The 44,921-nt window shown below is 64.4% G+C and carries 45 protein-coding genes, 7 pseudogenes and 1 other annotated feature; of the genes and pseudogenes, 25 read left to right on the forward strand and 27 right to left on the reverse strand.

Going from position 1 to position 44,921, the window contains the following annotated elements:
• Positions 1-797: 797 nt before the first annotated feature.
• The 4 genes and pseudogenes from RCH07_RS14110 to RCH07_RS14125 all read right to left on the reverse strand — a co-directional run bounded on the left by RCH07_RS14110 (position 798) and on the right by RCH07_RS14125 (position 3,213).
• On the reverse strand, positions 798-1,205 hold the full coding sequence (locus RCH07_RS14110) for a four-helix bundle copper-binding protein (protein WP_326968110.1): 408 nt from the start codon (positions 1,203-1,205) through the stop codon (positions 798-800).
• 267 nt (positions 1,206-1,472) lie between these two features.
• Positions 1,473-2,082, reverse strand: a pseudogene (locus RCH07_RS14115) (recombinase family protein).
• 229 nt (positions 2,083-2,311) lie between these two features.
• Positions 2,312-2,602, reverse strand: a complete 291-nt coding sequence (locus RCH07_RS14120) for a hypothetical protein (protein ID WP_326968111.1) — start codon at positions 2,600-2,602, stop codon at positions 2,312-2,314.
• Positions 2,603-2,844: 242 nt separating this feature from the next.
• Entirely contained in the window at positions 2,845-3,213 is a 369-nt protein-coding gene (locus RCH07_RS14125; protein WP_326968156.1) for a hypothetical protein, read from the reverse strand.
• A 174-nt stretch (positions 3,214-3,387) separates the two neighbouring features.
• Between RCH07_RS14125 and RCH07_RS14130 the strand changes: the two are divergent.
• Positions 3,388-4,639: pseudogene (locus tag RCH07_RS14130) on the forward strand (IS30 family transposase).
• Positions 4,640-4,888: 249 nt separating this feature from the next.
• On the opposite strand, the gene RCH07_RS14135 reads toward RCH07_RS14130, so the two are convergent.
• From RCH07_RS14135 to RCH07_RS14150, 4 genes are all read right to left on the reverse strand, one after another.
• Positions 4,889-6,025 (reverse strand): baeRF2 domain-containing protein, encoded by a 1,137-nt coding sequence (locus RCH07_RS14135; RefSeq protein ID WP_326968112.1) that lies wholly within the window; start codon positions 6,023-6,025, stop codon positions 4,889-4,891.
• Entirely contained in the window at positions 6,022-6,228 is a 207-nt protein-coding gene (locus tag RCH07_RS14140; RefSeq protein ID WP_326968113.1) for a hypothetical protein, read from the reverse strand. The genes RCH07_RS14135 and RCH07_RS14140 overlap by 4 nt, the downstream gene beginning before the upstream one ends.
• A gap of 119 nt (positions 6,229-6,347) precedes the next feature.
• Complete coding sequence (locus tag RCH07_RS14145; protein ID WP_326968155.1) at positions 6,348-6,581, reverse strand: sigma factor-like helix-turn-helix DNA-binding protein; 234 nt, start codon at positions 6,579-6,581, stop codon at positions 6,348-6,350.
• Entirely contained in the window at positions 6,529-7,128 is a 600-nt protein-coding gene (locus RCH07_RS14150; RefSeq protein ID WP_326968114.1) for a sigma factor, read from the reverse strand. Before RCH07_RS14150 ends, RCH07_RS14145 begins: the two co-directional genes overlap by 53 nt.
• A gap of 397 nt (positions 7,129-7,525) precedes the next feature.
• On the opposite strand from RCH07_RS14150, the gene RCH07_RS14155 reads away from it, so the two are divergent.
• The 4 genes from RCH07_RS14155 (at position 7,526) to RCH07_RS14170 (ending at position 9,166) form a co-directional block, all read left to right on the forward strand.
• Positions 7,526-7,963: a hypothetical protein gene (locus tag RCH07_RS14155; RefSeq protein WP_326968115.1), complete on the forward strand. Its 438-nt coding sequence runs from the start codon at positions 7,526-7,528 to the stop codon at positions 7,961-7,963.
• Positions 7,964-8,090: 127 nt separating this feature from the next.
• Positions 8,091-8,507: a CBS domain-containing protein gene (locus RCH07_RS14160; RefSeq protein WP_326968116.1), complete on the forward strand. Its 417-nt coding sequence runs from the start codon at positions 8,091-8,093 to the stop codon at positions 8,505-8,507.
• A 46-nt stretch (positions 8,508-8,553) separates the two neighbouring features.
• Positions 8,554-8,832: a hypothetical protein gene (locus RCH07_RS14165; RefSeq protein ID WP_326968117.1), complete on the forward strand. Its 279-nt coding sequence runs from the start codon at positions 8,554-8,556 to the stop codon at positions 8,830-8,832.
• A gap of 100 nt (positions 8,833-8,932) precedes the next feature.
• Positions 8,933-9,166 carry a hypothetical protein gene (locus RCH07_RS14170; protein WP_326968118.1) on the forward strand — a complete coding sequence of 78 codons (234 nt, stop codon included), beginning with the start codon at positions 8,933-8,935 and terminating at the stop codon, positions 9,164-9,166.
• An 85-nt stretch (positions 9,167-9,251) separates the two neighbouring features.
• Here the strand turns inward: RCH07_RS14170 and RCH07_RS14175 are convergent.
• Positions 9,252-9,367 (reverse strand): annotated as a pseudogene (locus tag RCH07_RS14175) (IS481 family transposase); the annotation flags it as partial.
• A gap of 463 nt (positions 9,368-9,830) precedes the next feature.
• Between RCH07_RS14175 and RCH07_RS14180 the strand changes: the two are divergent.
• The 4 genes from RCH07_RS14180 to RCH07_RS14195 all read left to right on the forward strand — a co-directional run bounded on the left by RCH07_RS14180 (position 9,831) and on the right by RCH07_RS14195 (position 11,792).
• Positions 9,831-10,169 carry a hypothetical protein gene (locus RCH07_RS14180; RefSeq protein ID WP_326968119.1) on the forward strand — a complete coding sequence of 113 codons (339 nt, stop codon included), beginning with the start codon at positions 9,831-9,833 and terminating at the stop codon, positions 10,167-10,169.
• A 391-nt stretch (positions 10,170-10,560) separates the two neighbouring features.
• Positions 10,561-10,779, forward strand: coding sequence for a hypothetical protein (locus tag RCH07_RS14185; protein ID WP_326968120.1), 219 nt, complete (start codon positions 10,561-10,563; stop codon positions 10,777-10,779).
• 186 nt (positions 10,780-10,965) lie between these two features.
• Positions 10,966-11,232 (forward strand): DUF7218 family protein, encoded by a 267-nt coding sequence (locus RCH07_RS14190; protein ID WP_326968121.1) that lies wholly within the window; start codon positions 10,966-10,968, stop codon positions 11,230-11,232.
• 38 nt (positions 11,233-11,270) lie between these two features.
• The gene (locus RCH07_RS14195; protein ID WP_326968123.1) at positions 11,271-11,792 is read left to right on the forward strand and encodes a DUF6328 family protein; all 522 of its coding nucleotides are present in this window, start codon (positions 11,271-11,273) and stop codon (positions 11,790-11,792) included.
• 206 nt (positions 11,793-11,998) lie between these two features.
• Here the strand turns inward: RCH07_RS14195 and RCH07_RS14200 are convergent, their stop codons facing one another.
• The 3 genes from RCH07_RS14200 to RCH07_RS14210 all read right to left on the reverse strand — a co-directional run bounded on the left by RCH07_RS14200 (position 11,999) and on the right by RCH07_RS14210 (position 14,362).
• Positions 11,999-12,448 carry a hypothetical protein gene (locus tag RCH07_RS14200; protein ID WP_326968124.1) on the reverse strand — a complete coding sequence of 150 codons (450 nt, stop codon included), beginning with the start codon at positions 12,446-12,448 and terminating at the stop codon, positions 11,999-12,001.
• Positions 12,449-13,528: 1,080 nt separating this feature from the next.
• Positions 13,529-13,984 (reverse strand): hypothetical protein, encoded by a 456-nt coding sequence (locus RCH07_RS14205; protein WP_326968125.1) that lies wholly within the window; start codon positions 13,982-13,984, stop codon positions 13,529-13,531.
• A 168-nt stretch (positions 13,985-14,152) separates the two neighbouring features.
• Positions 14,153-14,362, reverse strand: a complete 210-nt coding sequence (locus RCH07_RS14210) for a hypothetical protein (protein ID WP_326968126.1) — start codon at positions 14,360-14,362, stop codon at positions 14,153-14,155.
• A 284-nt stretch (positions 14,363-14,646) separates the two neighbouring features.
• On the opposite strand from RCH07_RS14210, the gene RCH07_RS14215 reads away from it, so the two are divergent.
• The 6 genes from RCH07_RS14215 to RCH07_RS14240 all read left to right on the forward strand — a co-directional run bounded on the left by RCH07_RS14215 (position 14,647) and on the right by RCH07_RS14240 (position 23,753).
• On the forward strand, positions 14,647-17,103 hold the full coding sequence (locus tag RCH07_RS14215) for a phosphoketolase family protein (protein ID WP_442784839.1): 2,457 nt from the start codon (positions 14,647-14,649) through the stop codon (positions 17,101-17,103).
• Between the two features lie 897 nt (positions 17,104-18,000).
• The gene (gene istA / locus RCH07_RS14220; protein WP_326968128.1) at positions 18,001-19,539 is read left to right on the forward strand and encodes an IS21 family transposase; all 1,539 of its coding nucleotides are present in this window, start codon (positions 18,001-18,003) and stop codon (positions 19,537-19,539) included.
• On the forward strand, positions 19,536-20,339 hold the full coding sequence (istB, locus tag RCH07_RS14225) for an IS21-like element helper ATPase IstB (RefSeq protein WP_442784838.1): 804 nt from the start codon (positions 19,536-19,538) through the stop codon (positions 20,337-20,339). The genes istA and istB overlap by 4 nt, the downstream gene beginning before the upstream one ends.
• 318 nt (positions 20,340-20,657) lie before the next feature.
• Positions 20,658-21,905 carry a type III polyketide synthase gene (locus RCH07_RS14230; protein WP_326968130.1) on the forward strand — a complete coding sequence of 416 codons (1,248 nt, stop codon included), beginning with the start codon at positions 20,658-20,660 and terminating at the stop codon, positions 21,903-21,905.
• Between the two features lie 11 nt (positions 21,906-21,916).
• Entirely contained in the window at positions 21,917-22,627 is a 711-nt protein-coding gene (locus tag RCH07_RS14235) for a class I SAM-dependent methyltransferase (protein ID WP_326968132.1), read from the forward strand.
• Positions 22,611-23,753: an FAD-dependent oxidoreductase gene (locus tag RCH07_RS14240; protein WP_326968133.1), complete on the forward strand. Its 1,143-nt coding sequence runs from the start codon at positions 22,611-22,613 to the stop codon at positions 23,751-23,753. The genes RCH07_RS14235 and RCH07_RS14240 overlap by 17 nt, the downstream gene beginning before the upstream one ends.
• Before the next feature lie 20 nt (positions 23,754-23,773).
• Here the strand turns inward: RCH07_RS14240 and RCH07_RS14245 are convergent, their stop codons facing one another.
• From RCH07_RS14245 to RCH07_RS14260, 4 genes and pseudogenes are all read right to left on the reverse strand, one after another.
• Positions 23,774-24,139, reverse strand: coding sequence for a nuclear transport factor 2 family protein (locus tag RCH07_RS14245; protein WP_326968134.1), 366 nt, complete (start codon positions 24,137-24,139; stop codon positions 23,774-23,776).
• Positions 24,140-24,233: 94 nt separating this feature from the next.
• Positions 24,234-24,416 (reverse strand): annotated as a pseudogene (locus tag RCH07_RS14250) (IS256 family transposase); the annotation flags it as partial.
• Positions 24,417-24,432: 16 nt separating this feature from the next.
• Positions 24,433-25,651: pseudogene (locus tag RCH07_RS14255) on the reverse strand (IS3 family transposase).
• Positions 25,261-25,374 (reverse strand) — a sequence feature (AL1L pseudoknot). Its footprint overlaps the pseudogene before it by 114 nt.
• A 56-nt stretch (positions 25,652-25,707) precedes the next feature.
• Positions 25,708-26,064, reverse strand: a pseudogene (locus tag RCH07_RS14260) (GNAT family N-acetyltransferase); the annotation flags it as partial.
• A gap of 76 nt (positions 26,065-26,140) precedes the next feature.
• On the opposite strand from RCH07_RS14260, the gene RCH07_RS14265 reads away from it, so the two are divergent.
• Entirely contained in the window at positions 26,141-26,371 is a 231-nt protein-coding gene (locus RCH07_RS14265) for a DUF6480 family protein (protein ID WP_326968135.1), read from the forward strand.
• Positions 26,372-26,434: 63 nt separating this feature from the next.
• On the opposite strand, the gene RCH07_RS14270 is transcribed toward RCH07_RS14265, so the two are convergent.
• From RCH07_RS14270 to RCH07_RS14305, 8 genes are all read right to left on the reverse strand, one after another.
• The gene (locus tag RCH07_RS14270; RefSeq protein WP_326968136.1) at positions 26,435-27,097 is read right to left on the reverse strand and encodes a transposase; all 663 of its coding nucleotides are present in this window, start codon (positions 27,095-27,097) and stop codon (positions 26,435-26,437) included.
• Between the two features lie 80 nt (positions 27,098-27,177).
• Positions 27,178-27,945, reverse strand: a complete 768-nt coding sequence (locus RCH07_RS14275) for a hypothetical protein (RefSeq protein ID WP_326968137.1) — start codon at positions 27,943-27,945, stop codon at positions 27,178-27,180.
• A complete protein-coding gene (locus RCH07_RS14280) occupies positions 27,942-28,325 on the reverse strand; it encodes a hypothetical protein (protein ID WP_326968138.1) in 384 nt (127 codons plus the stop codon). Before RCH07_RS14280 ends, RCH07_RS14275 begins: the two co-directional genes overlap by 4 nt.
• 448 nt (positions 28,326-28,773) lie before the next feature.
• On the reverse strand, positions 28,774-29,823 hold the full coding sequence (locus RCH07_RS14285; protein WP_326968139.1) for a diacylglycerol/lipid kinase family protein: 1,050 nt from the start codon (positions 29,821-29,823) through the stop codon (positions 28,774-28,776).
• 105 nt (positions 29,824-29,928) lie between these two features.
• The gene (locus RCH07_RS14290; RefSeq protein ID WP_326968140.1) at positions 29,929-30,660 is read right to left on the reverse strand and encodes a PspA/IM30 family protein; all 732 of its coding nucleotides are present in this window, start codon (positions 30,658-30,660) and stop codon (positions 29,929-29,931) included.
• Between the two features lie 37 nt (positions 30,661-30,697).
• The gene (locus RCH07_RS14295; protein ID WP_326968141.1) at positions 30,698-30,850 is read right to left on the reverse strand and encodes a hypothetical protein; all 153 of its coding nucleotides are present in this window, start codon (positions 30,848-30,850) and stop codon (positions 30,698-30,700) included.
• Positions 30,850-31,554, reverse strand: coding sequence for a hypothetical protein (locus RCH07_RS14300; RefSeq protein WP_326968142.1), 705 nt, complete (start codon positions 31,552-31,554; stop codon positions 30,850-30,852). The genes RCH07_RS14295 and RCH07_RS14300 overlap by 1 nt, the downstream gene beginning before the upstream one ends.
• A gap of 92 nt (positions 31,555-31,646) precedes the next feature.
• Positions 31,647-34,241 carry a cation-translocating P-type ATPase gene (locus RCH07_RS14305; protein ID WP_326968143.1) on the reverse strand — a complete coding sequence of 865 codons (2,595 nt, stop codon included), beginning with the start codon at positions 34,239-34,241 and terminating at the stop codon, positions 31,647-31,649.
• A gap of 181 nt (positions 34,242-34,422) precedes the next feature.
• Between RCH07_RS14305 and RCH07_RS14310 the strand changes: the two genes are divergently transcribed.
• The 5 genes from RCH07_RS14310 (at position 34,423) to RCH07_RS14330 (ending at position 38,611) form a co-directional block, all read left to right on the forward strand.
• Complete coding sequence (locus tag RCH07_RS14310; RefSeq protein ID WP_326968144.1) at positions 34,423-35,022, forward strand: Chromate resistance protein ChrB; 600 nt, start codon at positions 34,423-34,425, stop codon at positions 35,020-35,022.
• Between the two features lie 198 nt (positions 35,023-35,220).
• Complete coding sequence (locus RCH07_RS14315; protein WP_326968145.1) at positions 35,221-35,793, forward strand: recombinase family protein; 573 nt, start codon at positions 35,221-35,223, stop codon at positions 35,791-35,793.
• A 704-nt stretch (positions 35,794-36,497) separates the two neighbouring features.
• Positions 36,498-36,836, forward strand: a complete 339-nt coding sequence (locus RCH07_RS14320; RefSeq protein WP_326968146.1) for a hypothetical protein — start codon at positions 36,498-36,500, stop codon at positions 36,834-36,836.
• Between the two features lie 570 nt (positions 36,837-37,406).
• A complete protein-coding gene (locus RCH07_RS14325) occupies positions 37,407-38,177 on the forward strand; it encodes a ParA family protein (protein ID WP_326968147.1) in 771 nt (256 codons plus the stop codon).
• Complete coding sequence (locus tag RCH07_RS14330) at positions 38,174-38,611, forward strand: hypothetical protein (protein ID WP_326968148.1); 438 nt, start codon at positions 38,174-38,176, stop codon at positions 38,609-38,611. Before RCH07_RS14325 ends, RCH07_RS14330 begins: the two co-directional genes overlap by 4 nt.
• Before the next feature lie 75 nt (positions 38,612-38,686).
• Here the strand turns inward: RCH07_RS14330 and RCH07_RS14335 are convergent, their stop codons facing one another.
• Positions 38,687-40,510 carry a MarR family transcriptional regulator gene (locus RCH07_RS14335; RefSeq protein WP_326968149.1) on the reverse strand — a complete coding sequence of 608 codons (1,824 nt, stop codon included), beginning with the start codon at positions 40,508-40,510 and terminating at the stop codon, positions 38,687-38,689.
• A 221-nt stretch (positions 40,511-40,731) separates the two neighbouring features.
• Positions 40,732-40,965: a hypothetical protein gene (locus tag RCH07_RS14340; RefSeq protein WP_326968150.1), complete on the reverse strand. Its 234-nt coding sequence runs from the start codon at positions 40,963-40,965 to the stop codon at positions 40,732-40,734.
• A 441-nt stretch (positions 40,966-41,406) separates the two neighbouring features.
• On the opposite strand from RCH07_RS14340, the gene RCH07_RS14345 reads away from it, so the two are divergent.
• The 4 genes from RCH07_RS14345 to RCH07_RS14360 all read left to right on the forward strand — a co-directional run bounded on the left by RCH07_RS14345 (position 41,407) and on the right by RCH07_RS14360 (position 44,550).
• On the forward strand, positions 41,407-41,937 hold the full coding sequence (locus tag RCH07_RS14345; protein ID WP_326968151.1) for a hypothetical protein: 531 nt from the start codon (positions 41,407-41,409) through the stop codon (positions 41,935-41,937).
• The gene (locus RCH07_RS14350; RefSeq protein ID WP_326968152.1) at positions 41,937-42,923 is read left to right on the forward strand and encodes a hypothetical protein; all 987 of its coding nucleotides are present in this window, start codon (positions 41,937-41,939) and stop codon (positions 42,921-42,923) included. The genes RCH07_RS14345 and RCH07_RS14350 overlap by 1 nt, the downstream gene beginning before the upstream one ends.
• Before the next feature lie 32 nt (positions 42,924-42,955).
• Complete coding sequence (locus RCH07_RS14355; protein ID WP_326968153.1) at positions 42,956-44,074, forward strand: alpha/beta hydrolase family protein; 1,119 nt, start codon at positions 42,956-42,958, stop codon at positions 44,072-44,074.
• Between the two features lie 80 nt (positions 44,075-44,154).
• Positions 44,155-44,550 carry a hypothetical protein gene (locus tag RCH07_RS14360; protein WP_326968154.1) on the forward strand — a complete coding sequence of 132 codons (396 nt, stop codon included), beginning with the start codon at positions 44,155-44,157 and terminating at the stop codon, positions 44,548-44,550.
• A gap of 215 nt (positions 44,551-44,765) precedes the next feature.
• Here the strand turns inward: RCH07_RS14360 and RCH07_RS14365 are convergent.
• A pseudogene (locus RCH07_RS14365) lies at positions 44,766-44,921 on the reverse strand (IS3 family transposase); the annotation flags it as partial.

A 44,921-nucleotide genomic window follows, 5' to 3' on the forward strand; every position in this document is an offset into this window, starting at 1 on the left:
CCCCGACGCGGCATGGATCAATAACCCATCCAACAGAATGGCTACGGCAGTAGCCGCCTAACTCCCGCTGGCCTCAATCGCCTTGACAAATTCCGACACCCGCAGCTGGCTCCGCAGCACCAACACCTGCATCCGCCCAAAGCATCAGAGGTCCCCCACTTCCGAGGAACTGGATCGACTCCCAGCTGACCAAGGTGACAGACGGACCTGCACAAACGACTTCGAACATTCCGCGCATAACGAATAGAAAAATGACACCCGAAGTCACACACGCATGGGATCGAAGCGGTCGCCGAGGCGGTCCGCACCAGCCGTGCAGACGACTTCTGACATTCCATGCAGTCGCCTTCCGAAAATGACAAGTGTCAGTTTCAGAAGTCGTCTGCACTGGATCATGCGGAAGGACGGGGCTGGTGCAGGCGACTGCTGACACGGAAGTGTTCGAAGCCGTCTGCACCAACCGTCATTTGTTCGAAGCCGCCTGCACCAACCGCTGTTTTTGACCGAAGCCGTCTGCACCACCCCGCACGGACCCTGGAGCCGTTCTCTTAGGAACTTCTGTCAGCACACTTTATGACTTTGTCACCCCACCTTCCCCCGTCAGTTCATGAGCGCGCAGCATGTTGCGGCGGCGGCGGCCGTCGAACTGACGGGGAGATTTAGGCGGCAGGATACCGGGCCCGGCAGGGAACGCACGGAGCTGGCAGGCGGCGAGCTGTTCAACCCATGGCCGTAGGATGAATCGGGCTCCTGTTCCCGGGCCATGACCCGCTCCTTTTGTTCTCAGGGATGCCGGATCAGCCTAGGGAGGCGAGGAGTTCGTTGCAGACGGTTTCGCAGCGTCGGCATGCTTCAGCGCAAACCCGGCAGTGGTCGTGCATCTCTGCGTGCTGCTCGCATTCCTCGGCGCATGCTTTACAAGTTGCAGCGCAGGCCTGCAGCGCGGCGCGGGTGACGTTGGCGTCATAGCCGGTGTGACGGGAGAGAATGTTTCCAGTGGTGAGGCAGATGTCCGCACAGTCCAGGTTGGTGCGGATGCACTTGGTAAGCTCAGCCACGGAGTCTTCGCTCAGGCAGGCATCCGCGCATGCGGTGCAGGTCTGTGTACATTCAAAACACGCTGCGATGCACTCGGCGAGTTTCTCCCGGTCTATCCCACCAAGGTCCTTAGGATACGTCTCGAGCATGGAGGTGATGTGTGTCATTGACTTTGCTCCTTCGCTTTCGATGTGTTCGACGAAGCGCACCGGCGAACCCGACCGCCCCGATCCACAGTAACCTTATCTTTACTGCCCGGCTACCCTGTCTCTGTCCAGTCCAGACTGGTGACTGATCGAGTGCGTGCAGGTCACTTCTGACATTTCGTGCAGCCGACTTCTGAAAATGACAACAAGGCGGGCGCGCTCGGCGTAATCTGTGTGTCTCAGAAGTTGTTCCAAAACCGGCATCTCACGGACGCGTACTGAACTGACTTATGCAACGGTCCGAACTATTACCTCAGGATCCGGGGCCGTCTTCATTGCTCGGGGTCCAAGAGCCCTGGTGAGGCTCGACATGCTCACACTGAGGGTCTCCGCGATCTCCTGCAGTTTCTTACCCTTACGACGCAGGCCTCGGGCCGTCTCGAGTTTCGCCGGGGTCATCGCCCGCGGACGGCCGCCGAGCCGGCCCCTGACCTTAGCAGCCGGCTAACCCGGCCTTAGTGCGTTCAGCCAACCGCGAGCGTTCGTACTCGGCCAGAGATGCAAACATGTCGAAGATCAGCTTCCCACGCGCACTTGTCGTATCCAGCCAAGGTTCGGCAAGAGACCGGAAGCCTATCCCCCGTCGCCCTAGCACCGTGACGATATCGGACAGATCTGCGGTGCTACGTCCGAGCCTGGTCAGGTCGGTAACCACAAGGATATTGCCGGGTTGCAGGTATTCCAGGCAGTCCTGCCACCGCGCCCGCGCCTGCGTCGCTCCCGAGGCATGCTCCATAAAGACCTTGACGGCACCGGCGCCCACAAGTGCATCGAACTGCGCATCCAGGGACTGCCCCCGCGTGCTGACTCGGGCATAGCCAATGACATTCCGAGTCACGGGGCCACCTTTCAATGATCAGGGCATCCCATGTTCTAAAACACGTCAAAAACCCTCTTTCCCGCGTTCCGGCCAGCTTTGATACCGGGAACGGGTTCTGACCAAAAATATCGGATCAAGCCGCCACTTTGCTGTCATTTTCAGAAGTCGTCTGCACGAAATGTCTGAAGCCGACTGCACGGACCACAGTCAGCGTGCCGCTGGCCGGGCCGGGGTGAGACAGAGCGGCCTATTCTGGGCTGGCGCTGTCCTCCGTATCATCCAGCAGTCCCCGCTGGGCGAGGTCTGCGGCCTCTGAGGCTTCCGGGGGCAGGGGGTCGGTGGCCGGCGGAACATCATCCGCTGCATAGTCGGCGAGACCTGCTGCCACGCGCTCCTGCTCTGCAGCCTTCTCGTACATGTCGTCATCGATGCGTTCGGGCATCTTCCCGTGGCCGGTGCGGGTGGATGCCGGCAGTGCATCCTCTTGAGGGACGATGACCTCAACTCCGGGGTCCTGCTCTTCATTTGAGGTGGACATTGGATCTCCTTCAGCTCGCTGTCGTCCCAGCGTAGAGGCTAGGCCGGACCATGAAAAGCATCGGCTGCGCATACTGATAGCGACCATGAAAAACTGCCCATGGGCGGCCACGAAAATGCCCAGCGGGGCGAGTTCTAGCGATCGTTGCAACACCTCCGAAAAATCGGGAGTTGCAACACCCATGGAATCTCCATCAAGAAATAGTTCTTCCTTAAAAGAAGAAATCTCCGTCGACGGAGAAATCAGCACCCCAGGCCGGTACGGGCGGCAAGCGTCATCAGCAGTCCCATTCCCGTGCCCAAAGGCAGGATTTCCTTTCCGCAGTAGAGCGTCTGGGAACTGTGGCCTCGGCGGCCAAGGAGCTCGGCATCAACAGGAGCACCAGCCAGAAGTGGGCGAACGCTGCCGGGATCAGACGTCAACGCCACTACACCCAGGCCGACAAGGACCAGTTCCATGCCGTCCTTGATCGGACCAGTAGTATCGTCGCGGCCGCCAAGGAACTGAGGCTGAATATCAGCACCGCGAACACCTGGGCCGGCCGGGTCAATCCAGCGGCCAGGAAGCCACGAACCAACCGAACCGTGAAAACCGAGCCCGCGCAACGCCACCCATCGGCGGTCATTGACGAGTTCCTGGGCTTACTGCGGGAAGTCGGCAGCGTCAGCGTTGCCGCCGAGCAGCTCGGCCTGAACCGCTCGACCTGCTCGAACTGGGCGAACGATGCCGGCCTGGCCTCCATCAGCCCGCGACGCCCATCGGCGAAACAGATTCACTACCTGCGCTTGCGCCAAGACGGAGCCGGCCGGAGGGACGCCGCACTCGTGGTCGGCGCCAGCAAACAGAGCTCCTACCAATGGGACCGGCAACAGGCAGCAAAGGACACGGAGACTGCCGAGGGCCATACTGTGGATCTGCCGTATAAACGGGAGGTGAGAACTACTTTTGCGGAACCTTCAGCCCCTGCGGCGGCACCGGAGCTGAGGGCAGCGGCGGCGGAGCCTGCACCCGCCCCGGCGGCCTTGGAAGCCCTGGAACAGCCCATCAGCGACCGCTACCTGTCCCTGCAGGAGCGGGAGAGGATCGCGGACCTGCGCTCCCAAGGAACCTCAATGCAGGCGATCGGCAGGGCACTGGGCCGATCCGTGGGCACCATCAGCCGGGAGATCAAACGCAACAGCCACCCCGTGCTCGGCTACCTGCCCTACGGTGCTCACCGGGCCGCCACCGCAGTCCGGGCACGGCCCAAGGACAGTAAGCTGGCAGAACCCGGAGAACTGCACGACTACGTGAAAACTAAGCTCCTCACCCGCTGGTCCCCGCAACAGATTTCGAAGCTGCTGATCAAGGAATTCCCCGATGACGAGCAGATGCGCGTGAGCCACGAAACGATCTACCAGGCCCTCTACGTTCAGGCCCTCGGCGGACTCAAACGCGAGGTCAAAGAGGCCCTGCGCACCGGACGGACCCGCCGCAAAAAGCACCGGAATCCCGAAGAACGCACCAGTCGTTTCCGGGACCCGATGATCAATATTTCCGAACGCCCCGCCGAGATCGAAGACCGCGTCGTCCCGGGTCACTGGGAGGGGGGATTTAATAACCGGAGCCTACAACCAGTCGGCGATCGCAACCCTGGTGGAACGCACCACGCGCTACGTGATGCTGGTGCACTTGCCGGTGGACCATACCGCCGAATCGGTCCGCGACGGGCTGATCAAGACTGTGGGAACCCTGCCGGCGCACCTGCGGGGATCTCTCACTTGGGACCAAGGCGCCGAAATGGCCAAGCACAAGGCATTCAGCATCGCCACCGACATGGACGTCTACTTCTGCGACCCGGCCAGCCCGTGGCAACGCGGATCCAACGAGAACACCAACGGGCTGCTGCGGCAATACTTCCCCAAAGGCACCGACCTGAATGTCTACGGGCTCGAGGACCTGGAGCACGTCGCCCAGGAACTCAACGCCCGACCACGCAAAACACTGGACTGGGAAACCCCAGCAGAGCGTCTTCGTGATTTACTGATAGCCAGCTGACCTCGGGTGTTGCATCGACCCCTTGAATTCGCCCTTTGCCCCAAGCTATGGCGGAGCAAAGGCAGGGCAAGAACCAACGGCTGGCAGGTATCCGACAGCTGTCATTTGCACGGATTATGGTTGACAGCCCTCATGCTCCAAAGGACCGCTTTGAACTGTCGGCCGCCTTTTGCGGAATCGCGTAGTTCAGGGCGGTTGCAGCGCTGCGGTGCAGTTCGTGCTGCTGTTACCGCGCGGGCCGCCCGGCCTTTAGGGCGACGGGACTGCAGGGCCAGTTGGCCATCGCAGCAACGCGGCGATGTCAGCTTTGCCGGGCAGGACGCCCTCCGGGAGCAGAAGGATCCCGGCATCGGTCAACGCTGCGGCACGAAGGAGTGCGGCCGGCGCCGGGATCCGGCCCAGGACGTCCGCCCCGAGAGCCTCCTCCTCTGCGTTGGCTATCCACGGTTCTGCACCGAGTGCCAGGAGGTGATGACCCCCAAGCGCTTCATCGTTCATAATCAACACGTCCACCTGGGCTTGCTGGAGGGCACGCACCACAGCGCCTATGCCCGTGGCCGATTCGGGATTGGCCTGGCCTTCCTGCTCGGCGAGGCGTTCGATAACCTCCTGCTGCTCTGCCGCCCACTGCAGGGCAACCCGTTCATTGACCTGCTCGTTGAAGGCCTCCTGATCGGCACCGGCAGTATGGGTATGGGACTCCACGATACTTAGCAGTTCCCGGCTGGCTTCGGAGAGCTGATCCTGGACCAGGCCCCGGGCCCGGACATCACCGGCGAGCACCAGCAACCTGGCCCCGCTGTTGCGGATGATCCTGTCGATCTCCTCGGCCACCTGGTCCGCGTTCCGGCGCCAAATTTCCTCGGTCCGGTGCTGGTATTTGCCTTGCGACCAGCCCCCTCCCGCGACTTTGCTGAGGTTCTCGCTCGATCCTTCAACATCCTGGACCCTGTCGGGGCCGGGTCTGCCAGCGTAGTGCAGTCGGATCTCGGCGCTGTCCCGCCCGACTTCGGCAACGATGTACGGATACTCGCCGGGCCGGTGCTTGACCAACGGCAGCAGGTCCGGGACAGGGTCCACGGAGATTCTCTCCGGCACGACGAGGGGGCCTGGCAACAACTCATTGAGTTCCACCGTTCCCTGCCGCACGAGAACAAAACGTGCTACTGGGGAAGGTTCTCCCGTGGCAGGTTGTATGGCTTCTTCGATGGCAGCAAGGTCCTCAGCCGAGGCACCTTTGCCGGCAAGTGCTTTGCGGATATTGCCCGGGCGCACGTCGGCCGCTTCCAGCGTGTCGACCGTCCCTGTGCCGGCGTCGACATAGGCGGCGCACCAAGGGCCCTCGCGCCGGTAGAGGTCAGCGTATTCTTTCAGGCTATCTGTCACGGTTCCGGCTCCTCGGCGCCAGGTCCAGGAGCCGGGTTTAGAGCGTCCTGGACTTCTGCAGGATCTGTTTCATCCGGGAATGGCTCGGTCTCCCGCCACTCTTCGGCGTGTGCCGGCTGGTTGCTTTTAACCATTCCTTGGGTTTCCTGCTGCATCTTGTCATCCAGATGGGCGCCGTGGGTGGTGTTGCCGCGTTCGGCCATGACGATCTCCTTCCCGTGCGGGCGGTGCCGCACGTTTAATCAATCCGTACCTCACCGTAACACCGCAGCATCAGCGACTGAAGAGGACGGTGGTCCAGGCCACGGGCTGGACCACCGGGTCAGGATGTTTTGGAGGAGGGCATCGTTTCCGGTCCGGGTTCAGGGGCAAGGAGGGCCCGTTGGAGCTGAACGAGTATTTTGGCGAGCCGCCGGGACACCTGCATCTGAGTCATGCCGAACCGCTTGCCCAGGGCAGCCGGTGTCTCTTCGTGGGCATAACGGTGGTACAGCAGGTCCCGGTCAGCATTGGACAGTCCACGTATGGCCTGGCCCAGCGATATCAGTTCCTCGATATGGCCGGGTTCGCAATCCGGGCGGAAGACCTGCTGCCAGAATACCGCTGCAGTCGGGGCCGGGCGCGTCGATCGAATCAGGCCTCATGCTGATCGCTTGAGCTTCACGGACCTCGCCGGAGCTCGTGCCCAGTTCCTTGGCCAGTTCCTCATCAGTCGGGGCCCGTCCCAGGGTCTGGGCGAGAGCCGGTGCGGTGCGCGTGATGAGTGTACGCAGATCCTGCACCGCCCGCGGAGGCCTGACAACCCAGCAATGGTCCCTGAGGTACTTTTTTAATTCGCCCCGGATCGTGGGGGCGGCATACGCGGGAAAACTTCCGCCCCGGTCCGGGTCGAACCCGTGTGCTGCTTTGATCAGGCCCAGGTATGCCACTTGTCGCAGATCTGCCTGGTCCCGGCCACGGGCGTAACGCCCGGCCAAAGCTTCAGCCAGAAACAGGTGTGCCAACACCAGGTCCTCCCGCAAGGCCTCCCCGATCCGCCCGCCCCGCCGGGACAGATTATGCTTTGACCGGCATTCAGGCCCTCGCCGCACAAGTTCCTGCATGGGGTTTCCTGCATGGCGGTCCTTCCCTCCAAAGCTGAGCTCCTGCTGTAAGGCCTGGCCTCAGCCAAACATAGAGCTTCACACTGTTGCAACCCCCTCCCGATGCGACGCGGTGGAAACCAGCGGACCGCTGTTTGACCGTCCCATATGCGGCATGAGCGATGCCACCGGCGACGAATACCCATCCCGGCCTGCACCGGAAACCCGGCACGGGGAACCTTATACCGAACGCCCCCGACAACCCTCCACGCGCCCGACAGCTGCCGAACGGGTACGGAGAACCCCCGGGTACTGGCGCCCCGATTGCTTGCCAGTGCAAGAGGCACGGGTCTAGTCTGAGCGAGGGAGCACGATTCCAGCAGTCCGGTCAGCGACCCCCTTGCAAAGGAAACAGTCAATGTCGACCATCTCCGAGCCATATATCACCGGCGGCGGTGCCCAGGAGCCGTGGGCAGATTCCCTTCACTGCTTTGACTGCCACACAGACAGGCACCTGGTCATCGAGTCCATAGAAGCTCTCTCGCCCCCGGTTCCGGGAATGGTTGCTGTCTCGTACACCTGCACTGCGTGCGGCCACTACCGGGCGCACCCGGCGACCGTCCCGCCAATAGCCGTCGTCCTCAACCGCCCCGGGCCCGAGCGGATCTCAGGGATCCTTCAGTTCGGCGGCGAGTACATCCACTGCGGTGAACCGATGCACCCGGCAGGGTCTGAACTGCGCGGCATCTACGCCCCGCTGAGCACGGAACAGAGCTCCGAAGGTGTCCTTGAGGTCTGTCTCCGTACCCGGGTTTTACATTGCGTCTGCGGGTTCCAAATGGAAATACCCGAATAACGAACCACCCAGCCAAGGCCAGCAGCCGAGGCAGAGTGGGCAAGCACCGGCGGGACGATACAAGGCCGGGCGCCGAACCCCTGGTTCCAACAAAAAAGCCAATATCCAACAGAAGGAGTGAACACGAATGCCATCGACAGCACGTGAAATCATGACCGGCGGGGCAGAATGCATTGGCGAGAACGAGACCTTGGAACAGGCTGCCCGGAAGATGAAGGACCTGGACGTCGGGTCGTTGCCGATCTGCGGAGAAGACAACCGGCTCAAAGGTATGCTCACGGACCGGGACATCGTCATCAAGTGCCTGGCCGAAGGCGGAGACCCACGCAGCGCGACCGCAGGCGAATTCGCCCAGGGCAAACCTGTCACCATCGGCGCCGATGATTCCATCGAAGAAGCGATCAAAACCATGCAGGAGCACCAGGTCCGCCGCCTGCCGGTCATCGACGGACACGACCTCGTCGGGATGCTCAGCCAGGCCGACATCGCCCGGAACTATCCCGAAGACAGGGTCGGCGAACTGGTCGAATTCATCTCCTACTGAGAAGCGGCGGGAACCAGCGAACCACTCCACCGAGGGGGAGGAGACCGTGACATCTAAGACCTCGACAACCACTAACCACGATGAAATCCGCGAATGGGTCGAGCAAAACGGCGGAAAGCCTGCTGGCGTCAAAGCCACTGCCGAAGGCCAGGACCCCGGTGTGCTCCAGGCTCTCTTCCCCGGAGGTGCAGGGGAAGAGAGCCTGGAGCAGATCAGCTGGGAGAACTGGTTCGAAAAATTCGAGAAAAACAAGCTGGCCTTCCTCTACCAGACGGAGAAAGCCAACGGGGGACCCAGCACCTTCTTCAAAGTGATCAACAGATAGCTGAAAAGACCCGGTGGGCGACAGGTAAAGGTCTCCGGCCCGAAGTTCCGGCCGGACGTTTCAGCCGCCCTGGACCGGCTAAAGTGATCGGAGATTTTTCATGGCAACCTGTGATACCTGCGGCAATGACTACGACAAGACCTTCACCGTCAGCAGGGAAGGAAAAACCGGTACGTTCGACAGCTTTGAATGCGCTGTACAGGCAATGGCGCCCGCCTGCGGACACTGCGGCTGCCGCATCCTTGGACACGGGGTTGAAAGTGAGGGAAGCATCTACTGCTGCGCCCACTGCGCCCGCCACTCCGGCGAGCAGCGGCTGATCGACCGGGCATGAGCGGCCCGCGTTACAGCCACCGCCGCGAGGCCGGGCAGGCTTGGCAGGCTTGGCAGGCTTGGCAGGCTTGGCAGCAGAACTCTAACGTTACGGATACCTGGAACCGTTCAGCTGCCCGGCGCAACGACCACCCATCATCAACGATGCACCGGGCCAGCCGGAGCCTGCCTTAGGCGTGAGGATCGCGTTAGCATGGGACATTGAAGACCTCCTTGTGAACTGGACTCTCGACAAGCCCAACTCCACTCGGAGGTCTTCTTTTTGTCACCTAACCACGCCGCATGTTCCTAACGTCCGGGGTCAATACAGCTAGGTTCCCTTGGCCCCCTGTGGCAGGGCCGCGTGGGCATAGATCCGTAATCAAACCCATTCCCGCATACTCACGGACGGCGCTGATACCCTCGACAGCCGACGCTTTGTCCCGGAACTGTGTGGACGCTGTTGGCCCGGTCGCAGACCACCCAGAGGAAAGACCTTTTCAGGGACGGCATCCAGCATCTCCTGCACCTTACTGAATCGGCGCATGCTGGCGCTCTCCGTCACTTCTTGCCTGAGGCTGCGGTATTCTCTGGGATACCGGCAGAATGGTCGGTCTTTTCATGCCTGAGGCTTTCTTGCTCCCACTGGCTGGGGGCATTGCTTCTATAAAACCAAGGTGGTCTCCGTGGAATCGTTCACCGATATAAACACGCTCCCTTTGTCCATCGCCCAGGTTGATTCGATCGTGCACGTGGAGCCAGCGCAGGCTTCCGCCGGCACCGAAAGCCCAACGATCTCGCCGCTGCTGCAAGAGCAGCTGCTGGCCGCGGTGGTCACCCGGGTTGGGGAAGTCGAGGCAGCAGAATGGGCACTGGACCAGGCCAAAGCTGCACGCTACGCTCAGATGTCCGCTGCTATGTCCGCAGGCGTAGCTGCCGAGAGCGTCGCAGCGGCGGCCGGAATAACTAAGCCGGCCCGGGCGGCATTGGTCGGCGAAAAGGCGGGGGCTTCCGTCGAAGGATGACGGTCTCGGCTTCCCGGGGATCACGTCCGTCATTACGGGACCACAGATCAAGTCGGCCTTCTCAACGACCGTCATGTGAAGATTCCGCTGTGCAGCGAAGGCTTCGGCAGAATCTCTCAACTTCGTCCGCGGTGCCGGCCCATCCGGCCCGGCTGGGTGGGGGGACGAGTGAGTTTTGAGTGTCTTGACCGGCGGAACATTCGGGGACATGATGGGAGCGGGTCGGGTTCAGGGATCCGCAAGTTGCAGGGGCCTAAGCGGCCTGCGGGGTGCAGCTGAGGGTCTCCGGAGACAACGACAGCCGTGGCGGGTCCGGCCGTTTCGGGCTCCTGACGGAGTCGAGGGCCCGCGCCGACTTATGGTCACGCTAGGAAATACGGAAGGAATTGTCATGAGCGGAACGCCGGAGCCGATCGAGCGCCGCCATGCCGAGGCGCCCGCTGAAGGCGAGGACTGGGCCGACGCGCCTGCCGAAGACGACCGGACCGGCGTACAGGAAGCACCTTCCGGGAGCCGAGCCCACGCCCAGGAACCGGCGGAAGGCGCACGGGCAGAGACCATCCCTGCCGACCCGTCATCCGGCAAAGAACGGGGCGACGGGGAAGGCTAGGCATCCGTTCGGCGGGCGCAGCAAGCGAGCCCTGCAATTCGTCCGAGCGAACCTTTTTTGGACAGGGGTACACCCGGGGGCCCGGCCCGGTTCCGGGGTCCGGCAACGCTCTGCACTGCAACGTCGGGTCGGAGGAGAGTGCATTCCTGGGAATCTACGAAGACAGTTACCAGAAAAGGGGAGACCATGCCTGCCGGTAAATCATCGAGACTGAAGGATCCGGAACTGTATGAAGAGCTCCGCAGGGACGGAGCATCGACACAGAAAGCCGCACGCATTTCCAACGCGGCGGCTAAAGAGGGCCGCTCAACCATCGGCCGGAAGGGCGGCGAGGCCGGCGACTACGAGGACTGGACGGTGGGACGGTTACGGGGCCGGGCGAAGACACTCGGGCTCAAAGGCTATTCGAAACTGCGTAAAAACGATCTCATCAACGCCCTGCGGGACGCGTGAGCGGCGCCGGGGCCGGGACACCGGAATCTTCGCACGGGATGGAAGGCGCCGGAGGCGGACGGAATGAGACGCGCGAGGAAAAACTGGACCGGAACTGGTCGGAACTGCTGCAGGAGCTGCGCGTCATGCAGACGGGCGTGCAGATTATTGCAGGGTTCCTTCTGACGTTGCCCTTCCAGCAGAAGTTCGCCGCCCTGGATGGCTTCCAGCGCGGACTCTACCTCACGCTGGTGCTCATCGCCGCGCTGACTACGGCCCTGATGCTGGTGCCCGTGAGCCTGCACCGCCGGCTGTTCCGCCATCACGTGAAAGACACCCTCGTCACCGATGGGGACCGGATTGTTAAGGCCGCGCTGACCGGTATCGCGGTGCTGATCGCCGGCTCTGCTTCGCTCATCTTCTCGGTCGTCCTGGGGAGCACCGCCGGCGTCACGACCGGAGCCGCCCTGCTCGTGGTCCTGGCCGTCCTCCTGCTCCTCTTTCCGTTGCTGGCCTGGCAACGGCACTCCGGAAGACTCGACGATCGGCTGGAAGTTCCCCGCCCGCCGGGCCGGGAATAGCGTCGCCCCGGCCCCGTGCCGGGACCATGTAGCACGTCCACGGGCGGAGGTGCGTGGCAGGATCCGGGTCGGTCGGTTTACTGTCCGGAAATCGGCCTTGCCCGGGCGCGGGGTCCCGGCGCCGAAGGAGGGGACCGCGTGCCTGGGCGCGCTCAGGCGCTCTATAGTCCTCCGGAACGAGGCGGGCAACCAGGCGTCCTCCGCGGTTAGGGGGTTGTGGGGGCGAGCCGCTCCGTGCTTGTATCCAGCAAAAGCGGTTCCAGGTCCCGGATCTGTCCCAGGGCACGGTCCAGCAGGCGCTGTATCTGGCCCTGATCGATGCTCTTGTAGATGGAGGAGAGAACGATGAGGGTTTTCCAGAGCAGCACCTTTCCGGTGACGGCCGTGATGAGCGCTTCGAGCTCCAGCTGTCCGGCGGCGCCGTCGGGGGAATGCGTCGGGTTCAGAGGGTCCACAGCGGCCAGGTGCGCACCGATCCACGCCAGAGGTTTCTTATGGCCCGGCATGGCAGAGTGCAGCTGCTCACAGATTTCCTGGAGCGCTTCTTTGTCCTCGCGGACCTCGGCGGTGAGTCTGCTGAGCTCGGCCCCGTGAGCGGAACCCGCCCACGATGTGGCTGCCTGCTCGAACAGGCGTTCCCCGGCCGAAGCGGCCATCAGCTGTGCAGGTAGGCGCGCAATGAATTATCGTCTGCCTTTTCTTCAGCCTGCATATTTTCGTTCATCAGCTTTCCTTCCGGCAATGTTACGTTGCTGCGTTCCACCCGTGCCGAGGGTCGCGTGCGCAGGCGCACCACCACCGCCGGCCGGCAGCGGTCTCACTCCGGCGGTTTGGTGCGGGCTCCGCGCTGGTGGTCCTCCAGCTTCTTCTCCGAATCCCGGCGCCGCTGGCCCACGGTGCGCATCGGCTGCGTGGTCGGCGTCCGGGGTGCTTTTGATCCGGGCCCGGGGCGTGTTCTTCCCCGCTGCCAGAAGCAGGATTGTCCGAACCGGGATGCGTGTTCTCGCTCATACACGCATCCTCCCACCCGGCACGACCGGACACCATGCGAAAGTCCGTTCCAAAGCCGCCTTTCTGAGGACCGGCCGTCGGGACCCGGGCCCTTACGGGAAAGCCGGGCGAACAAACGACGGCTGGATCCGGTAGGCATCTGCCCGGCCCCGGACAGCCTCTCCTCGGTTCCTTCCCCCGGGCACACCCCGGTCCGTCCGGCCGCGGGGACGAGTCCCCTGTGCGGGGCCGGTGGTCACCCTCTTCGTGCCGCAGCCAAGGTCCTGCCGGGCGGTCCTCTTCTTACTGTCTCTTCCCTGGCTTGCTAGCGTGGAGGAGACAGGAAACAGGCACCGACAGGAACGGGAGCAGTTGATGAGCACCGGGACGAACAAATCTGATGAGGCAGTGACCGACCGCAGCCGCACGGAGGCCACACCGGTCCCGGGACAGGCCGCCGACCCGGCTGACCCGAAGGAAAACGGATCAGACCGTGACCCCGGCCAGCCAAGCACTCCCGCAGGCGGTCACGAATCGGAGGGGAGCCGGACAATCCCCCCGGGGCCCGCGGAAGAAGAAGACCGCCGGGAACACGATGACCGCGGGTTGACCACGGACACAGGCTCCAGCGACTGACGCGTACACTCTTCGACCGGGACAGCCGTGCCCCGGGGCAACGGCACCAGCCAGACACCGAAGGCCGCCGGTCCGTGCTGGCGCCGCGGCGCATCATCCGCCGTGAACGCTCAGTCCGGGCCAACGGTCCCGGCGCCGGTCCTCTGCCCGTCCGGTGGATGCGGGCGGTGGGTGAAGCAGATGGCGTCGGTGACCACGGCCGAAAGTTCTCCGGTGCGGGCGAGCGTGGCGCGTTGTCGTCGTTCCCCGGTCCCGCGCCGCAGGATCACAGCCACACCGGACTGGACGCGGGGAAGGTCCCCGGAATCCGTCAGTGCCGTCCGGACATGGCGGACAAGGGCAGCGATGATGTCCGGTGCCGGCCGCGGCCGGTTGTCCACCGGGTGCAGGAGATCGCCGTTGATGCCGGACCGGCTGGCCCGCCAGAGAGCCAGCCGGAGCAGGGCAACCGGGACCGGGCGGGGCGGCACACCAGCACGCCATTCCCGGGCGGCTGTCTCCACCAGGCCACGGACCAGCGCGGCGATGAGGACGGCATCCTCGGCGAACAGGCAGACATCCGCCACCCGGACCTCCAGGGTGGGCCGGAGGGGTCGGTACGCCGGGACCGAGTGAGCGCGCCCAGGGCCGGCCATCGTGGCGAGAATCGGCCCCGACGGAATCAGGGTTTCGGACGCACACGTCCGGGCCGCTCCGGGTGGCAGCGTAGCCGGGTCGTCGGACCCAACCTGGTGCTATTCGGTCGTATCTCCGGGAGGATCCGGTTCCTCGCTCGCAGGCTGGTAAGCCGCCACGAGCAGCGGGACGGCGAGAACGCAGCCGATCCCCGCCGGAATGAGATAGAGCACCCCGGACCCGGGGATCAGCGTCCCCATCAGCGCGCCGATAAGCGCCCCGCTGATGATGTGGGTCAGGGCCCTCGCCAGGGCAGGTCTTAGTGTCATCACACGGGTCCTTGCCTCGCAGGGAACACACTTTTCGTCGCAGCCAGAAGCACACGGATGAATCCATCCTGCAAGAATTTCGGGCACAGGGAAACCACCGCGATGTGCGTTGCAGAAGGTGCCCCCAAGGTCCGGCCAGGCAGCTCTTTAAACAGCATGCCGGGCGCACGCAAGAACCTCAGGACGGCAGCCGGGCCTGTCCGGGGTTGCCCCGAATGGCTGGAGGTGTTGTTATGGTCACTGACCAAGTCCCGAATCCGTCCCACGACGCGGAGGTTGTGCCGATGAGCCACCCGGACCCAGAGGTATCCCCCACGAGCCGCGCATCGGCTGCCACGGGCCGCGGAGCCGGGCATCCTGCTCTCGGTGAAGAGTTGGCATTGGTGGACCGCTGGTGGCGGGCCGCGAACTACCTCTCGGTCGGACAGATTTATTTGCGCTCCAACCCCCTCCTGCGCAGCCCCCTTCGCGCGGCGGACACCAAGCCACGCCTGTTGGGGCACTGGGGAACAACCCCCGGACTGAACTTCATCTACGCCCACCTCAACCGTGTCATCCGACGCGATCGGCAGAACATGCTGTTCATCGCCGGCCCCGGCCATGGCGGTCCCGCGGTCGTTGCCAACGGCTGGTTGGAGGGCACGTATTCCGAGATCTACAACCACGTGGGACCCGACGAAGCCGGCATGGCAGAGCTGTTCCGTCAGTTCTCCTACCCTGGCGGGATTCCCAGCCACGCCGCCCCGGAAACCCCAGGGTCCATCAGCGAGGGCGGGGAACTCGGCTACTCGCTGGCCCACGCCTACGGCTCGGTCTTTGACAACCCGGAGCTGATCACCGCCGCCGTGATCGGTGATGGCGAAGCGGAAACGGGACCACTGGCTGCGAGCTGGCACTCGCACACCTTCCTGGACCCTGTTGCGGACGGCGCGGCGCTGCCCATTCTGCACCTGAACGGCTACAAGATCGCCAACCCCACCATCCTGGCCCGGATGCCGGAACCCCAGCTCGAACAGCTCTTACGCGGTTATGGCCATGTGCCACATTTCGTGACAGTGACTGATCCGGAGGCGACTGCCGCCGCGCACGGGGACTTCGCAGCGGCGCTCGACGACTGCCTGACCGAAATCCGTGCCATACAGGACCGGCACCGCACCGCACGGGACCGCACCGAGGGTTCGGTTGGACGCGACTCCCCCGCAGTAACGGGCTGGCCGATGATCGTCCTGCGTTCACCCAAGGGCTGGACCGGTCCCCGGACGGTGGATGGTCTGCGGGTTGAAGGCACCTGGCGCAGCCACCAGGTGCCTTTGTCCGAAGTCCGCACCAACCCCGAGCACCTCGCCCAACTCGAACGCTGGTTGAAGTCCTACCGGCCGGATGAGCTCTTTGACGAAGGCGGCCGACTACGCGCTGAGGTCGCCTCCAATGCGCCCTCGGGCCGCCTCCGCATGAGCGCCACGGACCATGCCAACGGCGGGATGCTGCTGCGTTCCCTGGCATTGCCCGACTACGCCGATCATGCCGTCCAGGTACCCCGGCCCGGCGTCGAACGGATCAGCCCGATGATCACCCTGGGATCCTGGCTCGGAGAGGTTATCACCGGGAACCCGGATAATTTCCTCCTCTTCGGGCCGGATGAGACCGAGTCGAACCGCCTGCAGAACGTCTTTGAGGTGACGGACAAGGTGTGGCAGTCCAGGATCGACGACGTCGACGAGCATCTGGCCCGGGCAGGCAGGGTCCTTGAAGTGCTCAGCGAACACCTGTGCCAGGGCTGGCTCGAGGGATATCTCCTGACCGGCCGGCACGGAATCTTCAACTGCTATGAGGCATTCATCCACATTGTCGATTCGATGTTCAACCAGCATGCAAAATGGCTGAAGGTGCATCGGGAACTGCCGTGGCGGCGGCCTGTGGCGTCGCTGAATTACCTGCTCTCGTCCCATGTCTGGCAGCAGGACCACAACGGCTTCTCTCATCAAGATCCCGGGTTCATCGACCATGCCGTGAACAAGAAGGCTGAAGTCATCCGTGTCTATCTGCCACCGGACGTGAACACCCTTCTTGCCGTCATGGAGCACTGCCTGGAATCCAGGGACTACATCAACATTGTGGTCAGCGGCAAACAGCCCTCTCCCACGTGGCTCGCTCCGGACGAGGCAGCACTTCACTGCCGACGGGGCCTGGGCATCTGGGACTTCGCGGGTTCGGAAATCGCTGGCGAAGAACCCGATGTGGTGATGGCTTGCGCCGGGGACGTCCCCACGATCGAAACAGTCGCCGCGGCCCGGCTGCTCGCCACCGAACTGCCCGGGCTGAAGATCAGGGTGGTCAATGTGGTCGACCTCATGCGGCTCCAGGAGGCCAGCGAGCACCCTCACGGACTCTCAACGCCGGACTTCGAGGGAATCTTCACGGCAGACATGCCGATCATCTTCGCCTACCACGGCTATCCCGCCCTGATCCATCGGCTCACCTACCGGCATGGCAACCAAGAACGGCTGCATGTGCGCGGCTACAAGGAAGAGGGCACCACCACGACACCATTTGACATGGCCATGCTAAACGGCATAGACCGCTTTCAACTGGCCCTCGACGTTCTTGACCGTGTGCCGGGGCTGCGCGAACGTCACCCGGTTCTGCACCAGTCCCTTCAAGACCTCAGAATCCGGGCACGGAACCACACCCGTCAGCACGGCGAGGACCCCGACGAGATCCGAAACTGGGCACTGGACTGACGTTCTCAGACGCTCCAGAGAACGGTCCCCATACGCTGGGCGCACTGGACCGCCGGACGACTCCTCCAACACGGCCCGACCTACCAAAGCAGCCGGATTCGCAACTGCGTCGTCCGCCACCCCGCCCTCATCCGGGAAAAAGTAACGAGAGCATCCTCCGGGCACGGTCAGATGGCCACGGATCCAACAAATGCAGCCACGCTCGAAGTTTCCCAATGGATCCATATTCCCTTGCTGGCAATCCCTGCGCCATCAGGCTGGTCTTTCAGGGTGGCCCGCGCCAGATGCTCCACTTCCCTCCGGCATAGCCGAGCCCCCGGAGGAGTGGTGAACTCGCAGCTCGGGTCTTTCCCCGGGCGGCTTCACTCCGGGCGAGTGTCCGGATGAAGTTCGGCGTCGAGGGCGTGGGCGTCGGCCAACTGGGCCAGCAGTCTCCCAAGCTGCGCCCCCGCACCCCGGACCCACCGAGAACCAAAAACGTCCATACCCGTCGGATGACAGAACCGAGAACAACCACCCGGTCCAGCGGGTCCAATCCTGCCAAGGAACGCGGGCACCGCGCTCACGTGCGCGCCAGCCGACGATCTACGGGCCCGTGCATTCATCGAAAGCCCGCTCCCACCCCCAACGTCATTCACCTTGACAAATTCCGGAGCAGCCAGTCAAACACGGCAGAAGGTCCTGCGACAAAACCCAAAGGCGACGATATCCACGGGTCACCGACCTCACCGATATCTTCTCCATCTCAAGACCCCCATCTGGGTATGGCACTCTGAAATGGCCCCACTGAGGGGACTTTTAGCCGTTTGAAATGGCCCCACCCTCGACCCGCCCGTAGCGTTCTTTTTGTCCGCCAAGACGAAAGAGAACGGAACGGGATTGAAGGAGAGATCGAGAGTGAAGCAATTCGAGCGTATCCGCCTTGATGCGAGGGATAAAGATATGTCGATCAGAGAGCTGGCACGGGTGCACGGCGTCCACCGCCGCACGGTCCGGGCCGCGCTGGCGGAGGCCACGCCGCCGGCACGGAAGACGCCCGAGCGGAAGGCTCCGAAGCTGGGGCCCTGGGAGGACACCATCCGGGTCTGGTTGACCACCGACCAGAAAGCGCCGCGCAAACAGCGTCACACGGCCCGCCGGATCTGGCAGCGGCTGGTCGATGAACACGGCGCCGTGGTGGCCGAGTCCACGGTCGCTCACGGCGTGGCCAGGATCCGCCGCGAGCTCGTCAGCACTCCGGCTGACGTCGCGGTCCCGCAGACCCATACCCCGGGCGGGGAAGCCGAGGTCGACTTCGGCGAGTTCCAGGCCGTGATCGGCGGCGCGCAGGTGAAGCTGTTCATGTTCGTGATGCGGCTGTCCTACTCCGGACGGGCCGCGCATGTGGCCTACGCGAACCAGTCGCAGGAGTCCTTTCTGGACGGGCATAACACCGCGTTCGAACGCTTCGGCGGGATCCCGGCCAAAATGATCCGCTACGACAACCTCAAACCGGCGGTCACCACCGTGATTCTGGGCCGGGAGCGGCTGGAAAACGAACGCTTCATCGCCCTGCGCTCCCATTACGGGTTCGACTCGTTCTTTTGCCTGCCAGGCATCGACGGCGCCCACGAAAAGGGCGGCGTCGAAGGCGAAGTCGGCAGGTTCCGCCGCCGCTGGCTGACCCCCGTCCCGGAGTTCGGGACCCTGGAGGAACTGAACGCGTATATGGCCGTCTGCGATGTCAAGGACGACCACCGGGTCATCACCGGCCGCCCAGTCACCGTCGGTGCCGCGGCCGCGGAGGAAGCCGGTATGCTCCGGGCCTTGCCGGCGGACACGTTCGAGGCCGCCTCGACGTTCTCGTTCAAGGCCGACCACAAGTCCCAGGTCTGCGTCCGCCAGTCCTACTACTCGGTCCCGGCCCGCTATGCCGGGCGCCGGGTCAGCGTCCGGCTCGGTGCCCGCACCATCGAGATGTTCGCCGAAGGAGCCCGGATCGCGTCCCATGTCCGGGCCATCCATAAGTATTCCTACGTGCTGGAACTGGACCACTACCTTGAGGTCCTCACCCGCAAACCCGGCGCCCTGGCCGGAGCAACAGCGCTGGTGGCCGCCCGCACCTCCGGGTCCTTCACCGGAGCCCACCAGAAATTCTGGGACAAGGCGCGGGCCGCCCTCGGCGACAAGGCCGGCACCAAGGCCCTGATCGAGGTCCTGCTCCTGGCCCGGACCCTGCCGGCCGCCGCGGTCACCGGCGCGATGGAGAACGCCGTCACGGCCGGGGACTTCGACACGGATCATCTGGCCATCCACGCCCGTGCCAGCCAGAGCTTCCACCACGTCCCGGCCGTGCTTCCCGACGATATTGCCGGACGGATCAGGCACCTGCCCGACCGCTGGGAGCCCTCGCTGGCCGGCTACGACGGGCTGCTGGCCGCGGCGGGCAGCCGATGAGCGCCGGGCAGGGACCCTCCATGGGCCAGCTGAGTGAGCCGGCCGCCGCGGCGGCGATCGGCGCAGCCTGTAAAACCCTGTATCTGACCGGCACCGCGCAGGTCGCCGGGTCCATGGCCGCCGAAGCGGCCCGGCAGCGCCTCAGCCACCAGGCGTACCTTGCCGAGGTCCTGACCTATGAATGCGAGGAACGCGATAACCGCGCCCGGGCCCGGCGGATCAAGGAAGCGAAGTTCCCGCGCAGCAAACGCCTCGAAGACCTGGACCTGGCCCAGATCCCTGACCTGCCGCCGGCGACCCTGACGCACCTGGCCACCGGCGCGTGGATCGATGCCGGGGAACCGCTGGTACTCCTCGGCAATTCCGGGACCGGGAAAACACACCTGCTCATCGGCCTGGGCATGGCCGCCGCCGAGCAGGGACGGCGGGTCCGCTACATCACCACGGCGGCGCTGGTCAACGAACTCGTCGAGGCCGCCGACAACAAGGAGCTATCGAGGCTGGTGGGCAAATACGCGCGCCTGGATCTCCTTTGCCTCGATGAGGTCGGCTACGTCAAGCTCGATACCCACGGCGCCGAGCTGTTGTTCCAGATCATCACGGCCAGGGAAGAACGGGCGTCCATCGCCTGCGCAAGCAACGCCCCGTTCAGCGAGTGGGGCCAGACGTTCACCGACCCGCGCCTCGCGGCGGCGGTCGTGGACCGGCTGACCTTCCGCGGCCACATCATCAACACCGGCACCGATTCCTACCGGCTGAAAACCACCCAGCAGACCATCAACAAGTCCCGGCAAAACTGACCGGAACACCAACAGGGTGGGGCCAAAACAAGCGGCGAACCCGGAGCCAAATCAACTTGCTATTCCCACCCATCTGCCGGACACTTCAAAAGCCCTAACCAGATGGCGGCGGTGGACAGCTCCAGAAGCCCCAGGCCAGATCCTCGGGGCGCCAGAGCTTTCCAAGGTTCTTCGCGCCGGAATCCCAGGGCGTTGAGACCACCACTTGAACCTGCCCATTCTCCGCTCAGAGATTGCCCCTGGGGACAGCTTCAGGAGTACCGGGCCTCCAGGGGACGTAACCTTTGTCTTTGGCGGCCGACTCACTGAGAATGAACTATGACGGTCTACCTGAGGTCCCTGGAAACTGCTGTTCCGCCAACTGTCCTGATCCAGTCCGAGGCCCGGGATGTGTTCGCAGCGCAGCCAGGGCTCACAAGACTTGGCACTCGGCTGGTCAGCACCTGCTTTGACTCGGCGGCCATCGACACGCGGCATACCGCCGTCGAGGAACTGACCAAGGACAGCCAGGCGGAAAATCCCCTGTTCTTCAATCCTGCAACGGGACTCCTGCTCAGCCCCAGCACCAAGGTCCGGAACGATATCTTCGCCACAGAAGCGACCAAGCTCTTCATCGAGTCGGCACAGAAGGCCCTGGATGCCTGTCCTGGAATCGATTTACTTGACATAACTCACCTAGTGACCGTCTCCTGCACCGGATTCTTCAACCCGGGCCCGGACTACAAAATCGTCCGCGCCCTCGGCCTGAACCCCGCCGTACAGCGCTATCACCTCGGGTTCATGGGCTGCTATGCGGCATTCCCGGCGCTGCGGGCCGCCAAGTCCTTCTGTGAGGCCGATCCGGACGCCGTTGTGCTGGTGGTCTGCGCGGAACTCTGTTCCCTCCACGTCCGCACCTCCAACGATCCCGACACCATTATGGGCTCGGCCCTGTTTGCCGACGGTGCGGCCGCGGCCATCGTCAGCGCCAGGGAAATCCCGGACGAACCCGCGCTGCTGCGGCTGGACCACTTCGAGACGGTCCTCACGCCCGTCGGCGAGGAATCCATGGCCTGGAACATCGGCGACGAAGGCTTCGAGATGGTGCTCGGCAATTACGTCCCCCACATCATTGACGACCACATCATCGGCGCCCTGGAACCCCTGCTGTCCCGGGAGAGTTCCCTGCTCGGACTCCCCTACCGGGACATCCGGCACTGGGCCATCCATCCCGGCGGCCGCAGCATCCTGGATAAGGTGCAGTCACGGCTGGATCTTAGCGATGAACAGCTGATCCCTGCCCGCGAAACGCTCCGGAACTTCGGCAACATGAGCAGCGCCACGGTGCTGTTCGTGATCAAGCACATCCTGGACCTCCCGCCAGCGGACGCAGGCGGCGGCGACGAGCGGATCTGCTCGATGGCGTTCGGGCCCGGGCTGACGGTGGAAACAGCGCTCTTCACCAAGCTCCGGGACCCGCGGCGCGCAGCGCCCTTAAGCCCGGACACCAAGGCCGAAACCACAGCCACGACGGAGGCTCAAACAGCACAGCCTGCATCACCGCTGTCGGCACCCGCCCCCGCCTGAAAACGCACAACGTGAAGTTTCTGCAGGACCGCGCGGCAGACACCGTCGAAGAAATGGACCTGCCCGGATGCGACCCCCAGCGGCTGGACCGCACCTATGCCCAGTTCGCCATCGTCAACCGCGTGGTTTCCGGCTGGCGCGGCATCTACCGGACCCGGCTGAGGCCCCGGCTGTCCCCAAGCGTCCCGACAACCCTGCTGGACATCGGCTGCGGTGGCGGCGACGTGCCGGTCCTGCTCGCCCGCTGGGCCGCCCGGGACGGACTGCGCCTGAAGATCACGGCCATTGACCCTGACCCGCGGGCCAGCCGCTTCGCACGCGAGCGGCACGCCGCGTCAGCAGTCACCTTCCGCCAGGCCACCGCCGCGGAGCTCATGGCGGAAGGCGAACGCTACGACCTCGTGGTTTCCAACCACGTCCTCCACCATCTGGGCCCGGAGGAGTTTCCAAGGTTCCTCGAAGAGTCGGCTGCGCTGGGCCGCGGCCTGACCATCCACAACGACCTCCGCCGCGCCCCCGCCGCCTACGCACTGTTTTTTGCCGGCGCCTGGATTTTCACCGGTTCCTACATCCGGCAGGACGGGCTGACCTCCATCCGGAGGGGCTACACCGCGCCGGAGCTGAGGTCTACCGCTCCCCCGGGCTGGACGGTGGCCAGGCACTCCCCCTTCCGCAACCTGCTCGTCCTGGACACAGCGACGGCGGGTGCTGCTGGTGGCTGACGTGCTGATCATCGGCGGCGGCCCGGTGGGACTGTTCATGGCCGCCCTGCTGCTGCAGCACGGCGTCGCGGTCCGGGTCCTGGAACAGCGGACAACCCCTGATACGCACTCCCGGGCCATCGGCATCCATCCCCCGGCGCTTGAGGCACTTGGGCAGATCGGCGTCGCCCGGGTGCTCGTCGCCGGAGGCGTCCGGATCCGTCGCGGCATTGCCGTCGCCGCCGGCAGGACGCTCGCCGAGATGTCCTTCGCCGGCGTGTCCGAGACCTTCCCTTACGTGCTCTCCCTGCCCCAGGCGCGCACCGAAGCGGTCCTGGAACAGCGAGTCCGTGAGCTGGACCCGGATGCCCTCCTCCGCGGCGTCCGGCTCCGCCAGCTGCACGACGACGACGGCCGGGTCACGGTGGAGACCACCACTGACGGCAGTCCGCTCCGGTACGCGGCGCGGCTTATCATCGCGGCCGACGGCGTGCGCTCCAGCGTGCGCGCCTTGAAGGGCATTCTCATGAGGGCGAAGGACTACCCGGACAGCTACCTGATGGGAGATTTTGCCGACAGCACGAACTTCGGCCCGGACGCCGCGCTGTTCCTGGAAAGCGAGGGCATCGTCGAGTCCTTCCCCCTGCCCGGGCAACTGCGCCGCTGGGTAGTCCGGCTGGATGCCGCCAAGCCGGATGCGGACGCCCGCTGGTTGGTGCAACGCATCCTCAAGCGGACCGGGATCGACGTCGACCCCGGGACCAACAGCATGCTGAGCAGCTTCGGCGTCCGCTCGCGCGTGGTCCGCCGGATGGTGGCCGGGCGCACGGTGCTGATCGGGGACGCAGCCCACGAGGTCAGCCCGATCGGGGGCCAGGGCATGAACCTCGGATGGCTTGACGCAGCGGCGCTCGTGCCGGCGGTGCTGGCTCAATTGCAGGGCGAAAGCGGAGCCGGGCCGTTGCGGAACTTTGAACGGACCCGCCTGCGGGCAGCCGCCAAAGCGGTTCGTCAGGCGGAAATCAACATGGCGTTGGGACGCCCGCTCCCAATCGGTGTTCTGACGGTGCGGAACCGGGCCATCTCAGCTGCCGCTGGCGTTCCCGCCGTGAATTCGCTGGTGGCCCGCCGCTTCACGATGCATTGACCGCCGCGGGGAAGCCCGGCTCACAGTGACGTGTAATAGCAGTCATAACTGTCCTGGCTGACGATCCGGCCAGCCCGCACCTCGAAGACCGATGCCGTCCGGGCACGGATGACCTCGCCCGCATCCCAATACGGCAGATCCATCAGCACGGTCGCGGACCAATCGGCCTCCACCACCACGCGGCTGCCGTCACACGTTGTCCGCCGGACGTCGAAGCGCTGCCCGGACACGACCTGGCCGCCGGCATCCGCCCCAGCCAAGGCCTGTTCACGGTTGCGCGTAGACCCTTCCGGGGCAAGCAGGTGGGGTGCCTCGACGAGTGTGTAGTTCTCGGCCAGGAACGGGCCGATCTTGGCCGCGCTGCCGCCGGCTTCCAAGGCACGCAAGAGGCCGAGAACGCAGTCGAGCGGCGTGCCGCTCCGGGGGTTACGTCCCGCTGAGGGGTGGAGTTTCTCGACACCGTGCAGGTCAGTTATCTGATTATGCTGCAGTGAGGTCGGGGAGCAAAATCGCCTCCTCGATCGAATCGGCGATGGCCGCGGTCATGGCTGTGAGTTCGGCCATGGAGGCCTCGGAGAGGTAGCGGCGGTCGCCGGCTTCCCATTCGTCGTGTTGTTCGGCCAGGACGGCGCCGACGAGACGGATCAGGGTGTCAAGCCCCGGGTTTTGTGGAGGGTGTTTAGTTGGAAATCTTGGCTAATTCCCCAGCCGGGTGACCGGCGTGGAGCTGTTCGTATTCCACGGGCGGGCAATGGCCGATCTCTCCATGGAGCCGCCGGTGGTTGAACCAGTCGATGTATTCGACCACGGCGACCTCGAGCTGGTTGATGTCCGTCCACGGCCCCTTGTTCCGGATGAGTTCGGCCTTGAACAGCGAGTTGAACGCCTCGGCAAGGGCTTTGTCATACGAGTCGCCCTTGGAACCGACGGAGGCTACCGCGGCGGCTTCCTCCAGGCGCTGGGTGTAGCGGATCGCACGGTACTGGACTCCTCTGTCGGAGTGATGGACCAGGCCGGTAAGGTCGGCGCCGTCGCGGGTCCTGGCCCAGATCCCCATTTCCAGGGCGTCCAGTGCGAGATCGGTGTAGAGGCTCGTGGCAACCTGCCAGCCGACCACCCGGCGGGAAAACACATCGATGACGAACGCCGCGTAGACCCAGCCGGCGAACGTGCGGACATAGCTTATATCTGCTACCCAGAACCGGTTCGGAGCCTTCGCGGTGAACCGGCGCTCGAGCAGATCCGACGGACGGCCGGTCTCCGCCGCAGGCTTCGTCGTCCGGGGCCCCTTCGCACGGGAAACCCCGCGCAGGCCCTTCTGGCGCATCAGCCGCTCCACGGTGCACCGCGCGACCTCGATGTCTTGGCGACCCAGTTCCTTATGGACCTTCCGGACCCCCTAGACACCGTAGTTTTCGGCGTGGATGCTCTCGATCTTCTCTCCCAGTTCCAGGTCCCTGACCGCCCTGGCAGACTCCGGGCGGGAACGCCGGGCGTAGTAAGTGCTTGGGGCGATCTGCAGCGCCTTGCAGATCGGCTCGACCCCGTGTTCGTCGCGGTGCTTGTCCACGAAGTCGCACATCACCTCGACGGGCGGTCGAGCTCCGCCGCGAAGAAAGCCGAGGCCTGCTTCAGGATCGTGTTCGCCGGCCGCAGCTCCCGGACTTCACGCTCGAGTCCGGCGATCCGGTCCGCGTCCGTTGTCGTCGTTCCCGGCCGCAGCCCTCGTCGATCTCGGCTCGGCTCACCCAGGTCCGCAGAGCTTCAGGATTCACTCCAAGCTGCTCGCCGATCCGGCCGAATGCTCCGGTCCTCGCCGCGGGATCTTTTCTTGCATCGATCGCCATCCGTGTTGCACGCTCACGCAGCTCGATCGGATATTTTCGTTGTGCTGGCATAGGAATCATCCTTCCGGGTAATCAATACCTCCATCAAACCCGGTGCGATTCATCGGCTCCGGGTTGGTGCCGGTCCCCTGCGCTGACGCAGCATTCCACGTGGAGCCGATCTCCCCCCGGGGAGTGCCGGCGTCGATATTCATGTACGTGGTCATGCCGATCACGCGGCCCGGGCCGCCGGTGGCGGGATCGACCAGCCGGGTGGTGAACGGCAGCATGGATCCCTGGTCCTGGAGGCTGAGCCGGCGGTCAATCTCCGCGGCCATGTCCTCCGGCGTGGGTACGGACGTGTACCAGAGCTTCCACAGTTCGCCATGGCGCGCCGCCTCCACCAGGCCGTCGTGGTGGGATTGGCTCAGCGGCTCCAGGACTACGTGCCGGCCGGTCAGGGTGATGGGCTCAAGAAAAGTCACGGCACCAGCCTAGGCCCACCGGGCAGCGCACCGTAGGCTGGGGACAGCATCAGCAAAAGCCAGCGAGGGAGTTGACGTGTCAGGACCCAATCCCGATCCGCAGGAAGACAAGATCACCGGCCTGGAACCCGGCGGCGGTGTCCCTCCGGGCGAGACCCCGCCCGGAGAGGGCTCCGTGGCAGGCACGCACGAACCCACGCAACGCGGGTCCGGAAAAGGCATGCAGGTGTTCTGGATCGCGGCCATCGGCGGGGGTGTCCTGCTGTTCCTGCTCTACTTCATCGGCTACATCGTGGAGCTGCTCTAGCCGCCGGGCGCGCTACCCTGCCCAGTCAAAAAAGGGGCTCTCCTGACATGAATGTGGGTGCCGCTATTTCTGGTATGGGAGGTTGATCGTGACGGGGCCGGAGGCGAGCATGATCAGGGCCAGGGCGGCTTTCGGGGTGTGGAATCCGTAGGACCTTCGGGTCATGGTTCTGATCTTGTTATTCAGCCCTTCGTGGCGTCCGTTTGAGAGGCCTGTGGTGACGGTGGCATGGATGCCCTGGGTGTGGCCCCGGATGGTCGCTGCGGCCTTCATGAAGGCGGGGAACCCGGAGCCGGCGGCCACGTCACACCATTGGCCGACCATGGCCATGACGTCGGCCGGGTCCAGATCCCCGGCGAAGATTTCCCGCAGGGCTTCCTTCAGTTCATACGCCTCCCAGAGCGCGCCTCCGGCGTCGCGCAGCTGCTCCAGGGTTGCCTGCTGTTTTTCGGTCAGATTCTGCGGACTCTTCAGCAGCACGTAGCGGTTGCCCTTGAACTTCCTCGCGAAGCGTTGGTCCGGTAACTCACGGGCCTGCTGCCAGAACGCCCGCCGCACCGTGTCCAATGCCGTGGTGCCGAGCTGGACCACATGGAACGGGTCGATGCAGATGACAGCCTCCGGTGCGTTGGCTTTCACGGATTTGATGAATGCCGGGCCCATGTCCATGCTCACGGCCTCAATCGTGGCCGTGTTCTCCGGGCCGATCACTTTTTCACAAGCCACCCCCTATGGACGATGGGTGGATCCGCGGACGGACGATTGGCCCGGCCTCCCGGGCTCAATGGTCTGTCGTCGACGGTGATCTAAAAGCAGCGGATTCCCAGTCGGTCGGCAGCAGTCCTAAGGGCGTCAGATCGTAGGCCGATGTCGGATTCCGACGCCACCCGGAGCGTGTCGCCGCCGAGCCCGCTGTCCCTGCGGCGGAGCCAGTACGCGAAGCAGTCCCCGCCAAACTTGCTGGTGTACCTGATGCCGGCCGGATGCGTCCCGTCATCCAGCACCAGCTCGCGCATCCAGCCGGCGATGCGGGTGGTGACCTCCCGGTTGGGTGCATGGATCTCGGCCAGTGTCACGTCCGTGCAGCCGGTCGCGGCGTGCAGGTCCTCACCCAGGACGCGGCGGATCGTGGCAATGGTGTCGGGATGACCGACGTCGATCCAGGATTCGGGCTCGCCCAGCTCCAGGCGGAAGAGCCGGCGGCGGTTCCGCCATTGCGCGGGAAGGCAGCCGCGCCCCATGTAGGAACCTTCCTCCCATTCCCCGGCGACCGCGGCCAGGAACTCCTCCAGCGTCAGACCGAGCGAGGACGCATCCTTTTCAAGGGGGTTCCCGGACCCCAGCTTCTGCGCGAAGACGGACAGGACTTCCTGGAAGGCCGTCTCCGGGGTCGATGCCAGATACACCGTGGATCCGGTCGTGTCGAAGCGGCCCCACGCGTGGCGGTCGGATCCGACAGACCTCGAGGGCGGGTTCAGTGCCCCGTAGTCTCCCACCGCCACGCGATAGGCGACGCTGAAGGCATCGTTCAACCACAGACCTGTCCTGCTGCAGAGCCGGCCGTCCGGGATCATGCGTCGTAAACGTCCTGCAGGAACGCGGTCACCGCGGCCGTGACTTCCTTGTGCCGGTCCTCACGGATGGCGGTGATCGGGGTGTCCTCCCCCAGCCACGGGTTTCCCCCGATAAACCAGGCCCGGGCCACATGATCCGACTCGGCGTCAGCGAGGTACCCCCACAGCCGGTGAGCCAGGCGCAGACGGTTCTCAAAGGCCGGACCAGGGGTAGGGCCGCACTGCTTGGCCCACCGGATCGGCTGCTTCGTGTCCTTCGACCCCGACAGGGCAGCAACAAGCGTCGGACCCAGATGGGTGTTCAGCCGGCGGACAAGCTCATGGATGTCCAGCCGGGCAGTCTCCATGTAGCCACTGTTGATCACGGTAGAGATACTCATACACCAAGAATACACCCCAAAGCCACCGGAAAGGGTGCTTGGGCCGAATGCTGGCAGGACTCTGCATTTAGACGCTGTCCTGCGGAATCGTCAACCGTAGCCCCCGCCACACGCACATGAGCTTGTCAACGCGTGATCAGGCCTGACGCCAGCTCCTCAAGGGGGCATGTCAGGCTTCTTCAGTGCCCATGTAGCCAGGAATGCTCTGGCAGTCTGCTTCGGTCGAGAAGAAGTAGTACTAAGTTAGTACTACTTCTTCTCGAGGTCGGCAATGGCCGGCCAAACGATCCTGTTCAGAATGTACTGAATACTTCGTTCTTTCTTGGCACACACAGCCTTGAGCCGCATGTGATCCGTCGGGGTCATCTTGGGGTGGCTCGTGAATTAGTGGAATATCCGACGTTAGCGTTCCAGCGGGCTTCGTAACGGGTTCGCTTTGCCGGTCGACCTAGAGATCCCTGAAGGCGGCGGGAACGATGACTTTCAGTGCTTCCGGCGCAATTTTGACTGCCAGTGGAGTGCTGCCGCTGATTTCGCCGTCGGTTTCGATCTCCCGGGCCGGTTCTGTGGTGACGGTGACGGTGCCGGCCAGGAGCATATCGCGGGGGCGCTGCCCGCCGAGGATGAAAGACAGCAGTGCCGCGGCGAACGCCAGGCGGCCGCTGCCACCTAGCCAGAAGACCGTCAAGGTGCGGTCATCGATGCTGGCATCGCCGGAGATTGCCGTGCCGCCGTGGGAGGGGCCGTTGGCGATGATGACCTGGTGGGTGCGGACCGTGCGGGATACGCCGTCGGCAGTGATGACAGCCTGGAACGGCCGGTGGGATATGAGGGCTTTGATGCCGCTGATGGTGTAGGCGAGCCGGCCGAACCTGCGCTTCAATGATGACGGGACCTGCGCTGCGACGGCGGCGGAGAGACCGATCCCGGCCACGTTCGCGAAATACCGGCCGTTGCCGAGCCCGAGGTCGATGTCGGCGACCCTGCCGCGGACAAGGACGTCAACCGCGCCGGGCAGATCCATCGGTATGCCCAGACCCCGGCAGAAGTTGTTGGTCGTACCGAAGGGCAGCACACCCAGGACCGTGTCCTGGTATGCCAGCCGGGCGGCGACATGGCTGATGGTGCCGTCGCCGCTGCCGACGATCAGCAGCGCAGGTGCGCCAGCGAGTGCCAGATCCAGGGCTTGTTCCAGCGTCCGGGGGTCATTGACCACGTGGACGGCGGTCAGTGTGAAACCGCGCTCCGTCAGCAGGATCTGGGCATGCCTGCCCAGCCGTGCCCCTTTCCGGGATCGGGAGTTGATTAACAGCGCGGCCCGCCGTGTCTGCTGGATCTCGTGCCCCAGCTCGTCCTTGGATTTCATGATCGCCTCACCCCGCCGGAACCCGCGTTTGGCTGCTGCGGCCGCGACGCACGAGGCCGGCCGCGGGAAGGATGGAATCGCCACGACGCCCGCCACCGGCGCGGTCAGCGCAAATGCGGCCGGCGCCGTCATGGCCAGCTTCAGACGCGAACGCCACGGCGGCGGTGCCGGATCTCTTCAAGCGCCCGGCGGAGGTCGCCGGCGACTCGTATTGTCCTTTCCCGGGGATGCGCAGGATCATGGGTGCTCCTGCGGTTCCGGCGGGTGGGGTGCTTCCAGTGAACGCTGTAGGGCGGCCAGTTCCTGCTCAATTTCGTTGTCGACTTCGAGCCGGTCGAACTCGGCGTCGATCCCGTCCTGTCCGTTTCCTCCGGACCGGCCCGGGCCTCCGGAGGCGACGAGCTCCTCCATTCCCGCGGCTCCGGCACTCAGGGCGGCTGCGTCTTGTTCGGCGCGCCGGAGCACTTCGTCGAGTTCGGCGAGGTCTCCGCCGGTTAAGGACAGGGACTGGGCAGCGGTGTTTCGTGCTTCGGCGGCAGTGCGGGCGGCGTCGAGGTCTTCTTTCCGGGTCCGGATTCCGTCGACCCGGGCCTGCAGGACTCCCAGTGAGCGGGCGATGGCGTCCTCCTGGTCCCGGAGCGCGTCGTGCTGCAGGGCCAGGTCGGTCAGCCGGCGGCGCAGGACCGCACGGTGTCCCAGCGCCTCCCGGGCGGGATCCTCGTGTCCGGCGGTGAGTGCCTGTTCGGCCTCCTGCTGCAGGCGGCGCATTAGGGCTGCTGCCTGTTGTGCCCGGATATCGACGCGGGTGCGTGCGGCGGCGACGTCGGCCAGGCCCCGCCGGACCTGCCGGAGCGTCTCCAGCTGTCGGGCATATAACGACTCAACATTTGCCTGCGGTTCCTCGGCCCGGCCTGGCTTGGCCGCGGTCATGGACCGCAGCAACATGGCCATCCTTTTGCTGATCTTCACGGTTCTCCTGGCGGTGGGACGGGTCACTGCCCGGCTGTCAGGGGCGGCGGTAGCGGCTGAGGCGGGTGTGCAGGCGTTGGTTCAAGGCGGCGGGTCCGGTCCTGCCGCGGGCCCGCAGGGCGCGTCCGGCCACCTCAAGGGCTTTCAGGGCCAGCGGCACGGCCGCGGCCAGCAACAGTTTCCGGCGCATCAGGGTCTCCTCGGGTCGTGCGGTCCGGGTCCGGGATTCCACGTGTCATCCCCGGGCGTGCCTTCGGCGGGGTTGCCGGAAGCCGAATAGCTCTGTGTCCAAGTCTTGAGCACCTGGCTCTCGATGGCCAGGCGGGCGGTTACCTTGTCCAGGTCGGCACCGCCCAGGGAGAGGCCGGCCTCGGCCAGTGTGCTGCGGATGTCACGGGCCGTGTGCTCGATCATCTCCAGCTGCCCGTCCAGGGCCGCTGCCATGGCGCGCCGGGCGCCGTCGTCGGGTTCACGCTCGGCCAGGCCGAGCTGCCCGTCGAGCACCGCGCCGGCCCGGGCCAGGGTGTCCAGGATCGCCGGAAGCTCTCCGACCGGACGCTGCTGTGCCCGGGCCAGGTCCAGGCTGCGGCCGGTGGAATCCAGCGCGGCCTTCAGGTCCAGCCGTTTCTGCGCCAGTTCACGTCCCAGACCTTCGCCGGTTTCCGCCCGCATCCTCAGCAGCCCGCCCTGGACCGCGTTGCCCAGTCCGCCCTGCAGCCGTTGCAGGGCCCCCGACCGGCGCACCCGGCGCAAGAGCAGCCATACCGTCATGGCAGCGACCAAGACCAGGACCATAGCGACGACGAGGATGGTGATCACCGTTCCCGGGCCGAGCAGGCTGAGAAAGTCGATTCCACCCTCGCCGGAATCGGCCGGTGCTAAAAAGGGATTCACGTGTCGTCCACCTTCGATGGAATGTTACGTCCGTAGCACTTCCGAGTAATTATCGTAGCATCCATGGTTTGCCGCGGTCTGTGGGCCAGGGGCTACAACCGGGCCGTGGAGGCACCGAAGCGACGCAGCAGCACGGCCAGTGCCGTGGCCGCGGCGACCGCCGCGACGGTGACCGCGAGCTGCTGCCCGGTCAGGGGCGTCAGGCGCAGGGCGGCCGCGGCCGGCGGCCAGGTGACCGCGGCCAGGCCGGAGCCGGTTGCGGCGGCGGCCCAGGCCGGGAACGCCGGGTTGGCCCGCCAGGACAGTCCGGGCCGGGCACGCAGGGTCCAGGCGATCAGCACGTGCCCGGCCAGCCACGCGAACACGGCCCCGGCCCGGGCTTGGCCGGTATCGGCGCCGGTGGCGGAGAGGATCAGGTAGGCCGGGATAACGGCCAGGGCCAGGGTCAGGCCGACAGCGGACAGGGCGGTGAGGAAATCCCTGTCCACGAACCGGGCCCCCGCGGGCCGGGGCGGGCGGCACATCGCGGCGGGGGCGACCGGTTCGGAGACAAAGGCCAGGGACGCGCCGATATCCATGAACAGTTCCAACAGCACGATGTGTGCCGGGGCGAACGGTACGGGATGCCCGGCCAGCAGCGCGGCGGTCATGGCGGCGACAAGGGCGACTTTTGCCCCGAGGTAGAAGGCCACGGCCCGGCGGAGCTGGGAGGCCACGGAACGCCCTTTTTCCACGGCCCGCACCACGGTCGGGTACGCATCATCGGTCAGGACCAGCCCGGCGGCCTGCCGGGCCAGGTCCGTCCCGCGCAGGCCCATCGCGATCCCGACGTCGGCGGCGGCCAGTGCGGGGGCGTCGTTCACCCCGTCGCCGGTGACCGCGACCCGGTGACCCCGGGACTGCAGCAGGCGTACCAGGCGCAGTTTGTCCGAGGGTGTGGCCCGGCCAACGACCGTCCCGTCCACGAGCCGGCCGGCCAGCTCATCATCGTCCATGGACGCCAGGGCCGCGCCTCCGCGCAGGGTCGGCCCGGCTGCAAGCCCGGCCGCGGAAGCCACCGCGCGTCCGGTATCCGGATGATCGCCGGTGACCACCAGGGTCGCGACCCCCGCGCCGTGCAGTTCGGCCACCGCCTCACGGACGCCCTCGCGCAGGGGATCATCAAAGACCACCAGGCCCGCCACGCTCAGGTCCCGTTCCAGCTCCGCCGCAACGGGACCCCCGTCGGGTCCGGCATCCGCGAGCATCAGGGTCTCGCGATCACTGAGTGGGCGGGAAGCGAACGCGATGACGCGCCGGCCCTGGGCCGCCAGGGACGCGGCCTGCGCGGACCAGTCCCCGGCCTGGCCCGCGCGGGCCGCGGCCAGCACGGCTTCGGGTGCCCCGCCGACGGCCAGCCATGCCCCGGACCCGTCCTGCCAGGCCCGGGCGACGCGCTGACGGTCCGGGTCGAACGGCCAGACGCCCAGCACCGGCCCCGTCATCAGGGTCTGCAGGTCCCGGAGCGGCAGTTCTTTCGCGGCGGCGGCGGCGATGGCCTGCTCCATCGGTTCCTTGCTGCCGGCACTGGGGCCGCCCTGGGCCGCCAGGGCCACGGACAGGACCCGCTCCCGCGTGCCGCGGACCTCGTGAAGGACCAACCGGTTCTGCGTCAGCGTCCCTGTCTTGTCCGTCAGCAGGTGAGTGATCGAGCCCAGGGCTTCTCCTGCCGCGAGCCGGCGCAGCAGCGCTCCGCGCCGGGCCAGCTGCAGACCGCCGACGGCCAGCAGCACCGTCACCAGGATCGGCAGCTCCTCCGGAACCGTGGCAAAGACCATCGTCAGGGCCGTCAGCAGCATGTCCTGCGGCCGCTGCCCGGCGACGAAGATCCCGAGCAGGGGAACGGCCACCGAAACCAGAACGGCCAGGATCAGGACCAGCCGCGCCAGTTCCTTCATGGCCTGCTGCAACGGGGTGCGCTGTTCCGCCTGTGTGGTGGCTGCCGTCCCGATCCGGCCCAGCTCGGTGCCGGGTCCGGTGGACACGGCCACCGCCGTGCCCTGGCCGTCCATGACATGGGTGCCGGCGAAGACAAGGCTCGAACGGGACGCCAGATCCGCGCCCTCCGCTACCGCGGTGGTGCTCTTGCCGGCAGAGACGGCTTCACCGGTGAGCATCGATTCATCGACGCGCAGCCCGTGCGCATCCAGGATGCGCGCGTCCGCGGCAATGATGTCTCCGGCCTCGAGCACCAGAACATCGCCCGGGACCACCGCGGCTGCGTCCACTGAAACACGGGTGCCATCGCGCAGGACCCGGGCATGAGGTGCGCTCAGATCCTCCAGGGCTGTGATGGCCCGGGATGCGCGGACCTCCGAGGTGGTTTCGACCGCGGCGCTGAGCACGATGACGCCCAGGATGGCGAGGGCGTCCATCAGTTCCCCGAAGACGAAGGAGAGAACGGCTACCACGATCAGCAGCAGCTGCAGCGGCTCTGTGAAGGATTCAAGGAATTCCTCGAGCCAGGACTCCTGCTTTCGGGGATGCTGCCGGTTCGGTCCGTTCCGGTCCAGGAGCTCCCCGGCGCGCCGGGAGCTCAGGCCCTCACGGCCCGAGCCCAGTGTCGTCAGTGCCTCGTCGGCTGCCATCGCGTGCCAGGCAGGGCCGGCACCGGCCGGCGGGTGCGTTGCCTCGTTGGTTCGTGCCATGGTTTCCTGATCACACTTTCGCAGTCCGCCGGAATGTCGCCTCCGCCCCGGACGGGACGGAACGGCCAAGTTTACGAATGTAACCTTGGCCGTTTGGTTTTTCACCCGGTCGCCGACATGCCGGCGACCGGAGTTTCCACGTGGAAATGGGCTTTCAATGTTACGAATGTAACATTGTGGCGTGAGGAAGATAAAAGAACGGACCTGGCTGCTGGTGACGGTTTCAACGGCCGGGGCACCCGCCGCCCTGCGGGTCACCGTGTGGCGCAAGCTCAAGGAACTCGGGGCGCTGTATCTGCAGCAGTCGGCCTGCCTGCTGCCTCAGCTGCCGGCGACCAGCAGGGCTATCAGCCAGCTCTCGACCCGGATCATGCGTGACGGCGGGACGGTGCGTGTGCTGACGATGGCCTTCAGCGATCCTGCCCAGGAGCAGGACATCATCAGGGAGCTGCAGACCGCCCGGAAAGATGAATACGCCGAAGTCCTTGAACGCTTCCCCTCCTTCTTCGCCGAGCTGGGCATGGAAACCGCCCGCGGACGGACAACATTTGAAGAAGTCGAGGAATCCGAGGCCGACCTGGCCCGATTCCGAAGCTGGATCAGCAAGATCCGGGCCCGTGACTATTTCCAGGCCCCCCTGGGAGACCAGGCGCGGACCGAACTCATCCGGGCCGAAGAGGCCATGACCCTGTTCGCCGAAGCGGCCATGCTCACCGACCACGTCATCACCGATGAAGCCGACGATGCCCCCGGAACGGTCCCGCGCCTGCGTTCCGTTTAACACCACGCAGTATGACTTTAGACATTCCGTGCAGGCGACTTCGGAAAATGACAGCCGTTTGAGAGCGTCGGGTAACGATCGTTGGCGAGACACTGTTCGCCTGCTTTGCGGATCCGCGGAATCACGGACAGGGTTTTGTAACGCTTTCCGTGTACTCACCTACATAACGTGCTGTCCCGTTGGTGATACGTTTTGGGCATGCGAATCGGATACGGCAGGGTCTCGACCCAGGAACAGCATCCTGAGGCCCAACATGATGCGCTGGCCGCTGGCGGCTGTGAGCAGATCTTCATCGACACCGCCCCGGGAAAACTGGCCCGCAGGCCGGAGCTCGACAAAGCCCTGCTCTCCGCGAACCGGGCCGGTGATCAGCTTGTCGTCACCAAACTCGACCGGCTCGGCCGGTCGTTGGAAAACCTCATCGAACTCTCCAACACCCTGCAGGGGCGCGGCGTTGATCTGGTGGTTCTTGACCAGGGCATCGACACGTCCACTTCCATTGGGCGGATGTTCTTCCAGATTCTGGGCTCGATCGCTGAATTCGAGCACTCCCTGATGTCCGAACGAACCCGGGACGGACTGGCCGCGGCCCGAGCGCGGGGTCGAACCGGCGGACAGAAACCAAAACTCGGTCCCCGGCAGGTCAGGCTGGCCCGGGAAATGTATGACGAGAAGGGTCCCGACGGGAAACGTGCCCACACCGTCGAACACATCGCCCGGGAATTCGGTGTCACCCGGCCCACGATCTACCGGCACCTCTCAAAATCATGAACGCTTTGGTTCCTGTCGCAGCCCGATCGGCGGCGCGGCGGTTTAGCAGATAGGGATCTCTGAAGTGGCTCTACGTTCTTTGCTCACCGCCGCCGAGCGTGGCCAGATCCTGAGAATACCCACCGACTCAGAGGAGCTGGGGGTTTGAGGACCATTGCTCGGGAAAGTCACGCTAAGCCGATCTCCAGTCGTAACGATGGTTGCCTCGGCTCGTTGTGCCTGAAGGGCTAAACACAAATACTTGACTGCGGCCGAGGATGCCCCGTACGGACGACTCGAGGCGTAGGCCACCGTCCAGTCGTTGTTGGAGCGGCTTTTCCCAAACGACGCCGATCCGGACCTCGTCGCGAAACGGCGCGGTGATCGCAACCGACGCCGGTTCAGTCTCCAACCAGTGACTGTCCGATGCCTCGGACCACACCGTCCAGTGCGTCGCCGACCTGCTTCAGGCCCCGCGCTCCACGATCATCTCAACAAAACAAACATCGGACGACACCCCACCCCAGCGATGTGGCCCGGCGTAACAGTGATGCCGATCAGAACCTCGGCTACCAGGCCCCACCGGCTTAGCGTGACTTTCCCGAGCATTGGTCCTCAAACCCCAGGTCCGTCTAGGCTTGAACTCGGCCCTTCGGACTTTCACACTGCGCCGGAACCCGCTCTCGGCGCAGTGGCTGCTGGAAAGCATCACCGACTAGGTCGCGGTGACATTGAACCCCAAACCAATCAGCGATCAGACGTGGGCAGGGATCCGGGCGGAATTCACCCTGACGGCCCTGCAGCAGGTGCTGCGACAGCTCGTCCGTGTCTTCATCGACGACAACACCTTCTGCCCGGGATTCCAATTCCTCCCCGGCGGGCAACTCCACCCAACCGTCGTTGAACTCTTTCAGCGGGCGATGGAGCTGCAGATCCCGCACAACTACTTCACCGCTTGGATGGTCTCCCCCTCCAGGGACCTTGCGGGCGCCCGCCCCGTTGACAACCTGAAAGGCGACCCCGCTCCCCTGCTACGCGCCCTGGAAGCCCACCGCTGGAGTTAAGCCGGGCCCTTGACGGCACCGCCGGGTGCGTAGCGTTGGCGCATGGGCGGAGCCCGGGTCATCAGGATCGAGGGCCCCTCGGATGCAGCCGTCATCGTCGCCTCCGCGCAGGACTGGGAGCCCGCCGGCGGCCTGCGCTGGCCTTGGCACACCGCGGTCCTTCCTGACATCTCCCGGCACGTCTCCGCCTTGTGCGTCGTCTTGCGTGCATGCATTCATGCATGCACGCTTTCCTGCTTCTATTCTTTGTTTCATTCGTTCTTTCCGTCATGCTGGCCAACATTGTGGCTTTCTTTCAAGCATGCTTGCTTGCTTGCTGGGGGAGGTGACGACCCTCCCGCGGCCATCACCTGTCGGGTCGTGTCCAGGGAGACCCGTCTCGGCACAATTGGCCTACTACCGGGGTTGTATGCCCACACCATGAATGGCGGGATTTTGGTCAACTTTCATGCATGCTGTCTTTCATGCATGCCCGCAAGACAGCCTGCTTTCATGCCAGCTTGATCACAACGGACGAGTAGTCGGCGTGTCTCCTTGAAACACACATATGCATCCGGAAAGCTTGCAAGCATGCAAACAATCATGGTTTACAGCGAGTCTGGCGGTGCCACGAAGACGACAACTGCTGTGTCCCTGGCAGCTGTCACCGCCGCTTCAGGACGCAAAGTTGTACTCGTCGACCTCGATCCGCGCGCCGCGGCGAGCAAGTGGATCGGTGTCGAGCCTAAAGAGGAGGGACTCCATATCGGCGCGATCCTTGGCGACTCGGATCCGGAAGGCTGGGCCCAGGACCTCGCCGTGGAGTCGAGCTGGTTCCCGAACCTGCGTGTCGTTCCCTCCGCCCGCAGTGTCTCCAACCGTGAAGCAGACCGCGCCGACCATGCCGAACTGCGCCTGCGCACCTCGCTCATCGGGATTGACGCCGACGTCGTCATCATCGACTGCCCTAACCGTCAGGGCGGCCCGCTGACCCTCTCCGCGCTGAACGCCGCCGACACGATCGTGTACGCCGCTGGTGCCACCGTCGATGGGGTGGACGGCGTGGCCGGGGCCCGCAAAAGCGTCGAGCAGTTCCGGATGTCCCGTAAGCGCATCGGGGCCCCGGACAACTTGCACGAGGCAGGCATCGTCGTCGGTGCAGTCGCATCGACCGTCATGTCCCGCATCGCGGTAGCCAGCATCGAAGAACTCCGCGAGACCGGAATGCTGCTCACCCCGCTGGTCCCACACCGGACCATCGTCCAGGAGATGCGCATGACGCAAGAATGGTATGGGGAATACCGCAAGGGCCAACCGGTCGTAGAGGCCTACAACGAGCTGATGAAGGAGATCATCCGATGAGCGAAGACCTGAAGGACCGACCGGCCGTCCTGCGCCGTACGCCGCGGCCGGCCCCTGATGAGAAGGTCGACCCGGTCGACTATTCGCCCTCACCCGTGCCGTCGCCACCAGTGAAGACTGAAGAACCAGCCCCGGACGGCGGGGGAGTGGAGTCGGTGAACCCGGATGCCGCACCCGCTTCCGTCCCCATACCCATCCAAGCCTCTATGGCCGGTCCCCTTGTCCAGACCGCCGCCCAGACACAGAGGTCGGTGCGCCAGGCATCCAGACCGGCCGCGAACCGGAAGACCACACGCCGCGAGGTGACATTTCCACTGAGCACACGCCTGTCCCAGGAAGTTATTGACGTGCTGTACACGGCCGCGGAAGAGGAGGGCATCTCGGTCCGAGAAGCGATCGAGCAAGCTATCAAGTCCCGATGGGGCCAGAACTAGGGGAGTGCCCGGGATCTGCCTTGCGCGCCTACTTTCATGCATGCATGCATGTGTGCAGCCTTCGGCGCTGAACACCTACCCGACATTGGTGAACGCCATGTCCGCGAGGGCCCACTCATCCGGTGGGCCCTCAAATGCCTCCCACGGATATTCCTCACCGGGGGAGAGGAGCTCCGCGACGGTGTTGACGTTCTTGGACAGCCACTCCTTCCACAGGATCCGTTCGATCCGGTAGCGCTGTAGCTGTGCCGCGACGGCTTCCAGCACACCGAAGTGCTCGGCGAGATCCTTCAACGACGTCCTAGACACCACCGCCCAGGCACGTGTGGTATCCCGGGCGATCATGTTCCACGCGGCCATTACCTCGAGCGCTTCACTAACAGCTGTCCGGGAGAGCCTGGTCAACTTCACGATCTCCGCCGTCGACAGGCCGGGGGAGTGCTCCAGCGCCTCGTAGACGAAGGCCGCCGGCAAGCCAAGTTCCCGGAACACCGGCCGCAGGGCGTGGATTTTACCCTTCCGCCAGGTTAGGTCTTCGGCCGCCGCCTTCACCTCTTCCGGCATGGTCAACATGTATAGGTCCCCTTTGGTGCCGCGGCCCTGTTCGACCAGGGTCACCAGCGGATCACTTTCGCTGCGCAAAGCCCTCAAGTGGGATCCGACAGTCGTATGGTCGAGCCCGGTGGCAACCGCAATAGACCGGGCACCGAATTCGACAAACCTGGATGCTGTCATGTGTGCGGCCTCCCCCAGTGACCGCAGCACCATTCTTCGCGCCAGCCCGGTCCTTGAATCGGTGTAGGCCTGCTCTTTCAGCCGGAGGGCATTTCGCCAGGTCCGGATGAACCGATGCTCCGTATCGGGATTCGTAGAAATCAAATTCGCTTGTATCCCGGGGGGCTGTGTAGGGGGCTGGCTTGTGGGGGATATACGGGCATTGTTCTTTCCGTCCCTGGATCCTGGGTCTTTGCTCAGGTAGCTGACCGCATTCAGCCAGTCCCGGCGCATGGCCGGGACCCGGTGCCGGGAGGCATAGCGGGCATAGAAGGAGGCCAGCCCTGGCCAGGTCCCCTGCATCATCCGGCGTTCCACATCGGTCAGTTCCATTCCGGCGGCCGCGGCCCCGGTGATGATCGCCTGGCGGGCCTCCGAGTCGGAGGCGTACCGGTTCGAGTCGTAGAGCCCCGTCTGTGCCATCAGCTGCATGAGCCGGGACATCCGACCGGCCGGGTGCTGGAGTTTGTGTGCCTCGTCGGCCGTCGGAGTGAACGTCTGCTCCAGGCGCAGTGCCCGGACGGCGCCGATCGCCCCCGCCAGGTCAACGTTCATGGCAGTCCACACGGAGGCTGAGTTCGGCCGGCGGGCGATGTCGTAGGCCATGTTCAGGCTCATCGCGAGTTCCTGGTGGCCGCCTCGCTTGTGCGGCGAACCGGGCGTGCGCATGCAGCCGTGGATGAGGTTCTGGTGCGGGGTCTTGTCCAGGGTCCGGTACCGGGCGCCCAGGGCCTCGACAAGATCACGCGCTTCAGAAAAGGTGACCCGCTGCTCCAGCGGGATGTAAACGTGGCGGCCACCGTTGGGGGAGTAGTCCTCAATCCAACGGGCACCGCAGCTGTGCAGCCAGGCCTGGACGGCGCGGACGTCGGCCTGCACCCAGTCGACGCCGGCGACGGAGGAGTCGAAGTCGAGGAAGATCGCGGCGCAGGTGCCGTCTTTTCCGAAGATCCGGACCGCGGCAGGGAACGTGGGGAGCGCCTCAGTCAGTGCCCGTTCGTGCTTCTGCGGGTACGTCTTGCCGGCGTCCCGAGAGAGGCGAACCCGGGGCTGACCTGCGAGAAGAGGCGCCAAAGCAGACCACGCCTGGGCGGGGTTGTACGTGGAGGATGGCCCGAGCGACACGCCAGCGCTATTTATGGCTGGCAGCACGCGGGCGTGCTGTTGTACGATGATGCTGTTCCTGTCGAGGGAATGACTGAGGGCCGATCTTGCAGGATCGGTTTTGCAACACAACTGAAGGCCTGTGAAGGTCTTCCTTCCGATTTACGATCTGTTCGCCGGCAAGCTTCCCGGATCGTTTATCTTCAGCTTCGAAGGCCCGCCTAGTGCGGGCCTTCTTCTGTTTATGAGGCTATGCGGATGGGCAGTTCCTCCTGGAGCGCGAAATGACCCAGCAATGCCAGGTCTTCGCGCAGCGACCGGTCGACGGCAGAGGAAACGTAGTCAGTGACAGTCATGCCTTTAGCGGCAGCGATCATTTGAACGTCCTCCGCGGTCTTGGCCTGCGTGCGGAAGCCAATGTATTTGCGGAGGCCCTTGCTGGGCCGTCCGCCTCCACGATTGATTACTGCGCTCATGGTCATGTCCTTTGAATCTTGCACAACCTGCGGTTGTGGCTGCTTCATCGCTGGTGCTACTTACAGTCGACCACTGTGAGGTTTCTGTTTACAGCCATCGACTGAGTCGAAAATAGCACTGTCCCCAGGGGCATCCGGGGATTTGTTTACAGAAAACGGCCCCGCGTGTCGCGCTGCACTGATCTCACGCCCTGTCGACCGCGGTCAAACCCTGCCTCCCCGGCGGTGCGGCAGCCTGCCGTCGGAACTGCTGCATTCGGGCGTGCGTCGTGGGCAGTGCGCGTAACACGGCGTCGACCACAGATGGCCCTCCTTCCCCTAGCGATGACAAGCACTTCTAAGACGCTCTTGATATGGTTGGGCCCGTTCTGCCCGGGATATGCTAAACCCTGAACCAGACTAAAACATGTTTGAAACATGTTTCAACCTAGCCTATCCCCATTGAAGCTATTGAAGGGTCATGTTGTTGTGACGCAAGCTCTGCGTTCCCTGTCTGTAACTACGTCTGAACAGGCTTTCCGCGATGCATCCGGTGCATTCGCAGCATTGGAACTGCCAGGCGGCCTGACGCTGAGTCTGCTTCTGAGCGTCATCGAAGACATCCGCGGCAAGCGGATCCGGATTCGTGCCACCGAGAAGCTGGTCGGCACATCCATCTGTGGTCTGTGGCTGCCGGGGGCGAAGATCGAGTGGGTGTTTCATCCCCCGACGCCCTGGGATCTGCAGCGTCAGCAGTTCATTCTTCACGAACTTGCTCACATGGTCCTGGGCCACGACACTACTCCCGGTGCGGGCACCGTCTTGAAGAGCGGCTTTCGTGGCCTGTCTCCCGAGATTGTGCGCAGGGCCCTCATGCGGACCGAGTTCCGGACGTTGGAAGAGGCCACGGCCGAGTACCTCGCCGATCTCATGGCTGAGGCGCTGAGGGCAGGGCCAGGTGAACCGGGCGCTTTCGAGGAGGTCTTCGGCTGATGGAGATCATCGCAGCGGGGCTGATGGTCAGCCTGACGCTCATCGTCATCGCGTCACGCGGCCAGGGAAAAGACGCCAGCATCCTATGGGCCTCGGTGCTGATTTCCGTGTCCATGGTCCTCAATATCAACCCTGTTTACCTACTCGCAGACGTGTGGGTAGGCGGGAGGAACTACGCGGACCTTGGAGCGAACCTTCTCCTGCTGACCGGTGTCTATTTTCTCGCCCGGGCCATTCACCGGGCTGCACAGCCGGCATCCTACGGCAGGAAATCGTCGTACGACGTATCGGCCAAAGCAGGACTTGCGGGCGCTGCGACATCGGCGACCATCCTGTTCATTCTGATCGATGCTCCGGTTACGTCGACGTCGTTCATGCGCGACTACGGCGGCCAGTTGACGGCCGGGCTGTATTCGGCCGTCCAGTATCTCTACATCGGCGCGGTTATGGCCGCCGCAGGCTGGACCTGCACGCGCTTTCGGAAGGCCTGGACCACCGGAATCTACACCACATCGTTCGCGCTCGTCGGTCTGGGTTGCCTGTCCGCCGTTCTGCTCGTCATTGATGTGCTCGTACTCGATGCCCTTCACGTGCTCGGTGATGTGGAGGCAATGTCCGCCTTGTCCGGAATCTATGCCGTGTTGAATTCGGCGACCTTTCTGTTTCTTTGCAATGGCATGGCCCTGCCTCCCGCCGGACGCAAAATCGCTGCCGTCTACGAAACGGCTCGAACCAGCTCTATACTTGCGGGCCTGAAACCTGTCTGGGGGCAGGCAGTAGCCGGAAACGCGGGACTGACCCTGGACCTTGGTGTCGTTCCGGAACGCCCGGACCGCCGGCGCCGCGAGCTGCACCGCATGATCGTGGAAATCCAGGACTCCCTGGCCCGGGATCCCGAAGCAAGCGACAGAGTCGGCAATGAGGGTCTTGAAATACTGGCTAACGCCTCCGACCATCTCGAGCGGCTGTCGTGGCGTCCCCGCTGAGGGCTGTCGCCTGGTTCGGGTTGCTTGGTGCCGTGGGCGCCCTTGCCAGTGCGGTCTGGGCTGCCCGCCAGGCGACTTCAGCCACATACAGGCGCCGCTATGACATCGTCCCCCTGGCAATTTCCAATGACGAGATCGAGTTCTCAGCCGCGAGGAACACCTTGGCGCCGGGGGAGTTCGGCCTGCAGCTCTCCGAAGGCGGTCCTCCGGCAGTCATCGGTCCAGTTGTTTCCCTGCGTGACGGTAAGGTGACACGGCGTCTCCTGCATCGGCCCGCTGGCCTGTCCCTGGACTCCAAGGGCAGATGGAGTGGCATTGTCTCCGTTGATCCATCATCCGCTACAGCCGATGTGGTTGAAATATTTGTCGAGACACCCCTCGGCCCAGCTCCTGCCTGGATGATCGACCGGGGAACTGACCGCTGGGCCATTCATGTCCATGGTCAAGGCAGTGACCGGACACAAACGCTGCGTGGGGTTGAGAGCGCAACGCGTATGGGACTCAGCTCATTGGTCGTCTCATATCGGAATGACGGCGAAGGCCCTCGCTCTAGGGACGCAAGATCGCATTTGGGCGAATCGGAATGGCGCGATCTCGAAGCCGCGCTTCGTTTTGTTGCGAAGCGCGGTGGAGCTGAATGCGTGGTGTTTGGCTGGTCTCTCGGGGCAACGATGGCGCTAAACACCGTGCAGCGGTCGTCCTTGGCAGTAATGATCAAAGGCCTCGTCATGGTCTCGCCTGTCCTGGTCTGGGAAGACGTACTGCGTGCCAACGCCCGCCATCAAAGGTGCCCGCAATTTCTTGGCTCACTCGTAGCCCGGCTCCTAGCCTTCAACGGATTCAGCAGGATGTCCGGCATGGAGGCCCCGTTGGAAGTGTGCAGTTCTGACCGGGCCAGATTCAACGGGGCCCTAAGTATCCCGGTCCTAATCCTCCACAATAAGAATGACTGGTCGGTTCCTTTTGAAACCTCGACTCGGTTCACGAAGGCACACGAAGACCTGACAGAGCTCGTGGAGTTCGACTGTTCCGGCCACACGCAAGAATGGAATTCCGACCCGGTAGGCTGGAATCTGGCAGTTCGCCGCTGGTATGAAAATTTGTTCCCTCCGCGTCCGGTTGGAGAACAAGCTGCGGCCGAAAGCCAATGAAATTGAATGGGGTTGAATTTATGGTTGGCCGTGGCACTCCCCGCGATCGGCTTGAACGGGCTGAAACCCTTGCTCGCAAGGTGAACCTCCTCCTGGACGTCGTGGTAGCCGAAGGCGGAGAACCCTATGAGTTCGCCAATATCCAGGCAGGCGTGCGCGAACACGGCTACGAGCTCTCTCGAACGCGCTGGTGGCGAATTCGCTCGGGCGAGTCGCCGGAAGCCGTCCCCAACGAGACTCTAGTCGCCTTGGCCAAATTCTTCGAAGTGGATCCGGCCTACCTGACCGATGAATCCGGCGAGCTCCCGGAACGGATTGAGCGGGAGCTGCAGATCCTGAAGAAGATGCGCCGCAACAAGCTAAAGAACATCGCCGCTCGAACTCTCGGCGACATCGACATCAAGACCCTAGAGGCGATCAACGCTCTCCTGGACGATGTGGACTCCTACGAAAGCAACAACCCCGAACGCGACTGAATCATGCGTGAAACATGTTTCGACACTGCTATCGTGAGTATGTGTTCATCACGCTCAGCAGCATTACCCACCACAGGGCACCGGCGTGCCGTCGATGTGTCTCGGGGCACGCAGGGTCAGTTTCCTTCGACATAGCTGATGTACTCGTGCGCCAACTCACGGACCCGCGCGGGTGCGCACGTCAAGTTTTTGAGACGTTTCGTAGTTGATGTCGGTTACGCGGCCGCGGGTTCGTGGTCGCGGGCTTGGTGGTCTGCGAGGGCTGTTGCCGGGGGGATGCCGCCGGCCCTGCGGTTGGGCCTGCGGCGGTTGTACCAGGCTTCGATGTATTCCATGACGGCGGTCCTGGCGGCAAGCCGACTGGCGAAGGT

This window comes from Arthrobacter sp. CG_A4 (genome assembly GCF_035985125.1).
GTDB lineage: Bacteria > Actinomycetota > Actinomycetes > Actinomycetales > Micrococcaceae > Arthrobacter.

Bases quoted from the DNA above. Each gene is read 5' to 3' on its own strand.
- RCH07_RS14295 (WP_326968141.1), bottom strand. From the start codon at position 30,850: ATGCGCCGGAAACTGTTGCTGGCCGCGGCCGTGCCGCTGGCCCTGAAA.
- RCH07_RS14315 (WP_326968145.1), top strand. From the start codon at position 35,221: ATGCGAATCGGATACGGCAGGGTCTCGACCCAGGAACAGCATCCTGAG.
- RCH07_RS14190 (WP_326968121.1), top strand. From the start codon at position 10,966: ATGCCTGCCGGTAAATCATCGAGACTGAAGGATCCGGAACTGTATGAA.
- RCH07_RS14275 (WP_326968137.1), bottom strand. From the start codon at position 27,945: ATGATCCCGGACGGCCGGCTCTGCAGCAGGACAGGTCTGTGGTTGAAC.
- RCH07_RS14350 (WP_326968152.1), top strand. From the start codon at position 41,937: ATGGAGATCATCGCAGCGGGGCTGATGGTCAGCCTGACGCTCATCGTC.
- RCH07_RS14110 (WP_326968110.1), bottom strand. From the start codon at position 1,205: ATGACACACATCACCTCCATGCTCGAGACGTATCCTAAGGACCTTGGT.
- RCH07_RS14280 (WP_326968138.1), bottom strand. From the start codon at position 28,325: ATGAGTATCTCTACCGTGATCAACAGTGGCTACATGGAGACTGCCCGG.
- RCH07_RS14305 (WP_326968143.1), bottom strand. From the start codon at position 34,241: ATGGCACGAACCAACGAGGCAACGCACCCGCCGGCCGGTGCCGGCCCT.
- RCH07_RS14340 (WP_326968150.1), bottom strand. From the start codon at position 40,965: ATGAGCGCAGTAATCAATCGTGGAGGCGGACGGCCCAGCAAGGGCCTC.
- RCH07_RS14120 (WP_326968111.1), bottom strand. From the start codon at position 2,602: ATGTCCACCTCAAATGAAGAGCAGGACCCCGGAGTTGAGGTCATCGTC.
- RCH07_RS14185 (WP_326968120.1), top strand. From the start codon at position 10,561: ATGAGCGGAACGCCGGAGCCGATCGAGCGCCGCCATGCCGAGGCGCCC.
- RCH07_RS14155 (WP_326968115.1), top strand. From the start codon at position 7,526: ATGTCGACCATCTCCGAGCCATATATCACCGGCGGCGGTGCCCAGGAG.
- RCH07_RS14160 (WP_326968116.1), top strand. From the start codon at position 8,091: ATGCCATCGACAGCACGTGAAATCATGACCGGCGGGGCAGAATGCATT.
- RCH07_RS14285 (WP_326968139.1), bottom strand. From the start codon at position 29,823: ATGACGGCGCCGGCCGCATTTGCGCTGACCGCGCCGGTGGCGGGCGTC.
- RCH07_RS14215 (WP_442784839.1), top strand. From the start codon at position 14,647: ATGAGCCACCCGGACCCAGAGGTATCCCCCACGAGCCGCGCATCGGCT.
- RCH07_RS14170 (WP_326968118.1), top strand. From the start codon at position 8,933: ATGGCAACCTGTGATACCTGCGGCAATGACTACGACAAGACCTTCACC.
- RCH07_RS14195 (WP_326968123.1), top strand. From the start codon at position 11,271: ATGGAAGGCGCCGGAGGCGGACGGAATGAGACGCGCGAGGAAAAACTG.
- RCH07_RS14200 (WP_326968124.1), bottom strand. From the start codon at position 12,448: ATGGCCGCTTCGGCCGGGGAACGCCTGTTCGAGCAGGCAGCCACATCG.
- RCH07_RS14210 (WP_326968126.1), bottom strand. From the start codon at position 14,362: ATGACACTAAGACCTGCCCTGGCGAGGGCCCTGACCCACATCATCAGC.
- RCH07_RS14330 (WP_326968148.1), top strand. From the start codon at position 38,174: ATGAGCGAAGACCTGAAGGACCGACCGGCCGTCCTGCGCCGTACGCCG.
- RCH07_RS14325 (WP_326968147.1), top strand. From the start codon at position 37,407: ATGCAAACAATCATGGTTTACAGCGAGTCTGGCGGTGCCACGAAGACG.
- RCH07_RS14230 (WP_326968130.1), top strand. From the start codon at position 20,658: ATGACGGTCTACCTGAGGTCCCTGGAAACTGCTGTTCCGCCAACTGTC.
- RCH07_RS14140 (WP_326968113.1), bottom strand. From the start codon at position 6,228: ATGGCCGAACGCGGCAACACCACCCACGGCGCCCATCTGGATGACAAG.
- RCH07_RS14150 (WP_326968114.1), bottom strand. From the start codon at position 7,128: ATGCAGGAACTTGTGCGGCGAGGGCCTGAATGCCGGTCAAAGCATAAT.
- istB (WP_442784838.1), top strand. From the start codon at position 19,536: ATGAGCGCCGGGCAGGGACCCTCCATGGGCCAGCTGAGTGAGCCGGCC.